This window comes from Streptomyces sp. NPDC058674, from assembly GCF_042716505.1.
Taxonomy (GTDB): Bacteria; Actinomycetota; Actinomycetes; order Streptomycetales; family Streptomycetaceae; genus Streptomyces.
This window is the reverse complement of the sequence record NZ_JBHXSC010000003.1, coordinates 165,877-207,238: the sequence shown is the minus strand read 5'-3', so window position 1 is coordinate 207,238 and position 41,362 is coordinate 165,877. Positions and strand designations below refer to the sequence as shown.

General features: G+C 72.4%; 42 protein-coding genes and 2 pseudogenes (1 of these 44 cut by a window edge). 20 read left to right on the top strand and 24 right to left on the bottom strand.

Features of this window, described 5'->3' with window-relative positions; all coding sequences use genetic code 11:
* Positions 1-591 precede the first annotated feature (591 nt).
* Positions 592-1,518, bottom strand: a complete 927-nt coding sequence (locus ACFWU6_RS03285; RefSeq protein ID WP_383978034.1) for a hypothetical protein — start codon at positions 1,516-1,518, stop codon at positions 592-594.
* 558 nt (positions 1,519-2,076) lie between these two features.
* Positions 2,077-2,655, bottom strand: coding sequence for a hypothetical protein (locus tag ACFWU6_RS03280; protein WP_383978031.1), 579 nt, complete (start codon positions 2,653-2,655; stop codon positions 2,077-2,079).
* A 572-nt stretch (positions 2,656-3,227) separates the two neighbouring features.
* Here ACFWU6_RS03280 and ACFWU6_RS03275 point away from each other — a divergent pair.
* Positions 3,228-3,488: a hypothetical protein gene (locus ACFWU6_RS03275; protein ID WP_383804651.1), complete on the top strand. Its 261-nt coding sequence runs from the start codon at positions 3,228-3,230 to the stop codon at positions 3,486-3,488.
* A gap of 124 nt (positions 3,489-3,612) precedes the next feature.
* The gene (locus ACFWU6_RS03270) at positions 3,613-4,281 is read left to right on the top strand and encodes a DUF2637 domain-containing protein (RefSeq protein WP_383804649.1); all 669 of its coding nucleotides are present in this window, start codon (positions 3,613-3,615) and stop codon (positions 4,279-4,281) included.
* Positions 4,282-5,322: 1,041 nt separating this feature from the next.
* Here the strand turns inward: ACFWU6_RS03270 and ACFWU6_RS03265 are convergent.
* Positions 5,323-5,526, bottom strand: a complete 204-nt coding sequence (locus ACFWU6_RS03265; RefSeq protein ID WP_048475199.1) for a cold-shock protein — start codon at positions 5,524-5,526, stop codon at positions 5,323-5,325.
* A gap of 248 nt (positions 5,527-5,774) precedes the next feature.
* A complete protein-coding gene (locus tag ACFWU6_RS03260; protein WP_383804646.1) occupies positions 5,775-6,113 on the bottom strand; it encodes a MerR family transcriptional regulator in 339 nt (112 codons plus the stop codon).
* Positions 6,114-6,964: 851 nt separating this feature from the next.
* Here ACFWU6_RS03260 and ACFWU6_RS03255 point away from each other — a divergent pair.
* Positions 6,965-7,354, top strand: a complete 390-nt coding sequence (locus tag ACFWU6_RS03255; RefSeq protein WP_383804645.1) for an ATP-binding protein — start codon at positions 6,965-6,967, stop codon at positions 7,352-7,354.
* 278 nt (positions 7,355-7,632) lie between these two features.
* Here the strand turns inward: ACFWU6_RS03255 and ACFWU6_RS03250 are convergent, their stop codons facing one another.
* The 4 genes from ACFWU6_RS03250 to ACFWU6_RS03235 form a co-directional block, all read right to left on the bottom strand.
* The gene (locus ACFWU6_RS03250; RefSeq protein WP_383804643.1) at positions 7,633-7,965 is read right to left on the bottom strand and encodes an STAS domain-containing protein; all 333 of its coding nucleotides are present in this window, start codon (positions 7,963-7,965) and stop codon (positions 7,633-7,635) included.
* Positions 7,966-8,062: 97 nt separating this feature from the next.
* On the bottom strand, positions 8,063-8,479 hold the full coding sequence (locus ACFWU6_RS03245) for an ATP-binding protein (RefSeq protein WP_383804641.1): 417 nt from the start codon (positions 8,477-8,479) through the stop codon (positions 8,063-8,065).
* A 123-nt stretch (positions 8,480-8,602) separates the two neighbouring features.
* Positions 8,603-9,799, bottom strand: a complete 1,197-nt coding sequence (locus tag ACFWU6_RS03240) for a PP2C family protein-serine/threonine phosphatase (RefSeq protein ID WP_383978028.1) — start codon at positions 9,797-9,799, stop codon at positions 8,603-8,605.
* 241 nt (positions 9,800-10,040) lie between these two features.
* Positions 10,041-10,427, bottom strand: coding sequence for a hypothetical protein (locus ACFWU6_RS03235; protein WP_383978025.1), 387 nt, complete (start codon positions 10,425-10,427; stop codon positions 10,041-10,043).
* On the opposite strand from ACFWU6_RS03235, the pseudogene ACFWU6_RS03230 reads away from it, so the two are divergent.
* Positions 10,366-10,518, top strand: a pseudogene (locus ACFWU6_RS03230) (DUF664 domain-containing protein); the annotation flags it as partial. The gene ACFWU6_RS03235 and the pseudogene ACFWU6_RS03230 sit on opposite strands and share 62 nt — an antisense overlap.
* Positions 10,519-10,648: 130 nt before the next feature.
* Positions 10,649-11,302, top strand: a complete 654-nt coding sequence (locus tag ACFWU6_RS03225) for a hypothetical protein (protein WP_383804638.1) — start codon at positions 10,649-10,651, stop codon at positions 11,300-11,302.
* 35 nt (positions 11,303-11,337) lie between these two features.
* Here the strand turns inward: ACFWU6_RS03225 and ACFWU6_RS03220 are convergent.
* Positions 11,338-11,484: pseudogene (locus ACFWU6_RS03220) on the bottom strand (ATP-dependent helicase C-terminal domain-containing protein); the annotation flags it as partial.
* 90 nt (positions 11,485-11,574) lie between these two features.
* Here ACFWU6_RS03220 and ACFWU6_RS03215 point away from each other — a divergent pair.
* The gene (locus ACFWU6_RS03215; RefSeq protein WP_383978021.1) at positions 11,575-14,355 is read left to right on the top strand and encodes a BTAD domain-containing putative transcriptional regulator; all 2,781 of its coding nucleotides are present in this window, start codon (positions 11,575-11,577) and stop codon (positions 14,353-14,355) included.
* Positions 14,356-14,592: 237 nt separating this feature from the next.
* On the opposite strand, the gene ACFWU6_RS03210 is transcribed toward ACFWU6_RS03215, so the two are convergent.
* Both ACFWU6_RS03210 and ACFWU6_RS03205 read right to left on the bottom strand, forming a co-directional pair.
* The gene (locus ACFWU6_RS03210; RefSeq protein WP_383978019.1) at positions 14,593-15,009 is read right to left on the bottom strand and encodes a hypothetical protein; all 417 of its coding nucleotides are present in this window, start codon (positions 15,007-15,009) and stop codon (positions 14,593-14,595) included.
* A 104-nt stretch (positions 15,010-15,113) separates the two neighbouring features.
* Positions 15,114-16,433 (bottom strand): trypsin-like serine protease, encoded by a 1,320-nt coding sequence (locus ACFWU6_RS03205; RefSeq protein WP_383978017.1) that lies wholly within the window; start codon positions 16,431-16,433, stop codon positions 15,114-15,116.
* Between the two features lie 503 nt (positions 16,434-16,936).
* On the opposite strand from ACFWU6_RS03205, the gene ACFWU6_RS03200 reads away from it, so the two are divergent.
* On the top strand, positions 16,937-18,445 hold the full coding sequence (locus ACFWU6_RS03200) for an FAD-binding oxidoreductase (protein WP_383804630.1): 1,509 nt from the start codon (positions 16,937-16,939) through the stop codon (positions 18,443-18,445).
* A 956-nt stretch (positions 18,446-19,401) separates the two neighbouring features.
* Complete coding sequence (locus ACFWU6_RS03195; protein ID WP_383978015.1) at positions 19,402-20,193, top strand: trypsin-like peptidase domain-containing protein; 792 nt, start codon at positions 19,402-19,404, stop codon at positions 20,191-20,193.
* Here the strand turns inward: ACFWU6_RS03195 and ACFWU6_RS03190 are convergent.
* Positions 20,147-20,539, bottom strand: a complete 393-nt coding sequence (locus tag ACFWU6_RS03190) for a hypothetical protein (RefSeq protein ID WP_383978013.1) — start codon at positions 20,537-20,539, stop codon at positions 20,147-20,149. The two genes, ACFWU6_RS03195 and ACFWU6_RS03190, sit on opposite strands and share 47 nt — an antisense overlap.
* A gap of 69 nt (positions 20,540-20,608) precedes the next feature.
* Positions 20,609-21,544 carry an AEC family transporter gene (locus ACFWU6_RS03185; protein ID WP_383978011.1) on the bottom strand — a complete coding sequence of 312 codons (936 nt, stop codon included), beginning with the start codon at positions 21,542-21,544 and terminating at the stop codon, positions 20,609-20,611.
* A gap of 94 nt (positions 21,545-21,638) precedes the next feature.
* Here ACFWU6_RS03185 and ACFWU6_RS03180 point away from each other — a divergent pair, with 94 nt between their 5' ends.
* From ACFWU6_RS03180 to ACFWU6_RS03165, 4 genes are all read left to right on the top strand, one after another.
* Positions 21,639-23,045: a sensor histidine kinase gene (locus ACFWU6_RS03180; RefSeq protein ID WP_383978008.1), complete on the top strand. Its 1,407-nt coding sequence runs from the start codon at positions 21,639-21,641 to the stop codon at positions 23,043-23,045.
* Positions 23,042-23,722 (top strand): response regulator, encoded by a 681-nt coding sequence (locus tag ACFWU6_RS03175; RefSeq protein WP_383804623.1) that lies wholly within the window; start codon positions 23,042-23,044, stop codon positions 23,720-23,722. Before ACFWU6_RS03180 ends, ACFWU6_RS03175 begins: the two co-directional genes overlap by 4 nt.
* Positions 23,723-23,847: 125 nt before the next feature.
* Positions 23,848-24,891 (top strand): alpha/beta hydrolase, encoded by a 1,044-nt coding sequence (locus ACFWU6_RS03170; protein WP_383978005.1) that lies wholly within the window; start codon positions 23,848-23,850, stop codon positions 24,889-24,891.
* Entirely contained in the window at positions 24,888-26,108 is a 1,221-nt protein-coding gene (locus ACFWU6_RS03165) for an acyltransferase (protein ID WP_383978002.1), read from the top strand. The genes ACFWU6_RS03170 and ACFWU6_RS03165 overlap by 4 nt, the downstream gene beginning before the upstream one ends.
* 7 nt (positions 26,109-26,115) lie before the next feature.
* Here the strand turns inward: ACFWU6_RS03165 and ACFWU6_RS03160 are convergent, their stop codons facing one another.
* On the bottom strand, positions 26,116-26,538 hold the full coding sequence (locus ACFWU6_RS03160) for a DUF350 domain-containing protein (protein WP_383804618.1): 423 nt from the start codon (positions 26,536-26,538) through the stop codon (positions 26,116-26,118).
* A 349-nt stretch (positions 26,539-26,887) separates the two neighbouring features.
* Here ACFWU6_RS03160 and ACFWU6_RS03155 point away from each other — a divergent pair, with 349 nt between their 5' ends.
* The 4 genes from ACFWU6_RS03155 to ACFWU6_RS03140 all read left to right on the top strand — a co-directional run bounded on the left by ACFWU6_RS03155 (position 26,888) and on the right by ACFWU6_RS03140 (position 30,049).
* Positions 26,888-28,789: an ABC transporter ATP-binding protein gene (locus tag ACFWU6_RS03155; protein WP_383978000.1), complete on the top strand. Its 1,902-nt coding sequence runs from the start codon at positions 26,888-26,890 to the stop codon at positions 28,787-28,789.
* A gap of 79 nt (positions 28,790-28,868) precedes the next feature.
* Positions 28,869-29,252 (top strand): VOC family protein, encoded by a 384-nt coding sequence (locus ACFWU6_RS03150; RefSeq protein WP_383804615.1) that lies wholly within the window; start codon positions 28,869-28,871, stop codon positions 29,250-29,252.
* A gap of 154 nt (positions 29,253-29,406) precedes the next feature.
* The gene (locus ACFWU6_RS03145) at positions 29,407-29,607 is read left to right on the top strand and encodes a hypothetical protein (protein ID WP_383977996.1); all 201 of its coding nucleotides are present in this window, start codon (positions 29,407-29,409) and stop codon (positions 29,605-29,607) included.
* A 13-nt stretch (positions 29,608-29,620) separates the two neighbouring features.
* A complete protein-coding gene (locus ACFWU6_RS03140; RefSeq protein ID WP_383977993.1) occupies positions 29,621-30,049 on the top strand; it encodes a hypothetical protein in 429 nt (142 codons plus the stop codon).
* On the opposite strand, the gene ACFWU6_RS03135 is transcribed toward ACFWU6_RS03140, so the two are convergent.
* From ACFWU6_RS03135 to ACFWU6_RS03125, 3 genes are all read right to left on the bottom strand, one after another.
* Positions 30,038-30,877: a class I SAM-dependent methyltransferase gene (locus tag ACFWU6_RS03135; RefSeq protein ID WP_383977990.1), complete on the bottom strand. Its 840-nt coding sequence runs from the start codon at positions 30,875-30,877 to the stop codon at positions 30,038-30,040. The two genes, ACFWU6_RS03140 and ACFWU6_RS03135, sit on opposite strands and share 12 nt — an antisense overlap.
* Before the next feature lie 322 nt (positions 30,878-31,199).
* Complete coding sequence (locus ACFWU6_RS03130; RefSeq protein WP_383811827.1) at positions 31,200-31,568, bottom strand: PRC-barrel domain containing protein; 369 nt, start codon at positions 31,566-31,568, stop codon at positions 31,200-31,202.
* Between the two features lie 254 nt (positions 31,569-31,822).
* Entirely contained in the window at positions 31,823-32,383 is a 561-nt protein-coding gene (locus ACFWU6_RS03125; RefSeq protein ID WP_383977987.1) for a TetR/AcrR family transcriptional regulator, read from the bottom strand.
* 93 nt (positions 32,384-32,476) lie between these two features.
* Here ACFWU6_RS03125 and ACFWU6_RS03120 point away from each other — a divergent pair, with 93 nt between their 5' ends.
* The 3 genes from ACFWU6_RS03120 (at position 32,477) to ACFWU6_RS03110 (ending at position 34,206) form a co-directional block, all read left to right on the top strand.
* Positions 32,477-33,076: a DUF2867 domain-containing protein gene (locus ACFWU6_RS03120; RefSeq protein WP_383977984.1), complete on the top strand. Its 600-nt coding sequence runs from the start codon at positions 32,477-32,479 to the stop codon at positions 33,074-33,076.
* Between the two features lie 61 nt (positions 33,077-33,137).
* Positions 33,138-33,488, top strand: a complete 351-nt coding sequence (locus tag ACFWU6_RS03115; RefSeq protein WP_383977981.1) for a hypothetical protein — start codon at positions 33,138-33,140, stop codon at positions 33,486-33,488.
* A 187-nt stretch (positions 33,489-33,675) separates the two neighbouring features.
* Positions 33,676-34,206: a GNAT family N-acetyltransferase gene (locus ACFWU6_RS03110; RefSeq protein WP_383977978.1), complete on the top strand. Its 531-nt coding sequence runs from the start codon at positions 33,676-33,678 to the stop codon at positions 34,204-34,206.
* Between the two features lie 199 nt (positions 34,207-34,405).
* Here the strand turns inward: ACFWU6_RS03110 and ACFWU6_RS03105 are convergent, their stop codons facing one another.
* The 7 genes from ACFWU6_RS03105 to ACFWU6_RS03075 form a co-directional block, all read right to left on the bottom strand.
* The gene (locus ACFWU6_RS03105) at positions 34,406-34,828 is read right to left on the bottom strand and encodes a DUF4190 domain-containing protein (protein WP_383977975.1); all 423 of its coding nucleotides are present in this window, start codon (positions 34,826-34,828) and stop codon (positions 34,406-34,408) included.
* 293 nt (positions 34,829-35,121) lie between these two features.
* The gene (locus ACFWU6_RS03100; RefSeq protein WP_383977972.1) at positions 35,122-35,913 is read right to left on the bottom strand and encodes an ABC transporter permease; all 792 of its coding nucleotides are present in this window, start codon (positions 35,911-35,913) and stop codon (positions 35,122-35,124) included.
* Entirely contained in the window at positions 35,910-36,899 is a 990-nt protein-coding gene (locus tag ACFWU6_RS03095) for an ATP-binding cassette domain-containing protein (RefSeq protein ID WP_383977969.1), read from the bottom strand. Before ACFWU6_RS03095 ends, ACFWU6_RS03100 begins: the two co-directional genes overlap by 4 nt.
* A gap of 78 nt (positions 36,900-36,977) precedes the next feature.
* Positions 36,978-37,823: a DUF4097 domain-containing protein gene (locus ACFWU6_RS03090; RefSeq protein WP_383811849.1), complete on the bottom strand. Its 846-nt coding sequence runs from the start codon at positions 37,821-37,823 to the stop codon at positions 36,978-36,980.
* Between the two features lie 94 nt (positions 37,824-37,917).
* Positions 37,918-38,433 (bottom strand): hypothetical protein, encoded by a 516-nt coding sequence (locus ACFWU6_RS03085; protein ID WP_383977966.1) that lies wholly within the window; start codon positions 38,431-38,433, stop codon positions 37,918-37,920.
* A 300-nt stretch (positions 38,434-38,733) separates the two neighbouring features.
* Complete coding sequence (locus ACFWU6_RS03080; protein WP_383977964.1) at positions 38,734-39,543, bottom strand: hypothetical protein; 810 nt, start codon at positions 39,541-39,543, stop codon at positions 38,734-38,736.
* 299 nt (positions 39,544-39,842) lie between these two features.
* Entirely contained in the window at positions 39,843-40,595 is a 753-nt protein-coding gene (locus tag ACFWU6_RS03075; RefSeq protein WP_383977961.1) for a DUF4386 domain-containing protein, read from the bottom strand.
* Between the two features lie 115 nt (positions 40,596-40,710).
* Here ACFWU6_RS03075 and ACFWU6_RS03070 point away from each other — a divergent pair, with 115 nt between their 5' ends.
* Positions 40,711-41,362, top strand: partial view of a TetR/AcrR family transcriptional regulator C-terminal domain-containing protein gene (locus ACFWU6_RS03070; RefSeq protein WP_383977958.1) — the 5' portion only. It continues 62 nt past the right edge of the window; only the first 652 of its 714 coding nucleotides appear in the window; the start codon lies at positions 40,711-40,713; its stop codon lies off the right edge, out of view.

The following is a 41,362-nucleotide window of genomic DNA, read 5'->3' as shown; positions in this document are numbered from 1 at the left end:
AGCTACCTCGCCGGCCTCCACCTCCGCGCCGCAATGATCTGGATCGACGACCTGCTCAAGACCGCCCAATGATCACAACATCACACAGGCCCTAGCGCCGAACCCATTGAGATGTGTCGACACGTGCAGGGGCTTCGACTGCGCATGGGCGCCGGACACCAGCGGTCCCCCGACATCTGGTAGCAGAGTCCGGGCAGCCTGCGAGCCTACGGACGATAGATCATCTCGATCAGAAGGGCCGTGATCGCCTGCCCAGGGCAGTCCGCGCGACGATGCGGGCAATCACCCTCTTCTGGGGAAGACCCCGCCCGCAACCCGCCATCGTAGAGACCAGCCGTGCGGTCGGTGGGACCCGAGGACGGCCGTCAGCGCCTGGGCGGGACGGCAGGAACGGCAGCCGTGGCCCGGGCGTACGCCGTCGCTTCCCCGCGTTACCCGGTTCGTGCGCATGTCAGATCCGCGTGCGCCTCGCCGCTGAGAGCCGGCGAGCTGGCTCTCAGCGGCGAGGTGGTCAGGGAGCGGTCTTCACGCCCCGGGACCGTACGAGGTGTGTGTCGCTGCGGTACGGCGCAGGGCACCGGTCTCGGCGGGTCACGGTGTTCCGTTGGCCCCGTTCACGCAAGGGCTGCCCAGGCCGGAGGTTCCGCCGGTCCCTCCCGTCCCGCCGTGGAAGAGGATGCCCCCGGTGGCGTTGCCGCCGGCGCCGCCGTTGCCGCAGGCGCCATCGGCGCTGGCGCCCGACTTGGCGCCGCCGTTGCCCCCGTCACCGCCCTTGCCGCCGAAGTTGAGGATGCCTCCCGAGCTCAGGCCCCCCGCCCCGCCGATGCCTGCGGCACCGCCCGGGTAGGCACCGACGGAGCTGCCGTTGCCGCCGTTTCCGGCCTTGCCGCCCTTGCCGCCGTTGCCAAAACTCTTGATGCCGCCGCGGCCACCGTTACCGCCCGCGCCACCGCCGTGGCCGATGCCGCCGTTGCCCGCATTGCCGCCCGCACCCCCGTCTGATCCCCCGGCGCCGCCGAGGCCGCCGCGGCCACCTGCGCCGGCGTCGGCCCCGGAGTTGCCCCCGGCGCCGCCGGCGCCGCCCGCACCCCCGTGGGTGCCCGCTCCGCCTGCTCCGCCCGCACCGCCGGCACCGGTCAGGCCGCCGGCCGCGCCGGTGCCGCCGTTGCCGCCCGCGGCGCCGTTGGGGCCGGCGTTGCCGCCGAGAGCACCCGCCCCGCCGGAACCGCTGCCGAGGCCGGCGCCGCCGTTGCCGCCCGCACCGCCGACCCCGCCCAGGACCCCGTTGCCGCCGGGACCCCCCGCACCGCCGGCGCAGTCCCCGGTTCCGGTCGCGGGGCCGCCCGCGGTGCCGGCAAAGCCGTTGGGATGGGCGGAGTTGCCGTTGGCACCGGCGACGCCCGCGGTGCCGGCGGTGCAGGCGAGGGCGGAGGCCGCGGCGGGAGAGCCGAGGAAGAGTGCTGCGCCGGCGAAGAGCGTGGGCAGGGCGAGGAGCGCGGTGGTGTGGTTCCTGTTCATGACGGGTTTCCTCAGGCTCAGGTGAAGCGTGGGTCGGTGCGGGTCACTGGATCAGGCCGGTGCGGAACCAAGTGGGGGAACATCCGTTCCCCGAACCGGTTTCCGCGCCGCGTGCCGGTAGGCAGTCGGCGAAAATCCCGGACTGTTTCCAGTGGGGCAGGCATCTCCTGCTCGCCATAGGCGGCCAGGGTCACGGCGCGGGGCCAAGTCTGCGAGCAGGGCAGTCTTCTCTGAACGGTGAGGCGGTTCCCCCGGCACGTTGCCTAGTCAGCGGACGCTGGACCGGGCCGGACCGTCGCGTACGAGATGCTCGGCTCGGTAGTGGATGCGCAGGGCACCGGCCCCTGCGGGGAGTGCAGCCATCCCGGCCCTGGGAGACGAAACTTCGCGGCACCCAGGCATCGCGTCGTCAGGCATACCGTGCGGGCGGGCAAGCCTCCGGGCCGGGCCGTCAGGCCAGAACCGCCCCGCCCTTACAGCGTCTGCAGGGGCGGGGCGGCACCGAGGGATGCGTGTCGTCCTACCGGAGCTGGCGGGGCACTCCCCGCTAGGGTCGGTTCAGCAGGGAAGGGTTGAGTTTCCGGCGGCGCCGGTGGCACCGGTGGTGCCGTCCGCGGTGAACGTGGCAGCAGTGCCGTTGCCACCGGGTTTGCCGGGGCACACCGGGCTGGCCGCGCCACCCGCACCGCCGGTACCGCCCTTGTGTCCGCCACCGACCGTGGACGCTCCGCCCTTGCCGCCCTTGCCACCGGCGATGCCGACACCCGCGTTGCCCACGCCGCCCACACCGCCCTTGCCCCCGGTACCGCCCAGGGCGGCTACGCCCCCGGAACCGCCGCTGCCGCCGTTGCCGTTGGCACCCCCGGCGCCGCCGGCACCGCCCGCGCCACCGACGCTGGCGCTGCCGCTCGCGTTGCCGCCGTCACCCCCGGTGCCGCCGTTCCCGTTGGCACCGGCCGCGCCACCGGTACCGCCCAGGCCACCGATCCCACCACCGGTGCCCACACCGTTGGCCCCATTCCCCCCCGGAAGACCCAGGAGAGTGAAGCCGCCCACAGCCCGGACGCTGCCCGTCTCGGCACGGGCCGACGCGGAAGCCAGGGCAGGGGCGGCGGTGAGACCGGCCACGGCGATCACGGAGACCAGGAGAGTCCGGGAAAGGGCAGTGCTGCGCATGAAGCGCATGAGGAAGCCTCTCGAAGTGCGCGACCGTAGATGCTCCACGACCGACACACCCGCAACCTACACATGAACACACCACCCCATACGTCGCACAATGATCCAATAGCTCGAAACAGACCTTATGAGCAAAATTTGGCCTTAACGCCCCGCTGTTGAGGTCCCGCTGGAGCGTCACCCTCGCGTCCGGAAAGTTTCGGAGTCCAGGAGTTATGCCGACGCGTCGCCGAGCGCGACGGGGGCCGCCCCCCGCGCCGCCCGGGGGCGCCATGCGGCAGGGAGGCGGGGAGCGTGGGTCATCGGAGGGTGATGCCACTCATTTGCAAAACAGCCACGGCAGCAACAAGGTGCTCGCCGGGAGCCTGGCGGCGTTCGTGCCCACCTCAGGTGCCTGCAGAACCGATAAACCATTAGCCCGAAAGCCGCAACATGCGACATAGGCGCCACTCGTTTGCCGCGCATCCTCCGTAATGCGGGCCCGTTGGATGGATATGACGAAAGCAAGCCCACGGTTCACCTCAGGAGACGTCTTGGTCAGCGCAACGGGCAGTGCGGCAGGCGTGGTTCTCCTGGGGAAGTGGGTCTACACGCCCGCCCCCGCCTCCGAGGTGAACGCGACCCTCCACGACAGCTACCGACGGGTCGACCTGCGGCACTCCGCCCAGCTCCTCGAAGACCTCCTCACGGAGCTCGGACACATCCAGGAACGTTTCGCCGCCTCGGCAAGCAACCCCGAGGGGTGCGACACCCACTCCCTCGACGAGCCCCATCAGCAATCCCTTCATGTATGAAGCGGGGGGCCGTCACCGGCGTCCGGAAATGCCCGCCCCGCGCCCTGCCACGGGAGGACAAGCGCCATCCGGCCACTCCCAGACGTGGGAGCAGCCCCTGGTCCCACTTGACCATCATCTGGACGTGGCCTGGGACCCGGCAGAAGAACTCGCCCACCTGCTGCACGAGGCCGTCGAGAACGAGCGGAACGGCGCCACACCGCCCGCGAACACTGCCAAGATTCCGGTCATCGACGGCTCCCACAACGACCCCCTCGGCGGCCTGACCAAGATCACCGCCGGCCTGCCCCCGCTGTCCCCCACACCGCCCCGCGGCCGACGCCGCCCCCGTTCCCGCAAGCGTGCGATCAGCGCACTGCGCACCACCAGCTTCTTCCTCGCCGCGCTCGCCGCGGTCGTCGTGTCCATGGTGTGCGTCTTCAGCGGCATGGTCAGTTACGACCCCCTGCGCCACATCGCCCAGTACCGCACCTACGGCAACGCGGACAGATGGTGGCCCCTGTTGGTCTACGGCCCCTGGCTGGTCGCATCCCTATCGATCCTGCGAGCCGCCCTCCACCGACGACGCGCAGTGCACTCCTGGGCCGTCGTCCTGCTGTTCTCCATCGTGTCCATGCTCCTGTGCGTCGCACAGGCCCCTCACACACCCGTCGACGTGGCAGCCGCCGCGCTCCCGGCCCTCGCCTCCCTCACCTGCTTCCAGCAACTCGTCCGGCAGATCACCCTCACCCGCCCACCACTCCAGACCAAGCCACGCCACCGCACCCGCCCCACAGGCCGACGACCCGCATAACCGGACCCCGCCTCCGCACAGGCCGGACACGGCAGAACACGTGACGCTGGACGGACGAAGCGGCATAAACCAGCGGAAACCGAGAAGGACACCTCGTGATGTCCGGCAACGCCCGGCCGGGAACCTCGGCCGCACGCAGCCGCAGACGCCAAGAGCCGCAGGTGATCTCCGCCGGTGTGGAGGCCGAACACACCGAGGCGCTCCGTGTTGACGCCGGACGTGTCCCGCAGGCGTGGGGGACGTTGAGACGGCGACGCATGCACTGGCCTGGACCTGCCCCCCCCAGGTCGGGCCCGTGCCGTCCGCGGCTCCGATCCCCGCCCGGCATCGGAGCCGCGTCCACGACTCCCGGTCAACCGTGCTGTCGAAGGGCCTGGTTCGCCCTCGCGACCAGGACTTCATACTGCCGGGGCGCCGTTGGCCCGTCGCGTACCCACAGGAGTGCCGACGCTCAACCGGGATCGCCGTTCCGGCATGACGGCCGGGCCCCGGCCGTCATGCCGGACGGTTCCCGCCCCCTCGCCCCCCTCACCGCCACTGTTCCGTCTCCTTGGCGGGCGCGGCGGCGGCGCTCAGCATGAAATCGCTGGAGTGGCGGAAGAACTTCCTGCCCTGACCGTCCCCTAAACGAACGACGTCCCCGGCACGGTCGTGCCAGGGACCTCTCTGCCGAAGACGGCCGGCAGGGGTCAGCACGTCTCGGTGCTGGTGCTCTCCGGGCCCTTGGCAGCCCGCTCGTAAGCTGCGGCGTCGGCCACGTTCAGCACCCTGCGCCTGTTACCCCGATGGCCGGCCCGCCCAGAGAGCTGCCCACACCCGGGCCGCGTCCACGTCGTCCACAGCGGCAACGCCCCTGGGCATTGCCTTGACCGCGCGCGCGGGCGGGCCGAGCGCGAGATGAGGGCCGCGCGTAGGTGCGCGGCCCTCATCGCATGCGTCAATCTCCCGCGGGAGCGCCGGACAGGCTTCCACGATCCGGCTCGGCTCGGCCCTACAGGCTCCCAGGGGAGGGCAGGGCCGTCGCAGTGCCCGCGGGTCCGGTCAGGCCGGGGTGATGTTCTCGGCCTGGGGGCCCTTCTGGCCCTGGGTGACGTCGAACGTCACGGTCTGGCCCTCCTGGAGCTCGCGGAAGCCCGAGGAGTTGATCGCGGAGTAGTGGGCGAAGACGTCCGGGCCGCCGCCGTCCTGGGCGATGAAGCCGAAGCCCTTCTCCGCGTTGAACCACTTCACAGTTCCCGTAGCCATATCCATGCCTTCCAGCCGATGAACGCCCCCCGCAACGCGCGGAAGGCGGAGGTGATCGCCCTGGTTCCTGCGGCACAGCACAGCAAAACACCCACGCCGAGGCGTGGGCAAAGGGAACTTCCGAACCACGACAGCTTAGACCCGAGGCTACACGCAGCACACCCCATCACCACGTGAAACGACCCGTACGCCGCACTCAACGGCGTACATACAGGGGACCCGCAGGTGCCCGACGGGCGCGTACCGCCTCAGGCCGCGGCCGACGGGTTCGCCGGACCGGCGGCACGACGGTGTTCGGCATTGATGCGCTGCGCCTCTTCGAGCTGGTCCTCGAGGACGACGATCCGGCAGGCTGCCTCGATGGGGGTCCCGTGGTCGACGAGTTCGCGGGCGCGGGCCGCGATGCGCAGCTGGTAGCGGGAGTAGCGGCGGTGGCCGCCGGCGGAGCGGAGCGGGGTGATCAGGCGCGCCTCACCGATCGCACGGAGGAAGCCCTGGGTGGTGCCGAGCATGTCGGCGGCCCGGCCCATCGTGTAGGCGGGGAAATCGTCGTCATCGAGACGGCCGAACGAGTCGTCTGCGGTCATCTCACCTCTCTGTGAACCACGCGGAGGGGCCCTGGTGCCTATGGCACCAGGGCCCCGAAGGAACTGCTACACCATCTACCGGCCCTGGAACTGCGCCGGCCTCCTGTATCCGCCCACCCGACCAGAATGCTGTCGGGGTTGCGGGGATCGCGGTTGCTCGACCGGAGGCCACCTCACTAACGATGTCCTGCGGTACCCGGACTCAACACTCCGTCCGGGCGATCCTGATGGCGCCCAATCCGTCCGTTCATCCCTCGGATGATCAACTACCTACAACTGGGACTGCGGGTACTGCTCCACTCAGAACTGCTTGTACTGCGAACTGCTCGCGGCCTGACCAAGCGCCACGCTTCCGACAGCCAGCCCCGTCGCCCACCCTGCATCTGCTCTGGCTTGGAACCCCACTGCCGAACCTCCCGGTGCGCGCGCCCACCATCGACGCCTCCACCGAGGCACTGCTCACTGCTGGTACTGCGAACTGCACTTATATGCGGTGGCCCCTGATCACTGCAGGCCGCCCGGTCCGGTCGTCAGCCCCGTCGCCGCCGTGCAACAAACCTGGCTTCGGAACTCCACCACCGCACCGCATGCGCGTACTAGATGCCCGGCAGTTCGTCCCTGCCAGGCCCTGCGGTCTCTCTGTGTTACGAGAGAAACCATAACCACACCCTCGCCCAATGTCTAATCCGGCCGCCGTAGATTTTCGTGGGTTGGACAGCGAGGTAATCGGCCTTGAGCAGTGTTGGAGACGGGGCGCAAGGCGGTCATCGCCGGGTTAACCCCCACAGGCCGGGGCACAAGCACCGGACATGCATGACCGCGCATCGACGACCAGAAACAGGGTGACCTGCATGGACACGATGACCGTCACCGTCGCACCCGCCGGCTCCGCCACATCCGTCGCCGGAGCTCGTGACAGCGCCTGGCACTTCCTCGCAGACCTCCTGCCGGCGCCCACGGCCGAGGCCGCCGAAACCGTGGTCATGGTCGTCTCCGAGCTCGTCACCAACGCCCTGCGCCACGGCGGCGGAACCTGCACCATGGACCTGGCCGCGCACCCCGACAGCGTCGAGGTGGCCGTCCACGACAGCAGTCCCCGAACCCCGCGCATGCGCACCCCCGACCTGAACGGCGGCACCGGAGGCTTCGGCTGGCCCATGGTCAACCGCCTCTCCCACACCACCACCGTCACCCCCCACCCGGCCGGCGGCAAAACCGTCACCGCCCTCCTCACCCGGTAACACCACGACACCGCGCCGCCAGTCGGGGTAGCCGGCACTCTCCCTCGGGATCGAACGCACCGATGACGGCCGCACACCGGGCCTGCACGCCTGTCCGCGACCGCCACCGTGCGGGACGACCGAAACGGGATCGGCGCCGTGGTCCGGCCCCATCCGGGCTGCGTCGCCTGAGCCGCGTCGGGGCCCTGGAGAGTCAGATCGTCGGCGGGCGACACTTCGAGGCCCGGGAGGGGCGTGGTCCCCGCGCGGCGGCGACCAGGCCCTGGGGCCCGCTCCTGCTACTCGGCTGTCTCGTCGGCGGTCGCGTCCTCGATGGTGAACACTTGGTCCGCGCCGGTCACGGCCAGCAGGCGGGCAAGCTGACGGGGCAGGGGGCCCACCAGGCGCAGCTCGTGTGCGCGGCAAAGGGTGAGGAGCAGGTTCAGGAAGGTGGAGTCGCCGAAGGTTACGCCGCGGACGTCCAAGAGCAAGTGCTCGACGCCGGCCGCCGTCACGGCTGTGTCGCATGCGGCCTGGAGCGGGGCGATGGTGTTGAAGTCGAACTCCCCCGCGCACCGCACCACCCGCTGCCCGTCGCGATCGGGCAGAACGGTCACCGTCGTTTGTTCCACAACGCCTCCTCCAGCACACGTGAAAATCTTGTCCTCAGCCTGCCCGAACCTCTGGCTACCGCCGGTGGCTTCCCCGGTGCAGTAGGGGAAAGAGGGATCAGTTCAGACGCAGGATGGCTTTGATGGTCTTGCCCCCGGGATGGAGGGTGATGTCGATGTGCTCGGCCAGGCGCTGGATGAGCGGCCAGCCGTGTCCGCCGGGCTTGACGGGGTCGCCCCGGTGCGACGTCGGTGTGCGCGTACTGCCGTCGCCGACCGAAACGTGCAGGGCGTGGTCGGTGGTTTCGGTGCGGAAGAGGGTGATTCCGCCGCCGTGGCGGATCGCGTTGGTGGCGAGCTCCGTCGTGACCATGAGGGCGTCCACGGCGATCACGCTGTCGAGGCTTACGCCCACCCGCTCCAGCAGCTCAGTGACACGGCGGCGGGCAGCAGTTGATGTGGCGACAGCCAGCTGGTCGCCGTCCGGACGGCGGTCCGAGCCAGGCGTTCCGTCGGCTGCTGCGGGCGTACTCATGCCGTGACCACCTGCCCTCCGTCGCGGAAGTCATGCCGCCCCGGCCTGTTCGGCCGCGGCGTGATGATCAGCATGCCACCTGGGCGCCCAGGCCGTGCCGCGGCAACCATCCGCATCAGCGGGTCAGGGCACGCGCGGGTCGGCTTCGGCGTGGGGGCCGTGCCAGTCCAGGCACAGCACAGTCGCGTCGTCTCTCGGCGGCTGGCCGTCGTAGACGTCGGTGACCGCGCCGACCAGAGCGCGCACGACCTCGCGGGGATGCTCGTCCGCGGTCTTGCGCAGGAGACCGGGCAGGTCGACGGCTTCGGCTTCGCGTTCCTGCATGCCGTCGGTGTGGAGCAGGAGGCGGTCGCCGGGTTGCAGGTCGAGGTCCTGGACCTGGTAGATGCCCGGGTGGTGGCCGAAGCCGAAGGGCATGTTCACAGCCAGGTCGATTTCGGTGACCGTGCCGTCACGCAGGAGGAAGGGCCGGGGGTGGCCGGCGTTGACGAGCTGGGCGCCGCTTCCGTCGAGGGCGATGCGCAGGAGCTGCCCGGTGGCGAAGGTGCGGTGGCCGTGGTCGAGGAGGACCTGGTGGCTCTGGCGGGCCTGCTCGGCGAGGCCCTCTCCGGCGCGGCGGGCGCCGCGGGAGGCGTTGACCAGGAGGGTGGCCATCAAGGAGGCGTGGACGTCGTGGCCCATGGCGTCGGTGATCGACAGGTGCAGGGTGTCGTTGTCGAGGCTGTAGTCGTATGTGTCCCCCGCGATGGTGGCGGCCGGGACCAAGGCGCCGGCCAGCGTGAACTGCGGGGCTTCGCACGCGGCGGCGGAGGGCAGCAGCTGACGTTGGATCTCCGCGGCGACGCTCACGGTGGTGGTGCGGTTGCCCCAGTGGTAGAGGTCGGTGAACCGGCGGTCGGTGACGATGATGTACGCCAGCGCGTGCGCCGCCTCCTCCACCTGCGCCAGGACGTCGCCGGTGACATCGGTGAGGAACAGTTCCAGGACACCGACGGTGTCGCCGCGGTTCGTCACCGGGGCCAGGACCCGCTGCCCGTCATCGCCGGCCGGCGCCCGCACCAGTCGCTGCGTGCGCAGGACCTCGCCGTAGATGCTGCTGTCGACCAGCGGGATCCGCTCCGCGCGGTCTTCCGCAGACGTGCCCCCGGTGTCGTGGACGCGCAGCATGCGCCGGCCCACGATGTCGACGAACAGAAACGACACATACCGGGCACCGAACCGGTCCCGCAGATTACGTGCGACAACGTCGAGGGAGTCCACCGGCGCGGCAGTCTCCGCCGCGGCCAGCACCTCGGCCAGTCCGAGCCGATCACGTGCCACTTCAGCCTCCACAAGGTCTGTATACGGGACAGCGAATCACAGCCGGACGCAGCCCCATCACTCTTCGGACAAAGACGGCCAACTGGATGCACTCAAACACACCGCACACGCACACCGCATCAAGCGACTATGCCCGGCACAGGCGCTCTGGGCAGGCACCAGCGGATGCCCGCCGCTGGGGGCTGCTGCCGCTGTGTGGTTTGGGGCGGATCGGTCGCCGGTCGGGCCGGACCCCGATCGGCTAGAGCCCGGGCAGCGTCTGATCAGCCGAGGCGGCCGACGTGGATGACCACGATGGTGACGGTGGCGTGTTGATCTTCTCGGTTTTGGTGATCAGGCCGGCAGCCGGGACGGTGCCCAGGGGGCCGTTGTCGAAGTAGGTGCGGGTGTCGCCGAGGACATCGGCGGGCCGGTTGGCGGCCGTGCCGCAGGGCACTGCCACGCTCTCCACGCGGCTGTGCTTGTTCAGGATCCAGCTTGTGGTGTTGCGGGCGTAGGTGGTGGTGGTGCAGGACTCGTCGCCGGTCTTGGCGGTGTCGCCGTTGTTCGACTCCCAGTCGACCATGCCGTGGTTCCCCGCCGACGTCGAGGAGTGGTCGGTGCGGTGGGTGCTGCTGCACCTGATCAAGGAGACCGCACGCCACGGCGGCCACGCCGACATCATCCGCGAGAGCCTGGACGGCGCCACCCCCTACCCGCTGATGGGCGCCGCCGAGCAGTGGCCCGACCCGTGGTTCGAGCCCTGGGAGCCCGCGTGCCCGGTGGCTGTGGGCCACGGCCGTCAGAAGCCGTGTCCCATCGGCCGAATGGGGTCGAGGCGCTCTTGCGGACCGGTCCTACGCTGGAGGCATGGCCACCGATCCCTTGTTGAGACAAGGCCCCGACTCGACGGAACTGGTCCTGCATGCCGGCCCGGCCGGGCCGGCGTGGAACGCGCTGACCTCGGCGGGGTCGGCCCTGTTGTTTCCGCTCGTCCTGGGCGGGCCGACTCTGCTCGTCATTTTGTGCATGGCGCTGGCTGGGGCGCGGGCGTCGACCGTGTTCGTGGTGGTGGGGGTGATCGCCGGGCTGGAGTACCTGCTCGGCTGGCTGGCGCTGGCCTTTTCCCAGGCCCGGGACATCCTGCGGGTGGAGTTCGCGCCGACAGGGGTGCCCGCGTCCCTGCGGTTGGTCCGGGCCGCCGGGCCGGACGACTGGCTGCCCGTCGACACCCTGCGCGAGGTGCGGCTGACGCACAAGGTGGTGGAGCCGTACCAGGGGGACCGCAAGCCGGCCACCTCCACGCTCGCGCTGGAACTCGTCCTGCGGGGCGGCCCGGAGCGGCTCGCCCCCCTCCCGTTCGGCGGCGACCCGCAACGGCTCGCCGACGCACTGGAGGCCCTACTCGGCCCGGCTGCCGTCGTGGTGGAACTGCACACCGAGCGCAGCACGCGCGATGAGCCGCGATCCCACTCGACCTGGTTCTCCGGCGGTTCGGCCTCGGCCAACTCGGGTGGCGGCTGACCCCGGGCTGCCCGTGGCGCTCCCCGGTTGGGCGTATTGAGCCGCCGGGTCGGCTCGGCCGCAGCCGGGTCCTCCGGCCACGGGTGGCGGGGGTAGCGGCCGCGGAGCTCGGCCCGCACGGCGCGGTAGCCCTCGCGCCAGAACGACGCGAGGTCGCCGGTGACGGCGGCCGGGTGCCCAGCGCGCTCTACGCCGCCCGCCTCTTCGAAGCTCAGGAACGGGGAGCCACCGTGGCGTTATTCTGAGTTCTTTCACTGAGAGGCATTGGGTCGATGGAGTTCCGGTTGCTCGGAGCGGTGTCAGTCGTCACCGAGGCCGGTGGTCTGTCGCTTGGTCCTGTCAAACGGCGCAGCCTGCTCGCCGCACTCCTGTTGCGGCCCAATTGCCCAGTATTGCTCGAGCACCTCATGGCTGCTTTGTGGGAACAGGAACCGCCGGCGCGCGCCCGCGGTGTCATCCAGGGGCATGTGTCGCAGCTGCGGGTGTCGCTGACGGGTGCCGGCGCCGGGGCGCATGGCGTTGAGCTGGTCACCCAGGGCGGGGGGTACGTCCTGCGGATGCCGAAGGCCCTGCTGGACGTGCACCGCTTCGAGGATCTGGTGGCTGGGGCCCGTGGGCAGCGTGGCCCGGCTGAGGCGGTGAGAATGTACCGGGAGGCGTTGTCGCTGTGGCAGGGGCCGGCGCTGGCCGACGTCTGCTCGAGCCCGCCGCTGCTGGCAGCCGCGCAGACGTTGGAAGAGATGCGGCTGGCCGCGGTGGAGCAGATGGCCGCGTGCTACACGCGGTTGGACGAGCATGCCGGGGCGGCCACTGTCCTGCGTGCCGAGGCGGTTGCCCACCCGCTGCGCGAATCGCTGTCTGCCGCGCTCATGGGGGCGCTCCAGAGGGCAGGCCGCCGTTCGGAGGCGCTCGACTGGTTTCATCGCACACGGCGGTTGCTCGCCGACGAACTGGGCGTGGACCCGGGCCGGGAGCTGACGGACGCCTACGCCGCAGCCTTGCGCGGCGGTGAAGGCGACGTGGCGCAGGCCACCGGCGGGAACAAGACGAAGGCTGCCGCCGCGGTTCGGATTCCTTCCCAAGCCGCCACGACGGACGTTGCGCTCCCTTTCGGGGCACCGGATGCCGTTGCGCGGCCTGGTGCGCCCGACCTGCTGCCGCGGGCGCCGCGTGGTTTCCACGGACGGGAGGCGGAGCTCGTCTCCCTTTCCCGGGCCGCCGCAGGCGAGGCGCCGGTCTGTCTGGTCACCGGGCCCGCCGGAGTGGGGAAGACGGCCCTGGTGCTGCACTGGGCACACCGGGGCCATGCCGGTTTCCCCGACGGGCGGCTCTACGCTGACCTGCGCGGTTTCGGCGACACGGGCGAGCCGACCCTCGGGGAGGTGTTGCGCGAGTTCCTGCTGGCGCTCGGTGTCGCGCTGCGCCGGATTCCTGAGTCGGTGAATGGCGCGGCCGCGCTGTTCCGGTCGCTGGCTGCCGACCGCCGACTGCTGGTGGTGCTCGACAACGCGCGTGATTCCGAGCAGGTCAGGCCGCTGCTGCCGGGCGGTCGCCGTTGCGTCACTGTCGTCACCAGCCGCCACCGGCTGCCGGGGCTGATCGTCACCGACTCTGCCCGGCCAGTTGCCGTGGATGTGCTCGGGGCGCAGGACGGCACGATGCTCCTGGCCGGGGTACTCGGCACGGAGCGGGTGCTCGCAGAGCCGGTGGCCGCGCGTCGGCTGGCCGAGTTGTGCGGGGGCTTGCCGCTCGCGCTGCGGGTGGCTGCCGCCAGGCTGGTGCAACGTCCGGGCTGGTCGTTAAGCGCGATGGCCGCCGAGCTGTCCGACGAGACGCGCCGGCTGAGCCTGCTGGACGTGGAGGACACCGGCGTGCGGGCGGCACTGCACCTGACGCTGCAACAGCTGCCCCGGCAGGTTTCCCGGCAGTTCGCCCATCTCGGCCGCCATCCCGGCACGCACGTCGACCGGTTTGCGGCGGCGGCCCTGGCGGACACGGACCCGGCGTCCGCCGAGAGCTGCCTGGAGCGGCTGGCCGTCGCGCACCTCGTCACGGAGACGGCGTCCGGCCGCTGGGCATTGCACGATCTCATCCGGCTCTACGCACGGAGTCTGGACGCCGGGCCCGATGCGCTCAAGCGCGTGCTCGACCACTACATCGCCACGGCCCTCGCGGCCATGGCGGCGGCCGAGCCCGGCAACGAGGCGGACTTCCCGCTGCCGGCGGACTACCTGCCGCCGGCCGCCGTACGGGAGTTCGGCGACCGGTCTGCCGCCGTGGCCTGGTATGCGGCCGAGCGGGACGACCTCACGCTGGCGGTGGCCGCGGCACACGCTGCCGGGCTGCACGCCAGGACCTGGCGGATCGTCCTGGCACTGTGGCCGCTGATCGTGTGGCGGGTGCGGGACGACTGGGTCCCGCACCTGGAGACCGCGCTTGCGGCGGCACGGGCCGACGCCGATCAGCACGGCGAGGCGCGGGTGCTGAACGTGCTCGGCTGGGTGCTGATCGAGGAGGGTCGCATCGCGGAGGCGCTGACCCGCCTGGGGGACGCCTCAGCGCTCGCCGCCCGGGCAGGCGACGCGGTCGCCGAGGCGAACGCGTTGATCGTCCTGGCCATGGCGCAAGCGGCGCTCGGCAGCCCGGACGAGGCTGCGCGGGGATGCGAACGGGCGGTAGAGCTGGCGCGCACGGAGGGTAACCGGACCGCCGAGCGACTGGCCCTGCAGCACCTCGCCCGGCATTGGGTGGACGCCGGGAAATGGGGACCGGCCCTCGACACGGTGAGCGAGGCCCTCGCCTTCGGTGATCAATCGGACACCTCCGATGTGCCCCGCATCCTGCTGCTCATGGTGCGGGGAGAGGCGCTGCTGGGGCTGGGGGACACGACCGAGGGCATCCGGCAGCTCGCCCGGGCGGCCCGGGAGGCGGAGTTGTCCGGCTACGAGGACGGGGCGGTACGGGCGCTGGAGGTGCTCCTGCGAGTGTCGTCGGATCCGGGCGTCCGAGCACGATACGACGCGGCGCTTGCGCGTCTCACGACGCGCTCCTGAACCGTTGCCCGCGTCGGAGGAGGCCGAAGCCCTCCGGCGGCTCGGCATCGCGGCTCGGGAGGCGGAGAACAGGGGCTTCGAACGGTATCGACGCGGCAGTTGCGCGGCGCAGACGCGGACGTGGCCCGTTGACCCCTGGATCGCAACCACAGGCACGGGCCTCCTCCACCCAGGCCGGCGGAGGAGGACGGCGGTGGCTGCGCCGGGCGCCGGGCCGTGCGCCCCGGACGTATGAAGTCACTCAGGGCGCGTCGCCCGAGCCCAATCGCTCCAGGACCGCCCAAGTCCCTGCCGCACCCTCTGCCATGGCTTGCCATCGGTTCCCAGCACAATGATCGTGGTGCGATGACCGGATTCGTCGCCATCGCCTTCAACGAAAACCTCGCTTGTGGCAGCTCCACCCAGGGATATCCATCCGCCCCAACGGTGGTTTGTGGTAAAACGCGACCACACCGCACCGTCGGCACCGACCAGGAACTCCTCCGACTCGGTGGGGGTCAGCGGCCTCAGGGTTATCCCGTGCGCGCAGTTGTATACGGCGCCGCCAGGACCGTCACAGTTTGCCGCCTGGGCCGGCACTGAACTCACCGCCAGCCCTGTCACCACTGCGATAGTGACACCGAGCGCCTTCATTCTTTTGATATTGGTCGCCATGACCGAATCCTTTCGGCAACGCCCGACCCGTTCCGGGCCCGACGGATCTTCTCTACTCATTGCTTGATGCACCGGAAGGGCCGATGCGGAAAGGCCAGTGCGTATTAGCGGGCCCCAAAATTATCTACGCGCAACGAAGCGGCCTTCTTGTAATGCGAGGAGAGACCTTCATGGATATTTGTGACCCAGATGCTTTCAGAACAGCTTCGCCTCCCGCCGAGCGGGTTCTTGCACGGCTCGTTATGAATTCCCATCGACATCACGCCGCGGGCGGAGATTCCACCTACCGTTCGCGCGAAGACAGGGCCGCCGCTGTCCCCTTCTCCTGCGAGGTACCTGCCGGCCACTTGCTCCAACTTGTCGACGTGCCGCAATTCCCCATCCTTGTTCCTGACCCACTGAGCGGTCAAGGTGACTTTCGCTCCACAGGCCTCCCCGAGAAGCGCTCCGCTGACGCAGAGGCTCTCGCCCTCAAAGGCGCGGCCGATCCCTCTCACCTGCCCTGACTGCACCGGCATTTTGATCCTGTAGCCGGTGTAAATGTACGGAGTTGCCGAACTGCCATCAGGAAGCTCGATAAGGGCAGAGTCGTAATCCCTATGCAGGTCGATCATCTTGCCCATGGGAGAGCGCTCCCCATTCCTGACGTCGACTCCGTCGCCCTTGAAGCAGTGTCCAGCCGTGAGCAAGTACCTGCGGTTGGTTTGAGGAGAGTAGGCACTGAATCCGGCGGTGCATGTGCCACTGCTCGTCCGAATGAAGGAACCTCCGTAATACGGATGGCCGTCGGCGTACCGGCTGGGACCGCCATAGTCGGCTACGGGTCCTTCCTTCCGCATACTCAGGGGAAACCCGCCGGTGACAGATTTTGGAATGGAATCGAGAGTCGCCCGATCATTGAGAACATTCATTCCGGGAGGCAGGCTGGATGAATCGACGCCAATGTTCAGTGAATTGCCATCACTGCTCGCTCCCGCACTCGTGACCGCTGCCCCTGCTACTCGGACGCCTGACTCAACGATCGCTCGCGCCCGTTCATCCAACTCTTTGAACGTGTATCGAGAGGCTGCGACTGTCACGTTGATGCCCTTTGCGCGATGGGCTTCGATCAAACTGGCGACAGTTTTGGGAACCTCTCCCTTCCAGCTCAGCCGGTATCCCTTGTCTTCCATGGACAGCACGGTGCCGGCATACCCGGAATCCGCGTCCTCCTGAGCCGCCTGATATATCTCGTTGGCGGCTTCTGAGATAGGGGCCTGCGCGATCATGGCGGCATTCTCTGCCGATGCCACCGAGAAAGCTCCGCGTAGGTCGGTGGGCTGGGCCGTCTCAGGGCTGTCCAGATTCGACAACACGAGCAGGGAGCCGGAAACGGCGAGCGATATTCCTAGAACCGTGCTCCGACTGAAAAGTTTGTACTTCACGTCTCTGCTCTCTGACATAGGTAATTGCACGACGGGTCAAGCCGATGCTCTGCCGCAGGACAGTCAGACTTCCACGCCGTGCTCACGTACCGCTGACGTACTGCTCACGCGGGGTCTGCCCATCGCTCACCCGCAGTGGTACGGCGCCGTACGGGTCGTGCAGCCGAGGGCCCGAGGGGTTTGGTGCTGGCCCGCAAGACGACCGGGGGCCCTTCCCGCCCCACGCAGTGACGTCGGGGCCCGACCCGCCGTGCCGGCCTCGGCCGGACGGCGATGCGCCCCTCCGTCCGCGCCGGCGGGACGCCCGGTGCCGTGGGCGGGAAGGTCCACCGGGTCGCGGTGTCCGGTGCGGTGCGGTGCATCGCAGGGCGAAGGGCCGAGTCCCCACCGCACCGGAGATACGACGGGCCGAATCGTTTCGGCTGTGGGCCGTTCGGGCGGCAGCCCGTGCGGTGTGGGCCCGCCTTCGCCCCGATCCGTCCGCGCGGTGGCAGGAAGGGGGCATGAGCCTCCACCGCCGCCGGGTCCTGGGAGCCGCCGCCGCGGCCGTCCTCGCCTGCGTCGGGGCGGCCGCCCGGGGGCCGGACTACGGCGCGCTCGCCCGCGGGATCGACGGGCGCGTGGTGCTCCCGGGCGACCGGGACTACCCCGAGGCCCGGCAGCTCTTCCAGCCCCGGTACGACGCCGTGTCACCCGGCGCGGTGGCCTATCCCGCGCACGCCGGCGACGTGGCCGTCTGCCTGGACTTCGCCCGCCGGTCCGCGGTCGCGGTCGTGCCGCGCGGCGGCGGGCACAGCTACGCCGGCTGGTCGACCCGCGCGGCGGGGCTGGTCGTCGACACCGGGGCCATGGCGGCGGTCGCGGTCGAGGGGAACGGCGTACGGGTCGGGGCGGGAGCCCGACTCGGCGACCTGAACGCCGCACTCGCCGCGCGGGGGCGGGCCCTTCCGACCGGGCTCTGCCCCTCGGTGGGGATCGCCGGGCTGACCCTCGGCGGCGGCCTCGGCCTGGCCTCGCGGGCCCACGGAACCACCTCCGACCGGCTCACCGGCGCCCGGATCGTCACCCCCGACGGCGTGGTCCGCGAGGTCGCGGCCGACCGGGACGCGGAGCTGTACTGGGCTCTGCGGGGCGGCGGGGGCGGGAACTTCGGGGTGGTCACCGAGCTCCGCTTCGACACCCACCCGGCGGACGACTGCGCCTTCGCCGAACTCCACTGGCCCGGCGGGGACTCCGCGGCGCTCCTACGCGGCTGGCAGCGCTGGCTGGGCGGCCTGCCCGACCCGTTCTGGAGCCAGGTGGAGTTCACGGTCGGCTCCGGCCCCGTGTCGCCCCCGGCGGTCCGGGTGGTGTGCCTCGACGGCCGCGCGGAACTGGAGCGGCAACTGACCCGGCTGGCCGACCTGGTGGGCGGTCCGCCGCGGGACAGCTGGATCGTCGTACGGAGCCACGGGGACACCGCGCGGGCCATGTCGGGCTGCCTGGACCGTACCCCGGAGCAGTGCCGGCTGCCCGGCACCCTGCCGGGCCGGAGCCCCCAGGGGCGGCTCGGCCGGGACGCGTACGCGGCCCGCTCCGACTTCTGGGCGGCCCCCGGGCTGCCCGACCCGGCGGTCCGGGCGGTGCTCGACGCCGTCCGGCGGTATTCCTCCGCCGTCCCGCGCGGCGGTACGGGTGTGGTGCAGTTCGACGGGGTCTGCGGCGGCGCCGTGAACCGCGTCCCGCCCGGCGGCACCGCCTTCGTCCACCGCGACAGCGCCTTCCTCGCCCAGTACCTGGCCTACTGGCCCGCATCAGCCCCGGCCGCCGAGGTGGCCCGCCACCGGGCCTGGCTGGACGGGCTCTGGCAGGATCTGCGCCCCTGGGCGGGCGGCAGCGCGTACCAGAACTACACCGATCCGGAGCTCACCGACTGGCGCGAGGCCTACTACGGGCGGAACCTCCCCCGCCTGGAAGCGGTCCGGCGCGCCTACGACCCCGACCGGCTCTTCCGCTTTCCCCAGGCCCTGTAGCCCGTGCCGTGCCGTGCGGGCCCCGTCGGGCAGGAACGGTTCGCCCGGTGGGGTGCCCGGCGGGCCCCGACGGGCACGGCACGGCCGGCGCCCGCCGGTGCCGCCTCCCCCACCTCCCCTTGGAGCTGCGCATGCGACGTACGTTGATCCTGGCCGCGGCAGCGGCCGCGCTGCTGGTGCCCGCCGGGCCGCTACCCGCCGCCGAGGCCGGGAGCGGGGTCGCGGCGGTCTCCGGCCGCTGGTCCGCCCGCGAGGCGGGGGCATTCTGGACCGCCGAACGGATGGCCACCGCCACACCGCTGCCGACGCCCGGACCAGCCCGCTCGCCCGACTCGTCGGGACCGGCCGGCTCGACGGACCCGGCCGACGGGGCGGGTTCGGGCGGCTCCGCGGGAGCGGCCAGCTGGACGGGGCCGGCCGCCTCGGCGCGACTTGCCGGACCGACAGGACCGACCGGCTCGGCGAGACCGGCCGACGGCGCAGGTTCGGGCGGCCCCACGGGAGCGGGCAGGTGGACGGGGCCGGCCACCTCGGCGCGACCTGCCGGACCGACAGGACCGACCGGCTCGGCGAGACCGGCCGACGGAGCGAGTTCGGGCGACCCCACGGGAGCGGCCAGCTGGACGGGACCGGCCACCTCGGCGCGACCTGCCGGACCGACGGGCCCGGCCGGATCGGACACCGGTCCGGAGCCGGACACCGGTCCGGAGCCGGACACCGGTCCGGAGCCGGACACCGGTCCGGAGCCGGACACCGGTCCGGAGCCGGACGCCGCGCCCGCGCCGGGCGCGATGCCGGCAGCGGCTCCGGTCCCCCCATCGGCCGCCGCACCCGACACCGACCCGGCCGCCGGCCCGGTGCGGGAGCCTGCGCCGGACCCGGGAGGCGCGTCGGCCGCCCCCCTTCCGGCGGAGGTTCCGGCCACGGACCCGTCGGCACCCGCACCCTCGGCGCCCATGCCCTCGGCACCCGCACCGTCGCCGGAGGCGTCCTCGCTCGCCCCGTACCTGCCGGAGGCGGCCGGCCCCGGCGCCGGGCAGGACTTCGGCGGCCTCCCGGTCGTCGGCCGGATGTTCGTCATGAAGGGCGGCGGGGCGTACTTCTGCACCGCCAGCGTCGTCGCCTCCCCGGCCCGCAACCTGGTGCTGAGCGCCGCCCACTGCCTCCTCGGACCGGACTCCCGGCAGGTGGCCTTCGTCCCCCGCTACACACGGGCCGCTCCGCAGCCGTACGGACTGTTCCCCGTCCTGCGGGACGCGGGCGGGCACCCCACGATCTGGATCGACCCGCGCTACCGCTCCCAGGGCCCCGACCGGGCCGCCGCGCTCGACGTCGCCTTCGCCCAGGTCGGCCCGAATGCCCGCGGCGTCCGCGTGCAGGACGCGGTCGGCGGCAACCGCCTCGTCACCGGCGCCGCCTACGCGCAGTCCCGGGTCTCGCTGATCGGGTACCCGGCCTCCACCGCCCGCCCCCGCCTGTGCGTCAACCGCACGACCAGGTTCACCAGTACCGACGCGCGGATTCCCGGATCGTTCCTGCGGATCGACTGCACCGGGTATCCCGGCGGGACCAGCGGCGGCCCGTTCCTGCTCCACCTGGACCCGCGGTCCGGGACGGGTGACGTGATCGGGGTCATCGGCGGCTGGAAGACCGGCGGGGACACGGCCGACACCTCCTACAGCTCCTACTTCGGCGCGGACGTCAGGACGTTGTACGAGAAGGCGGTTGCCGGGGCGAAGGCGGGGTGAGGACCCGGACCCACCGGGTCCGCCGCGGGTTCCCGACCGTACGCGGGGCGGCCGGGAGCCCGTCGGCGCTCAGCGCGTCCGCCGGGGCCAGGCCGAGCCGCCGCCGCAGCTCCGCCAGGGCTGCGTGGACCGGCGCGAGCAGCACCTCCGCTCCCGGATCGGCGTACGCCAGCGCGTGCGCGGTGGTCTCGATCGCCTCAGCCGCGTCCTCGGCGGCGGTACGGCTCCATCCGCCGGGCCCTTCCGAGGTCCAGGCCGCGACGGCGTCGTACAGGTGGCAGGCGGCGTCGGCCGCGGCGTCGGCGCGTTCACCGACGCCCGGCGCCGCGATGGTCGGCAGTTCCATGCCGGGTCGACGAGCGGGGTCCGCCGGGGGAACGACCGCCGTCCGCGTCCGGGTCAGGACGTCACGGCGTCACGCCGCCACGACGTGCAGCCACAGGGGCAGCAGCACCAGGGCCGCGAGCGAGCTCTTGATGACGAGCGAGGCGGAGAGGTCGACGCCCACGTCGTAGCGCTGGGCGAAGACGAACAGGTTCTGCGGGGTCGGCATCGCCGCGATCAGGACCAGGTAGGCGAGCCACTGGCCTCCGACCCCGAGCAGCACCCCGCACACGAACCAGGTCAGCAGGGGGAAGGCCAGGCACTTGAAGCCGATGAGGGCCCACTCCTCGCGCGTGGTGCCGCGCAGGTCGAGGCCCAGGCCGCCGAGGTGGAGGCCCAGGGCGAAGAGGGCCACCGGGGAGGCGCTGTCGCCCACAAAGGCGGCCGCGTCCAGGACGACGGCGGGGACGTGCACCGACAGCAGGTTGAGCAGGATTGCGGCGTTGCACGCCAGGACGAGCGGGGTGGCGAGCGAGGCCCCGACGGCACGGGAGAGCCGCCGGCCGGGGCCGTCCGCTTCGGAGCCCGGCCGGCCCAGCTCCATGAGGGAGATGATCACCAGGGACAGCACGCAGACCTGGAAGAGCAGCACCGGGAAGATCGGGGCGGCCGTCCCGAACACCGTGATGAAGACGGGGACCGCGAAATAGGCGGTGTTCACCTGCACCCCGGCCATCACGCGCAGCGCGACGGCGCGCGGCTCCCGCACCCCGTGGGCGACGGCGGCCAGCACCACCACGGTCACGGCGAGGGCGGCCGCGGTCGCGTAGCCGCCGAGCGCCCGCCAGTCGAAGAGGAGGGCCAGGTCACTGGCGTAGATGTTGCCGAAGAGGTAGCAGGGGACCGCGAAGAGGAATGCGTAGTCGGAGAAGGCCTTCGAGGCCTCGGCCGGGACGGACTTGCGGCGTGCGAGCAGTACTCCGCCGGCGAAGGCCAGCAGCACCGGTACCAGCTTCTCGAGAGCCACCGCCCCCTCCATGCGTCCCCTCCCCCATGATCGGCCGTCGGGCAGCCTATCCGTACGCCGCGTCGGCGGCGTGGGCGCATAGGCTGGGCCGATCATGAGCGACAAAGCCCGCACGCGGCAGCGCAGGTTCCGCGTGAAGAAGCGTGTCCCCTCAGCCGGCTCCCCCGCCGAGTCCGCCGCCGGCTCCACCGCCGAGTCCGGCGCGCGCTCCCCGGCCGGCGCCGTCCGGCGGTCCGGCGCGCCGGGCCGGCTCGCCGTGGCGCTGCGCACGCCCGCCAGGGAGGCGGAGCCCCTGCTGGCGCGGGCGCCCCGGACCTGGCAGCGGCTGCTGCCCTTCGCGGTCCTCGGCACTTTCGTGGTGACGCTGCTGCCGGTCACCATCGCGGTGCTGACCAACGACTACGGGGCGGGCGGCGGCTGGTCGGGCGCGCTGGGGGTCGCGCAGACCGTGCCGCTGCTCCTCGCGGTGACCCGGCCGCTGCCCGCGTGGGTCCTGGTGCTGTCCGCGGACACCCTCGGGGCGGTCCTGCTGATCGGCGCCGGCAGGATCGCGGAGCACAGCTGGCCGTGGACGCCGATGGGCATCGTCGGCTATCTGGCGCTGATGGCCTGCCTGGGGCTGCGCGAGTCCATCCGGACCCTGGTCGGGGTGTGGCTGGTGACCGGCGCGGTCGGGGCGCTGCTCGGCTTCTTCCAGCCGCCGGGGACGATGAACAGCGCCGCGCTGCTCTTCGTGCTCAGCGGAGTCGTGCTGGCGCTGACGGGGGCGGTGCGCGGGCTGGGTGACGCCCAGCAGCGGATCGCCGAACAGGAGAGCGTCAGCGAGGCGGAGCGGGCCCGGCGGACGCTGCTGGAGGAACGGGCCCGGATCGCGCGGGAGTTGCACGACGTGGTGGCGCACCACATGTCGGTGATCACCGTGCAGGCGGACTCCGCGCCGTACCGGCTTCCGGGCATGGCGGACGATGTCCGGGAGGAGTTCGCAGCGATCGCGGCCGGCGCGCGCGAGTCGCTGGGCGAGATGCGACGGCTGCTGACCGTGCTGCGCGGGGACGGTACGAACGGCCCGGACGGCGAGCGGGCCCCGCAGCCGGGGATCGACCGGCTCCAGCAGCTGGTGGAGGCGACCGTGCGGGCCGGCCAGCCGGTGGAGTTGTCCCTGGCGGCGGGTGCGGCCGCGGCGGCGCCGCCCGCCGTGGACCTGTCGGCGTACCGGATCGTCCAGGAGGCCCTCGCCAACGTGGTGCGGCACGCGCCCGGTGCCCGGACCAGGGTGTCGGTGACCGTCGACGCGGACGAGGTGCTCGTGCTGGTGGTGAACGGTCCGCCCGAGGGGGTCGTGGTGGCGCTGGAGACCTCGGGGACGGGCCACGGCCTGGTGGGCATGCGGGAGCGCGTACGGTTGACCGGCGGGACGCTGGACACCGGTCCGCTGCCCGACGGCGGCTTCCGGGTCGCCGCCCGCCTGCCGCTGAACACCCCGAGCGAGGACACCAGTTGACCATCCGCGTGATCATCGTCGACGACCAGGCCATGGTGCGTGCGGGCTTCGCCGCCCTGCTGTCGGCGCAGGCCGACATCGACGTGGTGGGCGAGGCCCCCGACGGGCGGGAGGGGGTGCGGGTGTCCCGCTCCACGCACCCCGACGTGGTGCTGATGGATGTGCGGATGCCGGAGATGGACGGGCTGACGGCCGCCCGGGAACTCCTCGACCCGCCGCGCGGGGTGGTGCACCGGCCGAAGGTGCTGATGCTGACGACCTTCGACATCGACGACTACGTGTACGAGGCGCTGCGCGCCGGCGCCTCGGGCTTCCTCCTGAAGGACGCGCCGCCGGCCGACCTGATCGCGGCGGTCCGGGTGGTCGCCTCGGGGGAGGCCCTGCTCGCGCCGTCGGTGACCCGGCGGCTGATCGCCGACTTCGTCCGGCGGCGGCCCGCTCCGCGCAAGGACCCGGCGCTGCGGCTGAACGGACTGACCCCGCGTGAGACCGAGGTACTGGAGCTGATAGCGCGCGGGCTGTCCAACCAGGAGATCGCCGGGCACCTGGTGCTGGCGGAGCAGACGGTCAAGACGCACATCGGCCGGGTGCTGGCCAAGCTCGACCTGCGGGACCGGGCCCAAGCGGTCGTCTTCGCGTACGAGGCGGGCCTGGTGCGGCCGGGCGACACGGGCTGACCCCCGCCCCCGCGCCTCCTCCACCCCCTACCGGGGTATGACGGCCCACTTGGCTCCACGGTCCGACGTGCCGGACGGCACCTCCTTCCTACCTTCCTCCTCGTCACGAGGAGAGGAGAAGGGGCATGCGCCGTTTCGGAAGGACGATGGCCACGGCCGCGCTGGCGGCGGTGGTCGTCGCGGCTACGGCGGGGTGGGCCTCGGGCGACAGCCAGCAGGCGGTCACCGGCCCGCCGCCGGGGACGGCCGCCTGGCTGGCCGACACGGTGTCCGGCCGCCCGCTGCCCGATCCGGCGGACGCGACGCCGGGCGAGGTGGCCCGGTTCTTCGGCGGGCTGGACGCCGGCGCCCGGCGGGAACTCCTGCGGTCCCACCCGCTGGTGGTGGGCAGTCTGGACGGAGCACCGCTCTCCCTGCGGTACGAGGCCAACCGGGCCGCCGTCCTCGCCACGGGTGACGCGCGGTACGCCTCCCTCGCCGCGCCGGGCCGGCAGATCCTGGCCTTCGACCCGCGGGGCCGGGGGCAGGTCGCCGAGGTGTTCGGCGACCTGGGACGCGCGGCCCACGTCGCGGTGGTCGTGCCGGGGTCGGACAATGACGCGGCCACCCACGACGGCAGGCGCGAGCCGCACACCGGTCCCGCCGGCATGGCCCGGACGCTGCGGGACGCGGCCGGCGGGGACACCGCCGTGATCGCCTGGACCGGCTACACCACACCGGTCGGGGTGGGCCTGGACTCGGCCGTCGGCACGCTGGCGGAGGCCGGGGCGGTCCGACTGGCCCGGTTCACCGCGGGACTCGACGCGGTCGGTGCGCCCGACCCGGTGCTCTACTGCCACAGCTACGGCTCGGTGGTCTGCGGCCTCGCTGCCCGGCGCACGGACGCCTCGGACATCGTGGTCTTCGGCTCCCCCGGCATGCGCGCCGGCGCCGCGGCCGAACTGCGCACCGGGGCCCGCCTCTGGGCGGCGCGGGGTCCCTCCGACTGGATCGCCGACGTACCGAACGTGGAGTTCGCCGGACTCGGCCACGGCGCCGACCCGTCGGGTGCGGCCTTCGGCTCCCGCCGGATATCCGCCACCGACGTCCGGGGCCACACCGGCTACTTCGCACCCGGCACCCGCACCCTGGCGGCCTTCGCCGCGATCGTGAAGGGAGAGCTCCGATGAGCGCGCTCGCGACGCTCCGCCGGACGGCCGACCGCATCGACCGGCAGACGCCCGCCCACCGCGACCGGGCGGTCGACGGACTGCGCGCCCTGGCGCTGGTGGCCGTACCCACCGGGCACTGGCTGCTCGGCGGGTTCACCCTCGACGCGGACGGCGCCCTGCACAACGCCAGTCCGCTCTCCGCCTTCGGCGCTCTCGCGCCGGCCAGTTGGATCCTCCAGATGCTGGGCGTCTTCTTCCTCGTCGGCGGGTACGCGTCGGCGCTGTCGTACGGGCGCCGCACGGGCTCGACGGCGTCCTGGCTGAAGGGGCGGGCCGTCCGGCTGGGGCGCCCGGTGCTCGGGGTCACCGCGGTGTGGGCGCTGGCGGCGCCGGTCCTGTACGCGGCCGGGGTGCCGGAGGCGACGCTGCGGACCGCGGCGACGCTCGTGGTCCAGCCCCTGTGGTTCGTCGGGGTGTACGCGGTGGTCACCGCGCTGACCCCGTACTGCGTGCGGGCGGCGCACCGCCTCGGCGGATGGGCGGCGGCCCCCCTGTTGGCATCGGTCGCGGCGGTGGACTTCCTGCGGTACGGGCCGTTCGCCGACTCGGTGCCCTCCTGGCTGTCGCTGCTGAACATCCTGCCGGGCTGGCTGTTCGCGTACCAGCTCGGCGTCTCCTGGGGCGAGGGGCGCGTCGGGCGGCGCGGCGGATGGCTGCTGCTGGCCGGCGGGACCGCGCTGTTCGCGGTGCTGCTGGTGGTCTTCCACTACCCGGCGTCGATGGTGGGGGTGCCGGGTGCCCCGCGCACCAACTCGCACCCGCCGTCGCTGCTGGTGCTGGCCCTGGCGGCCGGGCAGTCGGGGGCGGCGGTCCTGCTGCGCGACCGGCTGGCGCGGCTGCTGGCCCGGCCGGCGCTGTGGGGGCCGGTGGTCGTGGTCAACCTGTGTGCGATGACCGTCCTGTGCTGGCACCAGACGGCGATGCTGGCGGCGGCCGTTCCCGGCTCGTTCGCGGGGGCGGTGGCCGGGTTGACGACGGCGCCGGACAGCCTGGGCTGGATCGCGGCGCGGCTGGCGTGGATGCCGGTCTTCGCGGTACTGCTCGTCGTGATCGCCCGGTACGCGCGCCGGTTCGAGAGCGCTCCGCGACCCGGCCGCAAGGGCGCGGCCGTGCGCCGGACGGTGGCGGGGGTCCTGGCGGCGGGGTTCGCGGTGTTCGCTCTGGGTCTGGCCTGATCGGCCGTCAGGCGATCGAGGCCGCGACGATGGCGGCGACGGCCAGGTTGCAGCTGGCGGTGACCCAGACGGCCGGGTGGGGCTCGGGGTCGACCACGATGGCCCCGAGCTTGCCCGGCGTCACCAGGTCGAGCACCAGGAAGGCCACGGCCATCAGGACCAGGCCGAGCACACCGAAGGCCGCGGTCGACATCAGGCCCTTGCCGAAGTCGTCGTAGGTGGTCCAGATCGAGGTGAAGACGATGCCGCCGATGCCCAGGAGAGCCGAGCTGAGCATGACCGCCGCGTTGCGGTTGCGCTCCTCCCAGATCTGCTTGGGGAGCTTCCCGGGCGTCAGCACGTCGACGAGGACGATGCCGAGGATCAGCAGCACCAGGCCGAGGGCGCCGTAGGCGCTGGTGCGGCCGAGACCGTTGATGATGTCGCTCATGGGAAGCCTGTCTCCGCGTGGTTGGGAAGGACGTGCCGTGGGGAGGCTGGGCGAATCTATCGCACACCCGTGTCACCGACCACGGGGAGGTCGGTACACGGTAGTGGTCTGAGGGCTGCGCGGGCGGCCGTTCAGGCCGCGGCGCCGACCGGTCCGGTGATGAGGTCGGGTCTGGCGGCGGGGTCCAGGGGCTCCTGGGACGACGACGCCCGGTTCCCGGCCGCGTGCGCGCCGGTACCGACCGGGAGCCGCCAACATCCCTCACGCGAACAGGGGTTCGCGACACGGACGGGCGGTCCCGGACCGATCCCTTGACCTGGAGTTCGGTTGAGGTCCTAGCGTGCGGGTCATGGACATGGAAGTCACCGCCTGGACCTCGCTCCACAGCGCGATCAACGCCCAGCAGGACCGTCGCCCCTTCTCCAAGGAGGCCTTGGGCCGCATCGCCGCCTTCGCCCGCCCGCACCGCCGCGGCCTCACCCTCTTCCTCCTGCTCAGCGTCGTGGGGGCGCTGCTGGCGGTGGCCACTCCGGTGCTCGCCAGCCGGATCGTGGACGCCATCGTGGCCGGCCGCGAGGGCGGTACGGTCACCCGGCTCGCCCTCCTCATCGCCTTGATCGCGGTGGCCGAGGCCGGTCTGGGGCTGCTCACCCGCAGGCTCTCCGCCACCCTCGGCGAGGGGCTGATCCTCGACCTGCGCACCGCGGTCTTCGACCACGTGCAGCGGATGCCGGTCGCCTTCTTCACCAGGACCCGGACCGGGGCCCTGGTCAGCCGGCTGAACAACGACGTCATCGGGGCCCAGCGGGCGTTCAGCAACACCCTGTCGGGGGTGGTCGCCAACACCGTGACCCTGGTCCTGACCCTCGTGGTGATGCTCAGCATCTCCTGGCAGATCACGCTGCTGGCGCTGGTCCTGCTGCCCGTCTTCGTGCTGCCGGCCCGCCGGATGGGGGCCAGGATGGCCGCCATGCAGCGCGAGGCGTCCACGCTGAACGCCTCGATGGGCACCCAGATGACCGAGCGGTTCTCCGCACCCGGCGCGACCCTGGTCAAGCTCTTCGGACGGCCCTCCGACGAGTCCGCCGAGTTCGCGGCGCGGGCGCGGCGGGTGCGGGACATCGGCATCCGTACGGCGATGGCCCAGTCGGCCTTCATCACGGCCCTCACCCTCGTGTCCGCGCTGGCCCTCGCGCTCGTCTACGGGCTCGGCGGCCACTACGCGCTGCGCGGGACCCTGGACGCCGGTTCCGTGGTGGCCCTCGCCCTGCTCCTGACCCGGTTGTACGCCCCGCTCACCTCGCTGGCCGGGGCCCGCGTCGAGGTGATGAGCGCCATGGTGAGCTTCGAGCGGGTCTTCGAGATCCTCGACCTGAAGCCGTTGATCGCCGAGAAGCCGGACGCCCGCCGGGTGCCGGAGGGGCCGGTGTCCGTGGAGTTCGACCGGGTCAGCTTCGGCTACCCCTCCGCCGACAAGGTCTCGCTCGCCTCCCTGGAGGAGGTCGCCACCCTCGACGCCCGGGGCGGCACCGAAGTGCTGCACGAGGTGTCCTTCCTCGCCGAACCGGGTCAGATGATCGCCCTGGTCGGCTCCTCCGGCGCCGGCAAGTCGACCATCGCCCAGTTGCTGCCGCGGCTGTACGACGCCGACGCGGGCGCGGTACGGCTGGGCGGGATCGACGTACGGGACCTGACGGCCGACTCGATCCGCGACACCCTCGGCATGGTGACCCAGGACGGGCACCTCTTCCATGAGTCGGTGCGGGCCAACCTGCTGCTGGCCCGGCCGGGGGCGGCTGAGGCCGAGATCTGGGAGGCCCTGCGGCGCGCCCGCCTGGACGGGCTGGTGGCCTCGCTCCCGGAGGGGCTGGACACGGTCGTCGGGGAGCGGGGGTACCGGCTGTCGGGCGGTGAACGGCAGCGGCTGACCATCGCGCGGCTGCTGTTGGCCCGGCAGCAGGTGGTGATCCTCGACGAGGCCACGGCGCACCTGGACTCCACCTCGGAGGCGGCGGTGCAGGAGGCGCTGGGCGAGGCCCTGGCGGGGCGGACCGCGGTGGTCATCGCGCACCGGTTGTCGACCGTGCAGGCCGCGGATCTCATCCTGGTCGTCGAGGACGGCCGGATCGTGGAGCGCGGTACGCACGCCGGACTGCTTGCGGCGGGGGGACGGTACGAGGAGTTGTACCGCACCCAGTTCGCGCAGGCGCCGGCCGGTTCGGGCGGCGCGGGGGCGGTCTCCGGAGCATGATGGCCGACGGACCGCCTTCGCCTGCCGAAGCCGCCGCACAGCCGCCGCACCTGTCCGACCGCCGAGTCTGGAGCTCCTGATGGACATCAAGCTGGAACTGGTCGCCGTCCCCGTCACCGACGTCGACCGCGCCAAGGCCTTCTACGAGAAGATCGGATTCAACGCCGACCACGACGTCACCGTGAGCGAGGACATCCGCTTCGTCCAACTGACCCCGCCGGGCTCGGCCTGCTCGATCGCCGTGGGCAGGGGACTCACCAGGATGGTCCCGGGCTCGCTGGACAACCTGCAGGTGGTCGTGGGCGACATCGAGGAGGCGTACGCCGACCTCAGGGCCCGGGGCATCGAGGTCACGGAGATCCAGGACATGCCCTGGGGGTCGTTCGTCTACTTCTCGGACCCGGACGGCAACGGCTGGGCGGTCCAGCAGACCACCCCGCGCAAGGCGGCGGACCCCGCGTAGGGGCCGGTCTGCGGGCAGCCGCCCGGGGTGCCCGGGAGACCGATCCGCCGATGCTGCTTCGTTCCCCGGTCGGTGGGCACACTCCACGGAGCCCGCCGCATCAGGGCACCTGGCCGCCGCAGGTCAGGACCGGCCAGGAACGAGGAGGAACCCCATGGCACAGTACCGTCGGTCCGCTCGGCACGAGCCCGTCGACCCCGACACCGCGGAGCGGGACCGCGCCACCGCGGACCGGGACCGCGACGCCTTCGCGGCCGGCGATGCGAACGAGCTCCTCGACGAGGACGGCAAGGCGGTCCTGGAGGGCCGGGGCGCCCCCCTCAAGGACCTCCATCCCGAGCAGGTGGGCAAGTAGGGAGAGGCCGGACATGTCGACCGCATCGACGCCAGCGGACCGGTCCGTGCCGTGGTGGACGAGGGGGCGCGCGGCCCTGTCCGCGCTCCGGCCGCCGGGGCAGGGGGCTCGGCTCCTGGAGAAGGCCCTGGCCGTCGTCACCGGCGTCGGGCGGCGCCCCTTCACCGGCGGCGGGGTCCGCGCGGTCTGTGAGGCGGCCGGCGGGTACCGGTCGTACTCCGGCGGGCCCGGCGGCGCCGTCCCGGCCGACCCGGCCGGGCCCGGCCGCGCGGACGACGTCCCGGGCGGCGCCGACCGCCGTGAGCGGGCCGACCGGACGGTCGCCTCCCGCGCCACCGGCCCCGACGACCTCGCCTCGCTGCTGGAGATGCTGGACCTACGGCACGGACGGGACGGCAAGGCGCCGCAGGAGGGGCCCTGGCGGGGCCGGTCAGGCGGGTGACACCGGTCGGCGGCCCCATACGGTGAGCATGCCGGGGCCGAGTTCGGCAAGCCGGGGCGAGACCAGGTAGGCGAGGGCCTCGTCGAGGGTGGCGGCGTCCAGGCGCCCCGGCGCCAGCAGGTCGGACCGCATCCGCTGCAAGGTGTCGACCCAGAAGCCGGCGAGCGGGGCCCCGGGGGTGAGCGGCGGGCACACCAGCTCCGCGGCGACCTCCTCCAACCCTGCGGCGCGCAGGGTGTGGGGGTGGGAGCGGACGGCGGCGATGTCGGTGCCGATGGTCTCCCCGAGGGTGCGCCACATCGTGTCGAGGGTGCGCCGGTAGGCGGACCCGGTGTCGGCGGGGTCGGGGACGTCGGCCGCGTCGCTGAGGACGAGGTGCCCGCCCGGGTTGAGCAGTTCGACCAGGCGGCTGACCAGCGCGCGGCGTCCGGGAAGGTGCATCAGTACGAAACGGGCGTGGATCAGGTCGAATGTGCCCAGTCCCGGCTCGTCCGCGAGGTGGGCGAGGTCGGCCTCCAGCACCCGCAGCCGTGGCCCGGCGAGGGGGGTCAGACGGCTGGTGTCGCGGTCCAGGGCGACGACCTCGTCGACCCCGGCCTCCTGCGCGAGCCAGCGGGCGACGGTACCGGTGCCCGCGCCGACATCCAGGCAGCGCACGCCGGGGCCGGCGCCGAGGGCGCTCAGGCGCCGCCGGGTGTACGGGTCGTAGACGACCGCGGCGTGGTCGATCCGCTCCCCCTCCCCGGGCTGTTCGGGGCGGAAGAGGGTCTCACCGTAGCGGCCGGCGCCGGGCTCCTCCGGTACCGCTTCCTCGGACGCTCGTGCCACCGTCGCCTCCTTGCGTCGGGGCTCCTCGGCGGCCCTCTCCCAGGGTGGCCCGTCGCGTGGCGGGGTACCGCAATTGGGCCGGGCGGCGGCGCGTCCCCGCCGGGTCCCGGGCACGGGCCACCGCGCGGGCCGGTGGGGACTGCCGCCGGTCCGTCGCGGGTCCCCGGGGGAACGGCCCGCCAGGCCCCGGGGCGACGGTCGCGGGGGGCCAGGGCAACAGCCGCGGGGGCTCAGGGCAACGGCCGCGGGCCCCGCCGGACCGGAGTCCGGCGGGGCCCGCGGCGTCGGGATCGGGCGGGGCGCCGGGGGGGCGCCCGCGGGTTCAGACGAGAGGGCCGCCCAACGGGCCCATGCCGCCGTAGTACTTCGTGATCTCACCGCGGTAGCCGGGGTCGCCGAGGTGGTGGGCCCGGTGGAACTCCGGGGCCGCCTTGATCTGCTCCTTGGTGCGGTCCACGTAGACCGTGCGCGACTCGTGGGCGATGCCGGTGACCGTGCCGGCGGGGAGCAGGACCTCCTTGCCGAAGATCCACACTCCGGTGTCCACGACGAGGTAGGCGTCGGAGACGGCCACCGAGTGCTTGTCGACCTTGCCGATGCTTCCGTCGACCGCTTCCACCGAGTAGCCGATCAGGTCCTCCCCGGTGGGGTCGACGATGCCGGATCGGTAGGCCCACATGTCGTCGTTCACGATCAGTCCTCCTCGACGTGGAGAGGCGTTCCGGGATGCCGGCCCGCTGCCGCCGTCCCCGCGCTTCCTGCCGGTCCGGTTGCCCCCGCCGCCGTCGATCATGCGCAGCGGCCCTCCGGGCGGCCGCGTGTCACGGAGGCGGGCGCCCGTACGGGGACCCGGGTACGGGCGGGGGACGCGAGCGCGTTCGCCGAGATGCCGGACGGCGCAGCGCCGGTCCGGCACGGCACGGCACGCCGCCCTTGCCCCCGCGATTACCTGAGGAGCCACTTCGCGGTCAGCTCCATCACCTGGGCCCGGCTGCGGCCGCTGTGGTCGGCGGCGATGAAGTGGCTGCCGATGCGGAGCGAGAACACGATCAGGCAGCGGACCTCGACGTCGTCCTCGTCCGAGCAGAACGAGCCGAACAGTGTGCGGAGGTAGTCCATGCGCCGGTTGTCGACACGGCGCAGCCGCTGCGCGACCGCCTCCTCGCGCCGGGCCCAGTCGCGGACCGCGAGCTCGACCACGGTGCCCGTCACGGGCGCGCCGTCGATCGCGGCGACGAGCGTGAACAGCCGTCCCAGCTTGGCCCTCGCGTCCCCGCCGCCGCTCTCGACCTGCTCGATCACTCCGTCGGCCGCCTCGTGCTCCCACGTGTCCAGCATCTCCCCGAGCAGGGCGTCCCGGTTGCGGAAGTATCCGTAGAAGCCCCCCTTGCTCACGCCGAGGGCCTGCGCCAGCGCCTCGATCCGGACGGCCTCCGGGCCGCCGGCCGAGAGCGCCCGCAGTCCTTCCTCGATCCACTTGCCGCGCGGTGTGCGGTTCGCGCCCATGGTGTGCCTCCCCTGCCGCCGCCCTGTCTATACGGCGCCGTATAGATGAGCTAGCATCGGTTTATACGGCATCGTATAGACAGGGGCACGCTGATGAGACTCCCCAAGACCGCGCACACCTCCCGTCCCTGGCGGATCCACGAGATCGCCGGCGACTTCACGGTCGAGGACGTGTGGGCGCTACCGACCCCCGGCGGCCCCGACGACCTCGCGCGCCTGGTGCGCCAGTTCGCGAACGACGACCGGGCGGCCGGGACGCCCCTCTCCTCGCCCGTACCGCGGATGCTGTTCGCGGTCCGGTGGAAGCTCGGGAAGCTGTTCGGCTGGGACAGCCCGGACTCCGGGATCGGTTCCCGGGTCCGGACGCTCCGGGACCGGTTGCCGGCGGACCTCCGCGACGGCCCCCGGGGGCCCGACCTGCGTACCGCTCCGTTCACGTCCGTCTACCAGACCCATGACGAATGGGCGGCGGAGACGGCCAACCGCACGGTGCACGGGGTGTTGCACATCAGCTGGGTCCCGGACGGGGCCGGCGGCCACCGCGGCCAGATGGCCGTGTTGACGAAGCCCAACGGAGCCCTCGGCTCCCTCTACCTGGCGGGCATCAAGCCCTTCCGGTACCTCGGGGTCTACCCGGCACTGATCCGGGCGATCGGAGCCGAGTGGCGGGCAGGCGGAGCGCCGGCCGCGTAGCGGCAGCCGACGGGGCTCCGAGTCGCCTCCCGGCGTGCGGGGACGCAGGATGGTGCGGGTGATGACGGTCTTGGTGGTCGGCGTGCCCGAGGGCGAACCGCTGGAGCTGCTGCGCTCCGGCATCCAGCGCAACCCGCACTTCCGGGTCGTGTCCCACGCCCACGACGCCGCCGTCGCACTCGCGCACGCCCGCGTCCTCCTGCCCGACATCACCGTCCTCACCCTGCCCGCGGGGCTCGACGGCCTCGACGCGGACCCGGAGGTCCTCGGCGTGTTCCACGGGGTGCGCGCGCTGGACCCCCGGGCGGGGTGGTCCTGCGGACCGCGGCCGGCCGGGTGCCCCGCGCGGTGTCCGCCCTCGCGGTCGACGGGGCCGTCCACATCGTGCGCGAGGGAGACTCCGATGCCCTGATGCGGGCCCTGCGCACGATCGGACTGCGCCGCGCCAGCTGCGACCCGGACGAGATGCCCTGACCCCGGCGTACGCCGTCCCGGATGCCCCAAACCCCCCGCGCCCAGGCCACGGGCCCGCCCGCGTACCGCCTGCGGACCACCGCCGGACCGGCGTTGCACCGCCCGCCCCTCGTTAGGCTTCCGCCGTGAACGACACCACACACGGCATACGCACCAGACCGGGCAGTCTGGCCGACGCACCCGCGATTCTGGACATGCTCGACGGCGCGGTGATCTGGATGAACCAGCGTGGCAACACCCAGCAATGGGGCACGACGCCGTATTCGCGGAAGCCCGGCGGGGTGGCACGGGTCGAGGGGTACACCACCGCGAACGCCCCGTTCATCGCGGAGCTGGACGGCACACCCGTCGGGGCCCTGGTGCTGGACACCGGCCCCAGCCCGCAGATGCCCATCGCACCTGCGGACGAGCCCGAGCGGTACGTCCGGCTGCTGGTCAGCGATCGGCGGTACGCCGGCCGGGGCATCGGGGCGGCGCTCTTGGAGCGTGCCGTCGAAGAGACCAGGCAGGCAGGAGTGGAGCTGCTGCGGGTCGACTGCTGGGCGGGCGGCGGGGGCGAATTGGTCGCGTACTACGAGCGCAACGGTTTCACGCCGGCCGAACCGTTTCTGTCCGGTGCATGGCCGGGTCAAGTGCTGACCCGACGCGTCGCCTGACGGTACGGGCGCCGGCTTCGTCGTCCCGGTCCGCGTGGCGGAGGGAGCGGACGGCCACCGTCGCAGCGTCCACTGCGGCCACCGCGTCGTCCGGGTCCGCCTGTGGCGGTGGTTTCACCTGTGGCGTGGCGTCATGCCACATGCCTGCGCCCCGGCCCGTCCGTTGCAGGATCGGCACGGGCCAGGGGGAGGCACGGCGTCAGTTGCCGGCGTCCTGGTTGAAGCGGTTCGCGCAGTCCTGCCGCTCCGGCTCCGTCTGGGCGTTGTTCATGCAGGACCGCAGGTCCTTGCCCGCGTCGGAGTTGAGGATGGACACCCCGACGGCGATCAGGATTCCGGCGATGACCACGGTCACGGCGCCCAGCACCACGCCGCCGATGGCCATGCCGCGGCCACCGGCGCCGCCGCGGGCTCTGCGGAGTGCGGCTACGCCCAGGCCGATGGCCACGAGTGCCAGCGGGATGCCCACGAACCACAGCCACAGCAGGAGCAGGGACGCGATACCGGTGATCAGTGCGGCCACGGCGAGGCCGTTGCGCCCGGAGGCGGGCGCGGGGGCGGAGGCGGGCGCGGGGTGAGCGCCTGCACCGGCGCCTTCCGGAGAGCGGTACGCGTCGGACATGGGGCGGTCCCTTCGTGGAGCGACTGGTGGGCAACTGCTCTGCGAAGCAGCGATGTTCAGCCCGTCTGCCACGTCCCTGCCACCGCAAACCCCCGGCTCCCGGAGCCGACGGCCCGACGAGCCGAACCGTCGGCGCCGGGGGAGGCACGACGGACGCCCTCCGCGGGAAGCGGAGGGCGTCGTACCCCGACACCGGCCGGGATACGGCGCCTTCGGGCGGGACGGGCGGGTCGGGCGGGTCGGGCGGAACGGGTGGGCGCGGGAGGCACCCTGCCGCGCCCGCCCCCCTCCGGCTACTTCGGATCGCGGTTGAAGACCGCCTTCGACCAGCAGTACCCGAGCGCCGAGAGCGCCACGCACCAGGCGATCGCGAGCCACCCGTTGTGGCCGATCTCGCTGCCGAGCAGCAGCCCGCGCAGGGTCTCGATGGCCGGAGTGAAGGGCTGGTACTGGGCGATCGGCTGGAACCAGCCCGGCATCGCCTCGACCGGGACGAAGGCGCTGGAGATCAACGGCAGGACGATCAGCGGCAGCGCGTTGTTGCTGGCCGCCTCGGCGTTCGGGCTGACCATGCCCATCCCGACGGCGATCCAGGTGAGCGCCAGGGCGACGAGGGCGAGCAGTCCCAAGGCGGCGAGCCACTCCAGGGCCGTGGCGTTCGTGGAGCGGAAGCCGATGGCCACGGCGACGACGCCCACGAGGACGACGCTCAGGACCGACTGGAGCACGCTGCCGACGACGTGCCCGATGAGCACGGACCCGCGGTGGATCGCCATCGTGCGGAAGCGGGCGATGATGCCCTCGGTCATGTCGTTGGAGACGGACACGGCGGTCCCGACCACGGTGCCGCCGATGGTCATCATCACGATGCCCGGTACGACGTAGGCGATGTACTCGGAGCGGTCTGCTCCGCCTCCGCCGATGCCCGCGCTCATCACGTCGCCGAAGACGTAGACGAAGAGGAGCAGCAGGACGATCGGCGTGAGGAGGAGGTTCAGGGTGAGGGACGGGTAGCGCCGCGCGTGCAGCAGGTTGCGGCGCAACATCGTGGTCGAGTCGCGCACGGCGAGGGAGAGGGAGCTCATCGGAGGTCCTCCTTGCGTAGGTCGGAGCCGCCGGTCAGGGCGAAGAACACGTCGTCGAGGTCGGGGGTGTGCACGGTCAGTTCGTCGGCCTCGACGCCGGCGGAGTCCAGCCGGTCGAGGATGGAGCGCAGCTCGCGCTGAGTGCCGTCGCTGGGGATCTGCAGGGCCAGTGCCTCGTCGTCCCGGGTGACGGCACCCAGGGCGTGGGCGGCGTTCCGGTACGCGTCCGGATCGGCGAAGCGGAGCCGGACGTGCCCGCCGGGGATCAGCCGCTTCAGCTCTTCCGCGGTGCCCTGGGCTGCGATCCTGCCGTCGTTGAGCACGGCGATGCGGTCGGCGAGCTGGTCGGCCTCCTCCAGGTACTGGGTGGTGAGGAAGACGGTGACGCCGTCGGAGACCAGCGCGCGGATGATCTGCCACATGTTGTGGCGGGAGCGCGGGTCGAGGCCGGTGGTGGGTTCGTCGAGGAAGATGATCCGCGGGTTGCCGACCAGGGTCATGGCGAGGTCGAGGCGGCGCTTCATGCCGCCGGAGTAGGTCGAGGCGGGCTTGCGCGCCGCCCCGGTGAGGTCGAAGCGCGCCAGCAGCTCGGTGGCGGTGCGGCGGCCCTCGCTCTTGGACAGGTGGTGCAGGTCCGCCATGAGGAGCATGTTCTCCTCCCCGGTGATCAGGCCGTCGACGGCGGAGAACTGGCCGGTGACGCCGATCGCGGCGCGCACCCCGTCCGGTGAGGTGGCGATGTCGTGGCCCGCGACTTGGGCCTGCCCGCCGTCGGCGGAGATGAGGGTGGAGAGGATCTGCACGGTGGTGGTCTTGCCGGCGCCGTTGGGCCCCAGGAGCGCGAAGACCGACCCGGCCGGGATGTGCAGATCGATGCCGTCCAGCACGGTCTTGTCGCCGTACGACTTGCGCAGACCGACGGCGGAGACGGCGGCGGGCGGCTGCGGACGGCCCCGCCTTGGCGTGGGCATGACAGAAGAAGGCATGGGCCCTCCCGTTCGGAGGCTGAAGGGATCGGAATGGGGGTGTGGGCGAGGGGGGGTGTGCGGGGTCGCGCGGCCGGTTCAGGCCTGGGCGCGGCGCACGTCGATGTTGCCGTAGCGGGTCCGGGCGCGGACCTTGACGGTGTCCTCGGACTTCTCCGGCGCGTCGGAGGCGGTGAGGGTGTTGCGGACCTGCCCGTGGTCGGAGTTGGCGTCGAGCCAGGCGGCGGTGCCCGCACGGATACCGACCTCGATGGCGCCGTACGAGGTCTCCAACTGGACGGTGCCGCGCGCGACTTCGGCGACGCGAAGGGTGCCGTGGGCGGTGGTGGCGGCCACCGACCCCTCGGCGCGCGCGATGTCGATGTCGCCGTTGGCGCCGCTCACCCGCAGGTCGCCGGTCGCGGCGCCGACGGTCGTGGTCCCGTGCGAGTTCTTCAGGACGGCGGAGCCGTCGACGACGCCGACGCGCAGGCTGCCGGAGCTGGTGCTGATCTCGGCCGGGCCCTCGACCCGGTCGACGGTGATCGAGCCGTGGGAGGCGATCAGGTGGAGCGGTCCGGTCGTGGCGAGGCGGACGTCACCGGACGAGGTCTTCACGCGGACCTCGCCGAGCCGGCCCTCGCCGAGCACCTGGGCCCAGGCACCGGTCATGTCGACGCGCGAGCCCGTGGGCAGTTCGACCGTCACGTCGACGGTGCCGGTCCTCCCGAAGAGGTAGCGCTGTTTGGGTGTCCTGACGGTCAGGACACCGCCGGCGTACGTGACCTCGGTCTGCTCGGCGGACCGCACGTCCTGGTCCCGCTTCGGGTCGCGGGGCCGCACCTCGACGACCGTGTCGGGGCGGTCTCCCGCGGTGAACCGGATGGAGCCGGCGTCCACGTGGGCGGTGGCCGAGATGGGCTCGGGAGTGTCGAAAGAAGGCATGGCTGTACCGTCCTCGTGAGTCCTCGGGTCGTCCCCGCTGGTGGGACGTGGGGTGGAGTGAAGGGGGCGGGCGGTGCGGGCGCGGCGAGACCGCCTAGCGCACCCAGCCCGTGAAGCTCTGCCCGATGGTGCGGGTGCGCTCGGTGGTACGCGGAGCGGCACCGCCGTCGACCGCGGCCGACACGGCCCGCACCAGCCAGGCGTTGACCGACAGCCCCTCACGGCTCGCGGCCTCCTCGGCGCGCGCCTTGAGCTGGGCCGACATGCGCAGGTTGACGCGTGCGGTACCGCCCTCGTCCCCGTCGGCGGAAGCCTGCACCCTCGGCGGTTCGAGGGGCGCGACCGGTTCGGTGCGACCGCCGTGCTCGGGCGGCAGCGTCACGACGAAGTCGGGGTCGGTCCCCCGCAGCCGTACGTCGACCGAACCGGGGGCGAGCTCGCGGGTGACCTCGTCCATCGCGGCGGAGAGCACGTTGAGCATCGTCAGACGCGTCGCCGCCTCCAGTGGAGCGGTGAGCCGCTCGGCCAGCGCACGAGCATCTTCCCCGCCGGCCTCGGCGGCCACCGCAAGCTCGCGGCGGAGGTTGTCGACATACGGGGTGAGGTCCATGACGCCATCATGGCACCACCTTGGCACCATCCGCAAGCATTCTGGCTTCCCCCATGGGGGCGGATGCACTGCCACCGGCCCTGACCTGCGCATATGCCCCGAACATCGCGCACACCATCATGGCACCGCACGTGTCTGCGCCCCCTACCGCATGCGCACTGGCTCCGCATGGCACCACCTGGTGCCACGTAGCGCTGAACCGCCGGGACCGATCACGTCACCTCGGGTCGTCTCACCAGCCTCCGGCGACCCGCCCCGCCTCACGGTGGTCCGGCGCAGCCCTGGAAGCCGGGCCGTCGGTCAGGCTCGCCGACGGGGCGCTTCGGGTGCCCAGACGCCGCCGAACAGCGCAAGTTCCAGCAGATCCGGGCTTGCCTCAGGCCACCCGATGCCGGAGGCGGCAAGCTGGTCGGCAGCCGCTGTGATCCAGCGCAGGTACACCCCGTAGCGATGGGACGTCCAGGCACCGTTCGACCACGTCCAGGCCGCAAGAGTCGGCGCCGCCACCAGTCCGGCATCCAGCCCGACCCGCGCGGCATGGGCGCGCACGGCGCGTGCCACCCTCCGGTCCAGGATCAGCGCACGCGGGGCGGGGCCGTCCTGCACCAAGTCCAGGAAGTAGAGGAACTTGGTGAAGAACGCTGGCCCCAAACCTGGTATCGCGTCGCACAGAACGCGGTATGCGTCGGTTGCGCCAGCCGCCTTGAGGGCCGCGGCGGCCGCGGCCAGCACATCATCGACAGCGGACTGGGCCAGAACCGCCCTGAGGCGGTGCGGGCCGTAACCCGTTCTGCCTTGGCCCCATACGTACGAGGCGACGAGCAATGCGGACCACTCCCCGCCCTCCGCCGCTCGTCGCGCAACTGCCACTACCTCGGCACGGCTGAGCATCGCCGCTTCGGCGTGCGACCGAACAGCAAGCTGCTCGGGCCACGGCTCGACGTTCGACCAGCGGCTCGGCACGTACTCCACGGCATGACCGCCGATGCCGGCCCTGTACCGTGCGCCGAGTCCGGACAGCCACCTCTCCATGTCGCGCACCGCTGCGGCGGGCAGTGGACGGTTCAGCAGTTCGGCGTCCAACGCATCCGCGAGTTCCTGTCGGCTCACCGTCGCCCTCCCCCAAGGTTCGCCGCCATCGAACCACAGTGGCCACGAGAGGTTAGACCGACGGTCCGCACCGAACGGTTTCAGCAATTGGCCTCCTTCGACGCCGACAGCAGTCACCTCAAGAGCGAAGTGGCGTGGGCTGACGCTGCCGGCCGCGCACACACCGGGCGTGGCGCCGGACCCCCGCAGCCTGGATCTCACGGCCGCGGAACCCTCCCGGGACGGTGTCGCGGACGGCCGGAGGACGCCGCGCCCGGCCGGTCCCGGGTCACCGGGTGCACCTCCCGGTGATCAGGTGATCAGGCCCGTAGGGCTGCCGGGCTCCCCTCGGCGGGCGCGAGCCCCGCCTGGAGCGCCTCGGCCGTCTTGGGCCGGGGCGGCTCGAAGCCCTTGGCGATGAGACGGACGGCCAGCGCCAGCTCCCAGGCGAAGACCGGGACGGCCAGGGCCCCGCCGGGGAGCGAGACCTGCGCGTAGGCCCCGAACATCACGGCCACCGCGGAGGCGCAGATCAGCGGTCCCCCGATCAGCCCCAGCACCGCGATGGGCCGCGGGACGAGCCGGGAGCGGTACAACATGTACGCGAGCAGTGCCGTGTTGAGACCCAGGGCGACGTTCGGCCCGAGCAGGAACGCCCAGTCGTGCAGGGCCACCAGGGCGCGGTCGGCCCCCGCGGCACCGCCACCGGTGGCGGGTTCGGCGCCCGGGGCCCCCGCCGCTTCCTGCCGCAGCGTCACCAGCGTGAGGACGCAGAGGACCCCGACGGCGATGACCGCGGCTTCCAGGAGGCGGAGGCAGGCGTACCCGAGCGCCATCCCCTCGTGCCGCCTCCTGACGACGGGAAACAGCACGACTCCGGTACCGATGACGGCGGTCGCCAGCGCCAGTTCGCACAGCGCCCCGAAGTACGCCGAGGTGGCGGCGCCGGGACCGAGGGTTCCCGCCGCCCCGTCCAGGACGGGTTGATAGAGGGCCAGCCCCGCGATCGCCGCGACCTCGGTCACCAGGAACAGCACGCCCGCGGCCACCGCGGTCCTTCTGTCTGAGCTCATTGTCGGTCCTTTCGACCATGGAGGTGTACGCCGTACACCTGGCGGCCACGGTAGGTGTACGGCGTACACTCGTCAAGTGGGGGGCCGACGACGTCCGATGGCGAGGAGAGACGACATGGCACAGCAGCCGGAGGCCGGGCGCCGGACGCCGCTCAACCGGGAGCGCGTGCTGCGGGCCGCCGTCGCGCTCGCCGACGACATCGGCATCGAAGCGCTCAGCATGCGCAGACTCGCCCAGGAGCTGGGCGTCGTGCCGATGGCCCTCTACAAGCACGTGGCCAACAAGGAACAGCTCCTGGACGGCATGGTGGACACGGTCGTAGCCCACATCGACCTCCCGGCGAGCGGTTCCGGCTGGAAGGACGTGGTCCGTCGGCGCGTGCTCTCGGCCCGCCGGGAGCTCCTGCGTCACCGCTGGGCCTGGCAGGTGATCGAGTCGCGGACCGGACCGACCCCCGCCGTGCTGGAGTACCTGGACTCGATGATCGGGACGTTCCGGGACGGCGGCTTCTCGGTCGACCTCACCCACCACGCGATGCACGCCATGGGCAGCCGGCTGCTGGGATTCAGCCAGGAGCTGTTCGACGCTTCGGGGAGCGAGGGCCCGAGCGGCGGGGCCGAGGCACTCGCCGCGATGGCGGCGCGGTACCCGCGGATCGCCGAGGTGGCCGCGGGGGCGTCCCACGAGGCGGCCTCGGTCGTCGGCCGGAGCTGCGACGACCAGTTCGAGTTCGAATTCGCGTTGGACCTGCTCTTGGACGGCCTGG

Excerpts from the sequence above, each read along its gene's own strand:
- ACFWU6_RS03085 (WP_383977966.1), bottom strand. The coding sequence starts at position 38,433 with ATGGACCTCACCCCGTATGTCGACAACCTCCGCCGCGAGCTTGCGGTG.
- ACFWU6_RS03180 (WP_383978008.1), top strand. The coding sequence starts at position 21,639 with ATGAGCGACAAAGCCCGCACGCGGCAGCGCAGGTTCCGCGTGAAGAAG.
- ACFWU6_RS03115 (WP_383977981.1), top strand. The coding sequence starts at position 33,138 with ATGACGGTCTTGGTGGTCGGCGTGCCCGAGGGCGAACCGCTGGAGCTG.
- ACFWU6_RS03075 (WP_383977961.1), bottom strand. The coding sequence starts at position 40,595 with ATGAGCTCAGACAGAAGGACCGCGGTGGCCGCGGGCGTGCTGTTCCTG.
- ACFWU6_RS03150 (WP_383804615.1), top strand. The coding sequence starts at position 28,869 with ATGGACATCAAGCTGGAACTGGTCGCCGTCCCCGTCACCGACGTCGAC.
- ACFWU6_RS03140 (WP_383977993.1), top strand. The coding sequence starts at position 29,621 with ATGTCGACCGCATCGACGCCAGCGGACCGGTCCGTGCCGTGGTGGACG.
- ACFWU6_RS03155 (WP_383978000.1), top strand. The coding sequence starts at position 26,888 with ATGGACATGGAAGTCACCGCCTGGACCTCGCTCCACAGCGCGATCAAC.
- ACFWU6_RS03100 (WP_383977972.1), bottom strand. The coding sequence starts at position 35,913 with ATGAGCTCCCTCTCCCTCGCCGTGCGCGACTCGACCACGATGTTGCGC.
- ACFWU6_RS03260 (WP_383804646.1), bottom strand. The coding sequence starts at position 6,113 with ATGACCGCAGACGACTCGTTCGGCCGTCTCGATGACGACGATTTCCCC.
- ACFWU6_RS03090 (WP_383811849.1), bottom strand. The coding sequence starts at position 37,823 with ATGCCTTCTTTCGACACTCCCGAGCCCATCTCGGCCACCGCCCACGTG.
- ACFWU6_RS03165 (WP_383978002.1), top strand. The coding sequence starts at position 24,888 with ATGAGCGCGCTCGCGACGCTCCGCCGGACGGCCGACCGCATCGACCGG.
- ACFWU6_RS03170 (WP_383978005.1), top strand. The coding sequence starts at position 23,848 with ATGCGCCGTTTCGGAAGGACGATGGCCACGGCCGCGCTGGCGGCGGTG.
- ACFWU6_RS03225 (WP_383804638.1), top strand. The coding sequence starts at position 10,649 with ATGGCCACCGATCCCTTGTTGAGACAAGGCCCCGACTCGACGGAACTG.
- ACFWU6_RS03195 (WP_383978015.1), top strand. The coding sequence starts at position 19,402 with ATGCCCTCGGCACCCGCACCGTCGCCGGAGGCGTCCTCGCTCGCCCCG.
- ACFWU6_RS03125 (WP_383977987.1), bottom strand. The coding sequence starts at position 32,383 with ATGGGCGCGAACCGCACACCGCGCGGCAAGTGGATCGAGGAAGGACTG.
- ACFWU6_RS03120 (WP_383977984.1), top strand. The coding sequence starts at position 32,477 with ATGAGACTCCCCAAGACCGCGCACACCTCCCGTCCCTGGCGGATCCAC.
- ACFWU6_RS03255 (WP_383804645.1), top strand. The coding sequence starts at position 6,965 with ATGGACACGATGACCGTCACCGTCGCACCCGCCGGCTCCGCCACATCC.
- ACFWU6_RS03105 (WP_383977975.1), bottom strand. The coding sequence starts at position 34,828 with ATGTCCGACGCGTACCGCTCTCCGGAAGGCGCCGGTGCAGGCGCTCAC.
- ACFWU6_RS03095 (WP_383977969.1), bottom strand. The coding sequence starts at position 36,899 with ATGCCTTCTTCTGTCATGCCCACGCCAAGGCGGGGCCGTCCGCAGCCG.
- ACFWU6_RS03200 (WP_383804630.1), top strand. The coding sequence starts at position 16,937 with ATGAGCCTCCACCGCCGCCGGGTCCTGGGAGCCGCCGCCGCGGCCGTC.
- ACFWU6_RS03215 (WP_383978021.1), top strand. The coding sequence starts at position 11,575 with ATGGAGTTCCGGTTGCTCGGAGCGGTGTCAGTCGTCACCGAGGCCGGT.
- ACFWU6_RS03160 (WP_383804618.1), bottom strand. The coding sequence starts at position 26,538 with ATGAGCGACATCATCAACGGTCTCGGCCGCACCAGCGCCTACGGCGCC.
- ACFWU6_RS03145 (WP_383977996.1), top strand. The coding sequence starts at position 29,407 with ATGGCACAGTACCGTCGGTCCGCTCGGCACGAGCCCGTCGACCCCGAC.
- ACFWU6_RS03190 (WP_383978013.1), bottom strand. The coding sequence starts at position 20,539 with ATGGAACTGCCGACCATCGCGGCGCCGGGCGTCGGTGAACGCGCCGAC.
- ACFWU6_RS03285 (WP_383978034.1), bottom strand. The coding sequence starts at position 1,518 with ATGAACAGGAACCACACCACCGCGCTCCTCGCCCTGCCCACGCTCTTC.
- ACFWU6_RS03265 (WP_048475199.1), bottom strand. The coding sequence starts at position 5,526 with ATGGCTACGGGAACTGTGAAGTGGTTCAACGCGGAGAAGGGCTTCGGC.
- ACFWU6_RS03210 (WP_383978019.1), bottom strand. The coding sequence starts at position 15,009 with ATGGCGACCAATATCAAAAGAATGAAGGCGCTCGGTGTCACTATCGCA.
- ACFWU6_RS03245 (WP_383804641.1), bottom strand. The coding sequence starts at position 8,479 with ATGAGTACGCCCGCAGCAGCCGACGGAACGCCTGGCTCGGACCGCCGT.